Annotated in this window: 62 protein-coding genes (2 of these 62 running past the window's edge); 41 read left to right on the forward strand and 21 right to left on the reverse strand. The window is 61.4% G+C overall.

Features of this window, described 5'->3' with window-relative positions; all coding sequences use genetic code 11:
• Both V8J81_RS12715 and V8J81_RS12720 read right to left on the reverse strand, forming a co-directional pair.
• Positions 1-1,030: the 5' portion of a biopolymer transporter ExbB gene (locus V8J81_RS12715; RefSeq protein WP_368476124.1), read on the reverse strand. It extends 176 nt beyond the left edge of the window; 1,030 of the gene's 1,206 nt are visible here — the first part of the coding sequence; the start codon lies at positions 1,028-1,030; its stop codon lies beyond the left edge, outside the window.
• Between the two features lie 72 nt (positions 1,031-1,102).
• Positions 1,103-1,645, reverse strand: coding sequence for a gamma-glutamylcyclotransferase (locus V8J81_RS12720; RefSeq protein WP_368476125.1), 543 nt, complete (start codon positions 1,643-1,645; stop codon positions 1,103-1,105).
• Between the two features lie 59 nt (positions 1,646-1,704).
• Between V8J81_RS12720 and V8J81_RS12725 the strand changes: the two genes are divergently transcribed.
• Positions 1,705-2,706: a DUF2125 domain-containing protein gene (locus V8J81_RS12725; RefSeq protein WP_368476126.1), complete on the forward strand. Its 1,002-nt coding sequence runs from the start codon at positions 1,705-1,707 to the stop codon at positions 2,704-2,706.
• Here the strand turns inward: V8J81_RS12725 and V8J81_RS12730 are convergent.
• The 4 genes from V8J81_RS12730 to V8J81_RS12745 form a co-directional block, all read right to left on the reverse strand.
• Entirely contained in the window at positions 2,703-3,659 is a 957-nt protein-coding gene (locus V8J81_RS12730; RefSeq protein WP_368476127.1) for an extensin-like domain-containing protein, read from the reverse strand. The genes V8J81_RS12725 and V8J81_RS12730 overlap by 4 nt on opposite strands.
• Entirely contained in the window at positions 3,656-4,588 is a 933-nt protein-coding gene (locus tag V8J81_RS12735; protein ID WP_368476128.1) for a prephenate/arogenate dehydrogenase family protein, read from the reverse strand. The genes V8J81_RS12730 and V8J81_RS12735 overlap by 4 nt, the downstream gene beginning before the upstream one ends.
• Complete coding sequence (hisC, locus tag V8J81_RS12740) at positions 4,585-5,670, reverse strand: histidinol-phosphate transaminase (RefSeq protein ID WP_368476129.1); 1,086 nt, start codon at positions 5,668-5,670, stop codon at positions 4,585-4,587. Before hisC ends, V8J81_RS12735 begins: the two co-directional genes overlap by 4 nt.
• A 63-nt stretch (positions 5,671-5,733) precedes the next feature.
• Positions 5,734-7,923: a primosomal protein N' gene (locus tag V8J81_RS12745; RefSeq protein WP_368476130.1), complete on the reverse strand. Its 2,190-nt coding sequence runs from the start codon at positions 7,921-7,923 to the stop codon at positions 5,734-5,736.
• A gap of 75 nt (positions 7,924-7,998) precedes the next feature.
• On the opposite strand from V8J81_RS12745, the gene fsa reads away from it, so the two are divergent.
• From fsa to V8J81_RS12765, 4 genes are all read left to right on the forward strand, one after another.
• A complete protein-coding gene (gene fsa, locus V8J81_RS12750) occupies positions 7,999-8,652 on the forward strand; it encodes a fructose-6-phosphate aldolase (RefSeq protein WP_368476131.1) in 654 nt (217 codons plus the stop codon).
• A gap of 450 nt (positions 8,653-9,102) precedes the next feature.
• A complete protein-coding gene (locus V8J81_RS12755; RefSeq protein ID WP_368476132.1) occupies positions 9,103-9,831 on the forward strand; it encodes a DUF484 family protein in 729 nt (242 codons plus the stop codon).
• A gap of 4 nt (positions 9,832-9,835) precedes the next feature.
• Positions 9,836-10,759, forward strand: coding sequence for a tyrosine recombinase XerC (locus V8J81_RS12760; protein WP_368476133.1), 924 nt, complete (start codon positions 9,836-9,838; stop codon positions 10,757-10,759).
• A 51-nt stretch (positions 10,760-10,810) separates the two neighbouring features.
• Positions 10,811-11,506 (forward strand): CDP-alcohol phosphatidyltransferase family protein, encoded by a 696-nt coding sequence (locus V8J81_RS12765; protein ID WP_368476134.1) that lies wholly within the window; start codon positions 10,811-10,813, stop codon positions 11,504-11,506.
• 51 nt (positions 11,507-11,557) lie between these two features.
• Here the strand turns inward: V8J81_RS12765 and V8J81_RS12770 are convergent, their stop codons facing one another.
• Genes V8J81_RS12770 through V8J81_RS12780 form a run of 3 tightly spaced genes read right to left on the reverse strand, consistent with a single transcriptional unit; the run spans position 11,558 to position 14,057 of the window.
• Positions 11,558-12,352, reverse strand: coding sequence for an inositol monophosphatase family protein (locus tag V8J81_RS12770; protein ID WP_368476135.1), 795 nt, complete (start codon positions 12,350-12,352; stop codon positions 11,558-11,560).
• 44 nt (positions 12,353-12,396) lie between these two features.
• A complete protein-coding gene (locus V8J81_RS12775) occupies positions 12,397-13,152 on the reverse strand; it encodes a glycerophosphodiester phosphodiesterase family protein (RefSeq protein ID WP_368476136.1) in 756 nt (251 codons plus the stop codon).
• Positions 13,149-14,057 carry a LysR family transcriptional regulator gene (locus V8J81_RS12780; RefSeq protein WP_368476137.1) on the reverse strand — a complete coding sequence of 303 codons (909 nt, stop codon included), beginning with the start codon at positions 14,055-14,057 and terminating at the stop codon, positions 13,149-13,151. Before V8J81_RS12780 ends, V8J81_RS12775 begins: the two co-directional genes overlap by 4 nt.
• Positions 14,058-14,150: 93 nt before the next feature.
• On the opposite strand from V8J81_RS12780, the gene metF reads away from it, so the two are divergent.
• The 6 genes from metF (at position 14,151) to V8J81_RS12810 (ending at position 19,845) form a co-directional block, all read left to right on the forward strand.
• The gene (metF, locus tag V8J81_RS12785) at positions 14,151-15,017 is read left to right on the forward strand and encodes a methylenetetrahydrofolate reductase [NAD(P)H] (protein WP_368476138.1); all 867 of its coding nucleotides are present in this window, start codon (positions 14,151-14,153) and stop codon (positions 15,015-15,017) included.
• A gap of 93 nt (positions 15,018-15,110) precedes the next feature.
• Positions 15,111-15,752: a hypothetical protein gene (locus tag V8J81_RS12790; protein ID WP_368476139.1), complete on the forward strand. Its 642-nt coding sequence runs from the start codon at positions 15,111-15,113 to the stop codon at positions 15,750-15,752.
• Between the two features lie 367 nt (positions 15,753-16,119).
• Entirely contained in the window at positions 16,120-16,608 is a 489-nt protein-coding gene (locus V8J81_RS12795; protein ID WP_368476140.1) for a PaaI family thioesterase, read from the forward strand.
• 81 nt (positions 16,609-16,689) lie between these two features.
• Positions 16,690-17,880, forward strand: a complete 1,191-nt coding sequence (locus tag V8J81_RS12800; RefSeq protein ID WP_368476141.1) for an aspartate aminotransferase family protein — start codon at positions 16,690-16,692, stop codon at positions 17,878-17,880.
• 89 nt (positions 17,881-17,969) lie between these two features.
• A complete protein-coding gene (gene argF, locus V8J81_RS12805; RefSeq protein WP_368476142.1) occupies positions 17,970-18,896 on the forward strand; it encodes an ornithine carbamoyltransferase in 927 nt (308 codons plus the stop codon).
• A gap of 94 nt (positions 18,897-18,990) precedes the next feature.
• Positions 18,991-19,845 carry a DMT family transporter gene (locus tag V8J81_RS12810; protein WP_368477639.1) on the forward strand — a complete coding sequence of 285 codons (855 nt, stop codon included), beginning with the start codon at positions 18,991-18,993 and terminating at the stop codon, positions 19,843-19,845.
• Here V8J81_RS12810 and V8J81_RS12815 read toward each other — a convergent pair.
• On the reverse strand, positions 19,814-20,869 hold the full coding sequence (locus V8J81_RS12815) for a serine hydrolase domain-containing protein (protein WP_368476143.1): 1,056 nt from the start codon (positions 20,867-20,869) through the stop codon (positions 19,814-19,816). The genes V8J81_RS12810 and V8J81_RS12815 overlap by 32 nt on opposite strands.
• A 136-nt stretch (positions 20,870-21,005) precedes the next feature.
• On the opposite strand from V8J81_RS12815, the gene V8J81_RS12820 reads away from it, so the two are divergent.
• Both V8J81_RS12820 and V8J81_RS12825 read left to right on the forward strand, forming a co-directional pair.
• Positions 21,006-21,584 carry a GcrA family cell cycle regulator gene (locus V8J81_RS12820; protein ID WP_368476144.1) on the forward strand — a complete coding sequence of 193 codons (579 nt, stop codon included), beginning with the start codon at positions 21,006-21,008 and terminating at the stop codon, positions 21,582-21,584.
• Complete coding sequence (locus V8J81_RS12825; RefSeq protein ID WP_368476145.1) at positions 21,581-21,937, forward strand: glyoxalase superfamily protein; 357 nt, start codon at positions 21,581-21,583, stop codon at positions 21,935-21,937. The genes V8J81_RS12820 and V8J81_RS12825 overlap by 4 nt, the downstream gene beginning before the upstream one ends.
• Before the next feature lie 64 nt (positions 21,938-22,001).
• Here the strand turns inward: V8J81_RS12825 and V8J81_RS12830 are convergent, their stop codons facing one another.
• Together V8J81_RS12830 and V8J81_RS12835 are read right to left on the reverse strand one after the other, a co-directional pair.
• Positions 22,002-22,511 carry a transglycosylase SLT domain-containing protein gene (locus tag V8J81_RS12830; RefSeq protein WP_368476146.1) on the reverse strand — a complete coding sequence of 170 codons (510 nt, stop codon included), beginning with the start codon at positions 22,509-22,511 and terminating at the stop codon, positions 22,002-22,004.
• Positions 22,508-24,331: an AsmA family protein gene (locus tag V8J81_RS12835; protein WP_368476147.1), complete on the reverse strand. Its 1,824-nt coding sequence runs from the start codon at positions 24,329-24,331 to the stop codon at positions 22,508-22,510. Before V8J81_RS12835 ends, V8J81_RS12830 begins: the two co-directional genes overlap by 4 nt.
• Positions 24,332-24,471: 140 nt before the next feature.
• Here V8J81_RS12835 and rimO point away from each other — a divergent pair, with 140 nt between their 5' ends.
• Positions 24,472-25,839 (forward strand): 30S ribosomal protein S12 methylthiotransferase RimO, encoded by a 1,368-nt coding sequence (gene rimO / locus V8J81_RS12840; RefSeq protein WP_368477640.1) that lies wholly within the window; start codon positions 24,472-24,474, stop codon positions 25,837-25,839.
• Here rimO and V8J81_RS12845 read toward each other — a convergent pair.
• Together V8J81_RS12845 and V8J81_RS12850 are read right to left on the reverse strand one after the other, a co-directional pair.
• Positions 25,836-26,186: a hypothetical protein gene (locus V8J81_RS12845; protein WP_368476148.1), complete on the reverse strand. Its 351-nt coding sequence runs from the start codon at positions 26,184-26,186 to the stop codon at positions 25,836-25,838. The two genes, rimO and V8J81_RS12845, sit on opposite strands and share 4 nt — an antisense overlap.
• Positions 26,187-26,274: 88 nt before the next feature.
• Positions 26,275-26,985, reverse strand: a complete 711-nt coding sequence (locus tag V8J81_RS12850) for a M48 family metallopeptidase (protein WP_368476149.1) — start codon at positions 26,983-26,985, stop codon at positions 26,275-26,277.
• 106 nt (positions 26,986-27,091) lie between these two features.
• Here V8J81_RS12850 and V8J81_RS12855 point away from each other — a divergent pair, with 106 nt between their 5' ends.
• Positions 27,092-27,478 carry a thiol-disulfide oxidoreductase DCC family protein gene (locus V8J81_RS12855; RefSeq protein WP_368476150.1) on the forward strand — a complete coding sequence of 129 codons (387 nt, stop codon included), beginning with the start codon at positions 27,092-27,094 and terminating at the stop codon, positions 27,476-27,478.
• Positions 27,479-27,488: 10 nt separating this feature from the next.
• On the forward strand, positions 27,489-27,728 hold the full coding sequence (locus V8J81_RS12860; RefSeq protein ID WP_368476151.1) for a DUF8831 family protein: 240 nt from the start codon (positions 27,489-27,491) through the stop codon (positions 27,726-27,728).
• Here the strand turns inward: V8J81_RS12860 and V8J81_RS12865 are convergent.
• Positions 27,725-28,072: a TraR/DksA C4-type zinc finger protein gene (locus V8J81_RS12865; protein ID WP_368476152.1), complete on the reverse strand. Its 348-nt coding sequence runs from the start codon at positions 28,070-28,072 to the stop codon at positions 27,725-27,727. The genes V8J81_RS12860 and V8J81_RS12865 overlap by 4 nt on opposite strands.
• 98 nt (positions 28,073-28,170) lie before the next feature.
• Between V8J81_RS12865 and V8J81_RS12870 the strand changes: the two genes are divergently transcribed.
• Positions 28,171-29,271: a class II histone deacetylase gene (locus tag V8J81_RS12870; protein ID WP_368476153.1), complete on the forward strand. Its 1,101-nt coding sequence runs from the start codon at positions 28,171-28,173 to the stop codon at positions 29,269-29,271.
• Here V8J81_RS12870 and V8J81_RS12875 read toward each other — a convergent pair.
• Complete coding sequence (locus V8J81_RS12875; protein WP_368476154.1) at positions 29,265-29,723, reverse strand: MarR family winged helix-turn-helix transcriptional regulator; 459 nt, start codon at positions 29,721-29,723, stop codon at positions 29,265-29,267. The genes V8J81_RS12870 and V8J81_RS12875 overlap by 7 nt on opposite strands.
• A 102-nt stretch (positions 29,724-29,825) precedes the next feature.
• Here V8J81_RS12875 and V8J81_RS12880 point away from each other — a divergent pair, with 102 nt between their 5' ends.
• Positions 29,826-30,422 (forward strand): SRPBCC family protein, encoded by a 597-nt coding sequence (locus V8J81_RS12880; RefSeq protein ID WP_368476155.1) that lies wholly within the window; start codon positions 29,826-29,828, stop codon positions 30,420-30,422.
• Here V8J81_RS12880 and V8J81_RS12885 read toward each other — a convergent pair.
• On the reverse strand, positions 30,419-30,982 hold the full coding sequence (locus tag V8J81_RS12885; protein ID WP_368476156.1) for a TetR/AcrR family transcriptional regulator: 564 nt from the start codon (positions 30,980-30,982) through the stop codon (positions 30,419-30,421). The genes V8J81_RS12880 and V8J81_RS12885 overlap by 4 nt on opposite strands.
• A gap of 72 nt (positions 30,983-31,054) precedes the next feature.
• Between V8J81_RS12885 and V8J81_RS12890 the strand changes: the two genes are divergently transcribed.
• The 6 genes from V8J81_RS12890 to V8J81_RS12915 all read left to right on the forward strand — a co-directional run bounded on the left by V8J81_RS12890 (position 31,055) and on the right by V8J81_RS12915 (position 35,014).
• The gene (locus tag V8J81_RS12890; protein WP_368476157.1) at positions 31,055-31,480 is read left to right on the forward strand and encodes a VOC family protein; all 426 of its coding nucleotides are present in this window, start codon (positions 31,055-31,057) and stop codon (positions 31,478-31,480) included.
• A gap of 90 nt (positions 31,481-31,570) precedes the next feature.
• Positions 31,571-32,266 (forward strand): CoA transferase subunit A, encoded by a 696-nt coding sequence (locus V8J81_RS12895; RefSeq protein ID WP_368476158.1) that lies wholly within the window; start codon positions 31,571-31,573, stop codon positions 32,264-32,266.
• The gene (locus V8J81_RS12900; RefSeq protein WP_368476159.1) at positions 32,263-33,324 is read left to right on the forward strand and encodes a GSCFA domain-containing protein; all 1,062 of its coding nucleotides are present in this window, start codon (positions 32,263-32,265) and stop codon (positions 33,322-33,324) included. Before V8J81_RS12895 ends, V8J81_RS12900 begins: the two co-directional genes overlap by 4 nt.
• Positions 33,321-34,109, forward strand: a complete 789-nt coding sequence (locus V8J81_RS12905) for a hypothetical protein (RefSeq protein ID WP_368476160.1) — start codon at positions 33,321-33,323, stop codon at positions 34,107-34,109. Before V8J81_RS12900 ends, V8J81_RS12905 begins: the two co-directional genes overlap by 4 nt.
• Before the next feature lie 4 nt (positions 34,110-34,113).
• Positions 34,114-34,737, forward strand: a complete 624-nt coding sequence (locus tag V8J81_RS12910) for a 3-oxoacid CoA-transferase subunit B (protein ID WP_368476161.1) — start codon at positions 34,114-34,116, stop codon at positions 34,735-34,737.
• On the forward strand, positions 34,730-35,014 hold the full coding sequence (locus V8J81_RS12915; protein ID WP_368476162.1) for a GNAT family N-acetyltransferase: 285 nt from the start codon (positions 34,730-34,732) through the stop codon (positions 35,012-35,014). The genes V8J81_RS12910 and V8J81_RS12915 overlap by 8 nt, the downstream gene beginning before the upstream one ends.
• A 7-nt stretch (positions 35,015-35,021) precedes the next feature.
• Here V8J81_RS12915 and V8J81_RS12920 read toward each other — a convergent pair whose 3' ends face one another.
• On the reverse strand, positions 35,022-35,864 hold the full coding sequence (locus tag V8J81_RS12920; RefSeq protein WP_368476163.1) for a lytic transglycosylase domain-containing protein: 843 nt from the start codon (positions 35,862-35,864) through the stop codon (positions 35,022-35,024).
• Positions 35,865-36,125: 261 nt separating this feature from the next.
• Between V8J81_RS12920 and V8J81_RS12925 the strand changes: the two genes are divergently transcribed.
• From V8J81_RS12925 to pdeM, 16 genes are all read left to right on the forward strand, one after another.
• Positions 36,126-36,362: a hypothetical protein gene (locus V8J81_RS12925; protein ID WP_368476164.1), complete on the forward strand. Its 237-nt coding sequence runs from the start codon at positions 36,126-36,128 to the stop codon at positions 36,360-36,362.
• A 391-nt stretch (positions 36,363-36,753) separates the two neighbouring features.
• Positions 36,754-36,990 (forward strand): hypothetical protein, encoded by a 237-nt coding sequence (locus V8J81_RS12930; RefSeq protein ID WP_368476164.1) that lies wholly within the window; start codon positions 36,754-36,756, stop codon positions 36,988-36,990.
• A gap of 272 nt (positions 36,991-37,262) precedes the next feature.
• Positions 37,263-37,499: a hypothetical protein gene (locus V8J81_RS12935; protein WP_368476165.1), complete on the forward strand. Its 237-nt coding sequence runs from the start codon at positions 37,263-37,265 to the stop codon at positions 37,497-37,499.
• Between the two features lie 258 nt (positions 37,500-37,757).
• The gene (gene cpaB, locus V8J81_RS12940; RefSeq protein ID WP_368476166.1) at positions 37,758-38,585 is read left to right on the forward strand and encodes a Flp pilus assembly protein CpaB; all 828 of its coding nucleotides are present in this window, start codon (positions 37,758-37,760) and stop codon (positions 38,583-38,585) included.
• A gap of 211 nt (positions 38,586-38,796) precedes the next feature.
• The gene (locus V8J81_RS12945) at positions 38,797-40,191 is read left to right on the forward strand and encodes a type II and III secretion system protein family protein (protein ID WP_368476167.1); all 1,395 of its coding nucleotides are present in this window, start codon (positions 38,797-38,799) and stop codon (positions 40,189-40,191) included.
• Between the two features lie 10 nt (positions 40,192-40,201).
• Positions 40,202-40,831: an OmpA family protein gene (locus V8J81_RS12950; RefSeq protein WP_368476168.1), complete on the forward strand. Its 630-nt coding sequence runs from the start codon at positions 40,202-40,204 to the stop codon at positions 40,829-40,831.
• 292 nt (positions 40,832-41,123) lie between these two features.
• On the forward strand, positions 41,124-42,386 hold the full coding sequence (locus tag V8J81_RS12955; protein ID WP_368476169.1) for a CpaE/TadZ family protein: 1,263 nt from the start codon (positions 41,124-41,126) through the stop codon (positions 42,384-42,386).
• A complete protein-coding gene (locus V8J81_RS12960; protein WP_368476170.1) occupies positions 42,387-43,862 on the forward strand; it encodes a TadA family conjugal transfer-associated ATPase in 1,476 nt (491 codons plus the stop codon). It abuts the gene before it with no gap.
• 14 nt (positions 43,863-43,876) lie between these two features.
• A complete protein-coding gene (locus V8J81_RS12965) occupies positions 43,877-44,845 on the forward strand; it encodes a type II secretion system F family protein (protein WP_368476171.1) in 969 nt (322 codons plus the stop codon).
• 42 nt (positions 44,846-44,887) lie between these two features.
• Positions 44,888-45,868 (forward strand): type II secretion system F family protein, encoded by a 981-nt coding sequence (locus V8J81_RS12970; protein WP_368476172.1) that lies wholly within the window; start codon positions 44,888-44,890, stop codon positions 45,866-45,868.
• Between the two features lie 93 nt (positions 45,869-45,961).
• Entirely contained in the window at positions 45,962-46,537 is a 576-nt protein-coding gene (locus tag V8J81_RS12975) for a tetratricopeptide repeat protein (protein ID WP_368476173.1), read from the forward strand.
• A 63-nt stretch (positions 46,538-46,600) separates the two neighbouring features.
• Complete coding sequence (locus tag V8J81_RS12980) at positions 46,601-47,443, forward strand: tetratricopeptide repeat protein (RefSeq protein WP_368476174.1); 843 nt, start codon at positions 46,601-46,603, stop codon at positions 47,441-47,443.
• Positions 47,444-47,542: 99 nt separating this feature from the next.
• Positions 47,543-48,070, forward strand: a complete 528-nt coding sequence (locus V8J81_RS12985; RefSeq protein WP_368476175.1) for an A24 family peptidase — start codon at positions 47,543-47,545, stop codon at positions 48,068-48,070.
• Positions 48,071-48,082: 12 nt separating this feature from the next.
• The gene (locus tag V8J81_RS12990) at positions 48,083-49,405 is read left to right on the forward strand and encodes a DUF8689 domain-containing protein (protein ID WP_368476176.1); all 1,323 of its coding nucleotides are present in this window, start codon (positions 48,083-48,085) and stop codon (positions 49,403-49,405) included.
• A 184-nt stretch (positions 49,406-49,589) separates the two neighbouring features.
• Entirely contained in the window at positions 49,590-52,016 is a 2,427-nt protein-coding gene (locus tag V8J81_RS12995; RefSeq protein ID WP_368476177.1) for a ligase-associated DNA damage response DEXH box helicase, read from the forward strand.
• A 196-nt stretch (positions 52,017-52,212) separates the two neighbouring features.
• A complete protein-coding gene (gene pdeM / locus V8J81_RS13000; protein WP_368476178.1) occupies positions 52,213-52,875 on the forward strand; it encodes a ligase-associated DNA damage response endonuclease PdeM in 663 nt (220 codons plus the stop codon).
• Here pdeM and V8J81_RS13005 read toward each other — a convergent pair.
• On the reverse strand, positions 52,872-53,663 hold the full coding sequence (locus V8J81_RS13005; RefSeq protein WP_368476179.1) for a LytTR family DNA-binding domain-containing protein: 792 nt from the start codon (positions 53,661-53,663) through the stop codon (positions 52,872-52,874). The two genes, pdeM and V8J81_RS13005, sit on opposite strands and share 4 nt — an antisense overlap.
• Positions 53,664-53,758: 95 nt before the next feature.
• Between V8J81_RS13005 and V8J81_RS13010 the strand changes: the two genes are divergently transcribed.
• Positions 53,759-54,193 carry a PaaI family thioesterase gene (locus tag V8J81_RS13010; protein ID WP_368476180.1) on the forward strand — a complete coding sequence of 145 codons (435 nt, stop codon included), beginning with the start codon at positions 53,759-53,761 and terminating at the stop codon, positions 54,191-54,193.
• On the opposite strand, the gene folD is transcribed toward V8J81_RS13010, so the two are convergent.
• On the reverse strand, positions 54,190-55,089 hold the full coding sequence (gene folD / locus V8J81_RS13015; protein WP_368476181.1) for a bifunctional methylenetetrahydrofolate dehydrogenase/methenyltetrahydrofolate cyclohydrolase FolD: 900 nt from the start codon (positions 55,087-55,089) through the stop codon (positions 54,190-54,192). The genes V8J81_RS13010 and folD overlap by 4 nt on opposite strands.
• On the reverse strand, positions 55,086-55,103 hold the 3' end of the coding sequence (locus tag V8J81_RS13020) for an OsmC family protein (RefSeq protein ID WP_368476182.1). It continues 471 nt past the right edge of the window; 18 of the gene's 489 nt are visible here — the last part of the coding sequence; its start codon lies off the right edge, out of view; it ends in the stop codon at positions 55,086-55,088. Before V8J81_RS13020 ends, folD begins: the two co-directional genes overlap by 4 nt.

Here is a 55,103-nt window from a genome sequence, read left to right on the forward strand (position 1 = left end):
GCAAGCGGTTGCGGCTTTCGTCGTCTAGCCCGTTTTCGGCAGCCAACCCGTCCAAAGCCGCAGCAAGTCGGTCCTGCGCGGTGGCAAGACGTTCCGTCACGGCGACTTGCCCGGGCCCGAGGCGTTCTGTCAGCCCTTCAACCGATTGCGACAGGTTCAGAAGCCGTTGCTCCGTCGCCGCGCGGCGCGTTTCAGATTGAGCGAACAGCGATTGCAGTGTGTCCATCTGGTCGACCATGTGGTCCAGCACAGTCGCAATCGCCGCCTTGTCGATGGCCCCGTCGCCCTCGCCAGACGAGAAGGAAACACGCGTGATCGAGGCCAGCCATTCCTCCAATTCGCGGTAGAAGCGGTTCTGCCCGTGGCCGGCATAAAGCTCCAACAGGCCTACGATCAGGGAGCCCGCGAGGCCCAACAGCGACGAGGCAAAGGCTGTGCCCATGCCGCCGAGCTGATCATCAAGGCCGTCCATGAGACGCCCGAACACGGCCAAACCTTCCTCCCCATCGGTCGGCTGCAACGACCGGATCGTCTCAACCACCGCCGGAACCGTGGTGGCGAGGCCAAAGAACGTGCCCAAAAGGCCCAGAAAAATCAGAAGGTTGGCGATATACCGCGTGATGTCGCGGCTTTCTTCCATCCGCGCGCCAACCGAATCCAGCACCGATTTGGCCGAGGCGGGCGTCACCTGCATCCGGTTCCCGCGCATCCGCGCCACACCGGTCATCGCGGCCAACAAACGCGGGGGTTTATCCTCTTCACTCGCGGCCCCACCACCGGCCAATTGCTCGATCCACGCAACGGACGAAAACAGCTGGATCACCTGGAAGAACGTGGCGAAGACGCCCACGATGAACACAACGCCAATTGTCCCGTTCAGGAACGGCGCCGACAGGAATACGGGCTGCACGCGGGGCCAGACCAACACGCCACCCGCAATGACCAACGCAAGGATGATCACCATCAGCACGATCTGCTGTGTCGGTCGTGTAAAGCGGAGCGCGCCTGCGCCCTCTCTGCTGCTCGCCATGGCGTTTCAATCGCTCTTTGGTCGTCTCTGGCGCGACCTTACACGGGCCGGACCTTTTCGCCAACAAAAGCCTTACGCAGTGCTATTGATCGCCCGCACCTGAGCCACAAGGCTGTCGAGGTCATCATCGCCGATGCCCAACTCCGCAAGATGCGCGGCGGTATTGCAGAGGTATTCGTCATTCGGCCCACGCCCGCCATGGGCGCCCGCAATAATCCGGGCCTGCACGTCCAGCGGATGCTGACAATACTGCACGTGGGATCGATCAATTACGTAGGCCAACACATCGCCCTGTCGCGCGCCATCGCGAAACTCGATCTCCTGCCGCGTCTCGATATAGGCCGAAGAAATCAGCTCCCGTTCACGCAAATAGGCCAAAGTCGCCTCTTCGGTCCCTGCTTCGGCGCGCAATGCAAGTCCATCGCAAAAGGCCGACGGGGCCTCATCCAGCGCCAGAACAAGGCCCGGATCAGCCTCCGTCCCGCGATGGTGGATCGACGTCATGCAAAACGATCGATGCCAGCCGTGCAGCCGCGCAATGCGCGTCTCAGCCACCGGGAACCCGGGGTTCCAAAGAAGCGAGCCGTAGCCGAAAACCCAAAGAGAAGACGTCATGGAATGGTCCTTGTCGTGCCCCGCCGCTATAGGCGATAGAACGCCGGAAGGGGAGTGGTATGAAACGGCTTTTGATCCTGATCATCGTTCTGGCGGTGCTTGGCGGCATCGCTTGGGCCGTGGCCGCGATGACGATGCAGACGGCTGCGACCCGCTGGCTAGATGATCGGCAGGTCGAAGGGTGGGTTGTGAACGTTGCGGACGTGTCCGTTGAAGGCTTCCCGCTGGATTTCGAGACAGAGTTCACGGACATCCAACTGGCCGACCCCGAAACCGGCCTCGCCTGGTCCACCCCGCGCTTCCGTCTGGAGCAGGAGGTGTTCCGCCTCGACCGCCTCGCCGCCTATTTCCCTGAAGAACAGATCATCGCCTCCCCTGAGGAGCGTTTGACACTGACCAGCAGCGCAATGTTCGCAAACCTCGACGTTCAGCCAACCAGCAATTTCGCCCTCGACGGCGCGCGCGGATTCCTGTCGCAGCTTGAAGTGACTTCCTCCAATGGCTGGACAACGGCGCTGGAAGAGGCAGACCTGACTGTCACGCGGATGGACGGTGAAGATCGCCGTTACGAGGTCAACCTGATCGCCTTTGAGCTGTTTCCGCCGGAGGTTATCCGCAATCGTCTGGATCCCGTCGGCGTCCTGCCTGAGCGGATTAACCAACTCAGCGTGAACACCCGCGCACGCTTCGACCAGCCTTGGGACATGACGGCGTTAGAAGATCGGCGACCGCAACCGACTGAATTGGAAATCGAAAGCATAACGGCGACCTGGGGCGACATGTTGTTCCGCGCTACAGGCACGCTGGATGTCACGGCAGGCGGCATCCCCGAAGGCGAACTTGCGGTCAGGGCCGAAAACTGGCGCGCCATGCTTGAGCTTGCGGAGAATGCAGGCGTCCTGCCAGAACGCATCCGCCCGACGGCTGAGGCGATGCTTGAGGTTCTGGCAGGAATGAATGGCAGCGCCGAGAATATCGATGCGACGCTCAATTTCTCAAACGGACGCGTGTTTATCGGGCCACTGCCCATCGGCCCCGCCCCGTCGCTGCGGATCCGTTAACGGCAGTACGCGCCGGATCGGTAGGACGCCACGTCGAAGTGGAAGTGGTCCTGGTGGAACCGGTCGGATTCCGGTCCAAGCACCGTGCCGAACGTGCCGCAAGCCGCCTCATGAAGGCTACGCATGATGCCGGAATTCCCACTGCGCCAATCGCTTAAAACGCTCAGTTCAGAGCCATTTTGCAGGCCGATCCCGCCAATATCGATGGCGTTCCCGGTGGAATGCTCAGACAGCCGCGCACCGCGCTGTGAATTTCGGGTCCGGCATGCATAGCTGGCGAGCACACGCAGGTTCGCCATGCCACCGCCGGTATTTCCGATGATGTCGTCGGCATCCAGCACCCACTGGCTGATGGACTGCGCGGTGACGCAGTTGATCGTTGCTGGTGTTGTCAGCTGCACGCCGTGAACCACACGAAGCCGTACGGCGTTTTGAATGCCACAGCCGCTGATCCGGCCTGTCACCGGCTCAATCACATCGCCTTGCAACCCAACCACACCGCAAAGCTGCCCAGAGCTTTGGCCGGGGCGCGTTACGGTGCTTGGCGTGTTGCGCGTTGCTGCGGCGCGTACGCGGCTTTCCAGCCCATCGGGGCGCAGGGTCGGGCGCAAGGAACTGGCCACGGCAAGGGCCGTCCCGCCGCCCGCGACGACAGTCGGAGCGGCGTTAACTGCGCCAAGCCCGCCGCCATTCTGGCGCGGCCGGAACAGACCACCGAGGATGCCAGGGCGTCGATTTGGCGATTGCGGTTGCGCAGTGGCGGCTGCAGCGACGCCAGCATCTGCGCCGGATCCCGCAGAGGGCACGGGCGTGCCACCAGGCCGCGCGGGTGGGCGCAAAGACGCGCCCGGTGCAAGTTCCGTCGCCGTGATAACGCGCACCTCGGCTTGCTGTGCCGCCGCCAAAGCAGGCACCGCCAATGCAATCGCCAACAGACCCGCGCGTACCCTCATGCGCCCTCGTCCTTCCGTGTCGCACCACGCCCAAAGTTAGGCGCGTCTGTATCTTGCCCCGCCTCGATAATACCACGCCGGATGGCGCGCGTGCGGGTGAAATAATCATGCAGATGGTCCCCATCACCGGTGCGGATCGCCCGTTGCAGGGCGAAAAGCTCTTCCGTGAAACGCCCCAGGATTTCCAGTGTCGCCTCTTTGTTCGACAGGAAAACGTCGCGCCACATGGTCGGGTCACTGGCAGCAATTCGCGTGAAATCGCGGAATCCAGCGGCTGAATATTTAATGACCTCGCTATCGGTCACGCGCCGCAGATCATCCGCCACGCCAACCATCGTGTAGGCGATCAGGTGCGGTGTGTGAGAGGTAACGGCGAGCACCAGATCGTGATGCTCGGCATCCATTTCCTCCACAATCGCCCCACAGCCTTCCCACAGGCTTCTCAACCGCACGGTCGCGGCAGGGTCTGTGCCCTCAACCGGCGTCAGCAGAAGGTAGCGATTGTCAAAAAGCTCGGCAAAGCCGGACCTTGGGCCAGAATGCTCGGTGCCCGCCACGGGGTGGCCCGGTACGAAATGCACGCCCTCGGGCAGATGCGGGCCGACTGCTTCGATCACTTCGCATTTGACCGAGCCAACATCCGTCACTGTCGCGCCAGCGGCCAGATGCGGCGCAATCTCGGCGGCGACGGCCGACATCGCGCCAACGGGCACGCAGAGCACCACCAAATCCGCGTCTGCCACGGCCTCGGCCGCTGTATCGACGATCCGGTCACACAACCCAATCTCTCGCGCCACATCCCGCGTCTCAGCTGACCTTGCGGTGCCCACAATCTCACCCGCCAGCCCCTTGCGGCGCATCGCATGGGCGATGGAGCCTGCGATCAGGCCGAGACCGATCAGCGCAACACGTTGGTAAATCACGCTCATTCCGCCCCCTTGAATGACGCAAGTGCGCCAAGCACGCGGTCATTGTCTTCCGGGCGGCCCACCGTGATCCGCAGGCAATGCGGTAAGCCATAACTTTTCGGCGCGCGCACGATAATGCCCTGCGATTTCAGGTAAGCGTCTGCCGCGTCTGCCTCCGCCTCATCCGCGAACCGGGCGAGGACGAAATTGGCAAAGCTCTCATCACAGGCGATGCCAAGCTGACGCAAGCCGCCCGTCAAGCGCGCGCGCTCGTCCGCGTTCACGCGAATGCACTCGGCGACCCAATCCCGGTCCCGCACCGCCGCCTCAGCCCCCGCCAAGGCAATACCAGACAAGTTGAATGGCCCCCGAATGCGATTGAGCGTGTCGATGACGTGCTGCGGCCCATAACCATAGCCAACACGCAGCCCACCAAGCCCATATGCCTTTGAGAATGTGCGCGTCATCACCACGTTGTCGCGGTTTTCCACAAGTGCCGCGCCACCATCATACCCTTCCGCGAATTCCGCATAGGCGCCGTCCAGCACCAGCAGGCACTGGTCCGGCAAAGCGTCCGCCAGCCGATCCAGATCGCCGCGTTCCAGCATCGTCGCTGTAGGGTTCGCCGGGTTGGCGAGGAAGATCAGGCGGGTCTTCTCAGTCAAGCCGCCGATCAATGTCTCCACATCCACGCGGCGCTCAGCCTCTGGCACCTGAACCGGCGTGGCACCACAAGCCAAAGCGCTGATCCGGTACATCCCAAATCCGTGTTCGGTATAGAGCACCTCGTCGCCCGGCCCGGCATAAGCCTGACAAAGGAAATGGATCACCTCGTCCGAGCCGACACCGCAGATGATCCGCTCCGCATCAAGGCCATAGACCTCCGCAATAGCAGCACGCAGGGGGCCGTGATCGGTCGGCGGATAGCGGTGGCTTTCACTCAACGCTGCACCCATTGCCTCAACCGCAGCCGGACAAGCTCCGAACGGGTTCTCGTTCGAGCTCAACTTCAACGGCTCGGCATGGCCTTCGATCTTCGAGGCCCCGCCTTGATAAAGCGCGATGTCGAGGATGCCGGGTTGCGGTCGAATGGGGGCGGTCATCTCAGATCCTGTTTGCAGTTCCGCAGGGTTCTAGCGCGCAGGCGCGCACGGGGGAACAGCTTTTCAGAAGAAGTTTTGGGGGTCGATATCCACCGCCAACCGCAGATTGCCGGGCAATTTCAGACCGGAAATCCAACGACTTATGGCCGGTTGCAAAGCCACACCCTTGGGCGCCTTGACCAATAGCCGCACCCGGTGCCGCCCGCGCACCCGCGCAATAGGGGCGGGCGCAGGTCCGTAGACGATCCCACCTGCCTGTCGGATCGGCCCGTCATTGCGCGCGAGATGTGTGCCCAAGTCAAAGGCCGCTGCGGCCTCGGTGCTGCTGATGATGATCCCCGCCAATCGTCCATAAGGCGGCATCCCAGCCGCTTCGCGCTCTGCCGCTTCGGTGCGCCAAAACCCTTCCTCATCCCCGCTCAAAATCGCCCGGATCACCGGGTGATCGGGCTGGAACGTCTGTAAAAGGGCCTGCCCCGGCTTCTCCGCTCGCCCGGCACGCCCTGCCACCTGCCGCATCAACTGAAACGTCCGCTCCGCCGCGCGCAGATCACTGCCCTGCAGACCAAGGTCGGCATCCACTACGCCCACCAACGTCAGGCGCGGGAAGTTGTGCCCCTTCGCAACCAGCTGCGTGCCGATGATCAGGTCGGTATCACCGTGGGCCAGTTCCTCGATCTGCTGCTTTAGCGCCCGCGCGGAGCCAAACAAATCCGAGCTCAGAATCGCCGTCTTCGCATCCGGGAACAACGCCGCCGCTTCCTCCGCGATACGCTCCACGCCCGGGCCAACGGCGGCCATCTTGCCCTCCACCTCGCAAGACGGGCAGGCCAGCGGTACTGGCTTCGTCTCTCCACATTGATGGCAGATCAGCCGCTTTTGGAACCGATGTTCCACCATCCGCGCATCGCAATGATCGCAGCCAACCATCTCGCCGCAGGCCCGGCAGAGCGTCACCGGCGCAAAGCCGCGGCGGTTGAGAAAAAGCAGCGATTGCTCGCCCTCTTGCAGTCGTTGCCCCACGGCGGAGGCCAAAGTCGGCGAAATCCACGATGATCCCGGCAAATCTTCCAATCGCATATCAATCGCCGCCATATCCGGCAGGTCTTGCGGACCGAACCGGCTGGTCAGATCGAGCCGCGTGTACTTCCCGGCCTCTGCGTTCGCCCAACTCTCTAGCGATGGCGTGGCGGAGGCCAATACCACCTGCGCATCATTCAGCGATGCACGAAGGACCGTCATATCGCGGGCATTGTACGAAGCGCCCTCGTCCTGCTTGTAGGAGGTGTCATGTTCCTCATCGACGACGATCAGGCCAAGGTCGCGGTAGGGAAGGAAAAGCGCGGAGCGCGCACCAACAACCAGTTGTGCCTCGCCCTGCCCAACCATGCGCCAGCAGCGGCGGCGTTCGGTCATCGTCACGCCAGAGTGCCATTCCGCAGGCTCCGCCCCGAATCGTGCTTTCACGCGGGTCAGGAATTCGGATGTCAACGCAATCTCTGGCAGCAACACCAAAGCCTGCCGTCCTTGCCGCAAGCATTCCGCGACGGCCTCAAGGTATACTTCCGTCTTGCCCGATCCGGTCACGCCCTTCAGCAAAACGGTCCCATATCGGCGTGCCTTCAATCCCTCTCGCAACTGCCCCGCCGCGACTGCCTGATCCTCTGTCAGTTCTTTACCCGGCAAGCCCGGATCGAGCGGCAAATATGGAGCATCTCGCGGCGTGTCGGCCTCTTCCACGACACCCTGCTTCGCCAGCCCCTTAACGACGCTCGACGTAACCCCCGCCAACTCGCTCAATTCCTTCAGCGTAAAGCCAAGACCGCCGTATTCCACCAGCGTATCAATCACTCTCTGCCGTGCAGGCGTGGCGCGGTCAGGCGTGCCCTGCCCCAACCGATACACCTTGCGCATCGACGGCGGGTCGCTCAGCCCCGGCGCGCGGGTCGCGAGCCGCAGCATGATGCTCATCGGCGTCAGCGTATAAGCCCCGGCCTTTTCCAGAAACTCCCGCATCTCAGCCCGCATCGGCGCGACATCCAGCACCCGGTTCACCGACCGCACCTTGGCGATGTCCCAATCCCCACGCCCCTTGCCCCAGACAACGCCCAAAACCTTGCGCGGCCCCAGCGGCACCTCCACGAACGCACCCAACCAACAGCCACCCGAAGGCGCCTTGTAGTCAAGCACGCGGTCCAAGGGCTCTGCTGTCAGAACCCCCACCAGATCACCTTCGTCGAAATGCTCGTCCATGCCTTCCGGCCCGTCGCCCCATGCGCTAGAAGACCGCTAAACCATCATAACCAGCCCCCGAAAGGAACCGGCCAAATGAAATTCTTTGTGGATACCGCCGATGTCGATGCGATCCGTGAACTGCATGAGCTGGGGATGGTCGATGGCGTGACCACGAACCCCTCGCTGATCATGAAGTCTGGCCGCGACATTAAGGAAGTCACGAAAGAGATCTGCGATATGGTCCCCGGCCCCGTTTCTGCCGAAACCGTCGCACTGGATGCTGAGGGCATGATCGCCGAGGGGCGCGAGCTGGCCAAGATCGCCGACAACATCACCATCAAGGTGCCGCTGACGTGGGCCGGGCTGCAAGCCTGCAAGGTTCTGTCGGGTGAAGGCCGCATGGTTAACGTCACGCTCTGCTTCTCCGCCAATCAGGCGCTGCTGGCCGCCAAGGCGGGCGCAACCTTCATCTCGCCCTTCGTGGGCCGCTTGGACGATATCAACATCGACGGCATGGATCTCATCGCAGAGATCCGCCAAATTTACGATAACTATGATTTCTCCACAGAAATCCTCACAGCCTCGATCCGCTCTGCGAACCACATGAAAGAGGCCGCACTGATCGGTGCAGACGTCGCTACCGCGCCGCCCAACGTCATCAAGGCCATGGCCAACCACGTGCTGACCGACAAAGGCCTCGACGCCTTCATGGCCGACTGGGCCAAGACCGGGCAGTCGATTGTCTGAACTTGCGATAGCCGAGCACCTTTGGCGACAGCTCAATGCCTTGGTGCTCGACCCCCAATTTGCCTACAACACGCGCGCTGACGGCAGTACGGTCGTCGTCAAGCCCTCGAAATCCCCGCGCACTCCGGTCAGTGGCTTGTCCTTGGAAAGAGCCATTTTTCCGACGGCTCCAATGCTGTCTCCGCCTTCCAGATCGACACTGATGGCAAAAGTGACACCGTCATGCACGCCTGGTGGCAAACGCCCAAGGGCTGGTGCTCCACCTCCGACCAGCCGCGCATTTTCGCCTGGATGAACCGCCCTTGCGCAGACCTCTTCCCCTGTCGTTTTGAAACAACAATCCCGCTCGGACCGGGTCTAATGGTGCACGGGTAGGCAAAAAAACTGGCCCGCTCAGTGCCGCCCATGCTATGTGCCTTGCAACAATCAAGAAGACTTGAGGCAGCAGTAATGAGCAATACCGAGGCGGAAGCCCCGCTCTTTCCCAATGAAGATTGGCGTGATCGTGCGCTGGCGGACCCGGAGTTGATTCTGGAAGACCGCGACCTGATGCGCGCCCTGATCGCCGCCAATGACCGCCAGATGGGTGGCAATATCGTCGACATGCGCGGCATCGCCATGGAACGTCTGCAAAACCGCCTCGACCGGCTTGAAGACACGCATCGCTCCGTGATCGCCGCTGCCTATGAAAATCTCGCGGGCACCAACCAAGTCCACCGCTCGATCACACGCCTGCTCGACGCTAAAGAATTCACTGATTTCCTGACCATGCTCGGCACCGATGTCGCAGGAATCCTGCGCGTTGACCGTGTCCGCTTGGTGCTGGAAAGCGCCGAAGCGACGGAGACTGAGGCCCCCAAGGTCCAGAAACTTGAAGATGTATTGACCGTTGTCGCCCCAGGCTTTGTGAAGGACTACGTGACCGGCGGACGTGAAGTGCCCCATCGGCAAGTGACACTGCGCCAAGTCGGCGGCCAATCCGAGCGCATCTTTGGTGAGGCCAGCCGATGGATCCATTCCGAGGCCTGCCTGACGCTCGATCTGGGCGACGGACGCCTACCCGGCCTGCTGGTCATGGGCGCAGAAGACCCGCATCAGTTCCGCCCCTCCCAAGGCACCGACTTGCTGACCTTCTTCGCTGGCGTGTTCGAACGCCTCATGCGCGGCTGGCTGGACTGAGCTCATGTCGACGGCGATCACACCTGCCGTCCGCGACCTGCTGGAACAATGGCTCACCCACCTGCGCGGCGTACGCGGGCGGGCTGAGGCTACGCTGACGGCCTATGCCGCCGACGTAACCGACTTCCTCGCGTTCCAGTCCACCCATCTCGGCGGCGCCCCCGGGCCCGGCGAGCTTCGCGCTCTGCAAACCCGAGACCTTCGCGCCTGGATGGCCAGCCAACGCGCCCGCGAGGTCGGGTCGCGCTCGCTTGCACGGCGCCTTTCTGCCGTCAAAGCTTTCTACAAATGGTGGGCAGAGCGCGATGGCTTTGACGCCACGCCCGTTCTGTCCATGCGCGCACCCAAACATACCCGACGCCTGCCGCGCCCCCTGACCGAGACCGGCGCGAAAGACATGATCAACGGCGTAGCCGCCCAAGATGAACGCGATTGGGTCCAGGCCCGCGACATGGCCGTCGTGACCCTACTTTACGGCTGCGGCCTGCGGATATCCGAGGCCCTTGGTCTCACCGCCGACGCGCTTCCTTTACCGCAGGTCCTCCGCATCACAGGCAAAGGCGGAAAGCAGCGTGAGGTTCCTGTCCTGCCCGCCGCTCAAGCCGCCACCACCAAATATGCCCGCCTCTGCCCGCACGACCTCGCCCCCGGCACGCCCCTCTTCCGCGCCATACGCGGTGGCCCTCTAGGCCCCCGCGCCGTGGCAAAGGTGATGGAGAAAACCCGCGCTCAACTGGGCTTGCCGGCCTCCGCCACACCCCACGCCATGCGCCACTCCTTTGCGACGCATCTGCTAGATGCTGGAGGCGACCTCCGCGCCATTCAGGAACTGCTCGGCCACGCCTCGCTCAGCACCACACAGGCCTACACCGCCGTGGACACTGCGCGCCTGATGGAGGTCTACAACGCTGCGCACCCCAAAGCCTGAACGGCCCATACAGCAGTTGCACTTACAGTGATTTACGGGCATCCACCCCTAATGCGTTTTAGAGCCTATTCCGTTCATCTCTTTACAGCCATTGGCGCGTCCCTTGCGATGCTCGCCCTGATCGAGGCCGCGCAGCAGGATTGGGCAATGATGACCATCTGGCTCACCGTGGCCTTCATCGTCGATGGCGTCGATGGCCCGCTGGCACGCCGCTATGACGTGACCGAGAATGCGCCGATCATCGACGGCGCGCTTCTCGACCTCATCATCGACTTTCTGACTTATGTGATGATCCCGGCCTACGCGCTTTATGGCTCTGGCCTGATGCCGGGCTGGTCGGGCTGGATCGTGGTGCTGCTGATCCCCTTCGCCTCGTCGCTCTACTTCGCCGATACGCGCATGAAAACGGCGGACAAATCGTTCCGCGGCTTCCCCGGCTGCTGGAACATGGTGGCTCTGGCCATGCTGGTGATGGAGCCGCCCTGGTGGGTGATCCTCGCGCTGGTCATTGCCCTTTGCGCAGCACAGTTCCTGAACCTGAAATTCGTACACCCCGTGCGCACGATGCGCTGGCGGTTCCTGTCGCTGCCCATTGCAATTCTTTGGGTCGCGGCCATCGCCTTCGCCGCTTGGACGAATTTCGCGCCCAACCCAGCGCTAACACTGGTTGTGATGGTGACGTCGATCTATCTGGCCGTGGCAGGGATCGCGCAGCAAGTGATCTACGATCGCGGATACGCCCGCTAGGATCGGCTTCGCGGACAGCCGCAGGCTGGAGGAGGGACCGAAGAGACGCTATCAGTCCCGCGAGCGGATCACCTTGGCAAAGGCATCAAAGATAGGCTCCGCGCCACACAGCACATGCCCGTCTTCCAACAACGACTGCTCTTCGCGGATCGGCTCCACAAAGGCCCCCGCTTCGCGCGCAATCAGAATACCAGCGGCGATGTCCCAAGGCTTGAGGTTGTATTCCCAATAGCCCTCGAAACGACCCGCCGCGACCCAACACAGGTCAAGCGAGGCCGCCCCATTGCGCCGCATGCCCGAGCACATCGGCATCAGCTTCCCCAGATCGCGCAGGATCGCGGGCAGATACTTGCCCCCATCCGGCGGCAGGCCCGCGCCAAACACGGCCTCCGACATCTTGCTGCGGGCCGACACGCGCAGGCGCTGTGTATCGTTCAGCCAAGCGCCTTCGCCCTTCTCGGCAAAGAACATCTCATCCTTCGACGGGTCGTAGACGACAGCCGAGACGATCTCTCCCTTATGCTCAAGAGCAATGGAAATCGCCCAATGCGGCATAGCGTGCAGGTAGTTCGTGGTGCCGTCCAACGGGTCCACAATCCAGCGTCGCGTCGGGTCTTTGCCCTCAACGCCGCCACCTTCTTCACCAAGGAAGCCGTAATTCGGGCGCGCCTCCATCAACTCTTCTTTGATGATCTCCTCCGCCGCACGGTCCGCGCGACTAACGAAGTCACCCGGCCCTTTGGCCGAGACCTGCAACTGCTCCACCTCACGGAAATCCTTGAGCAGGCTCCGCGCCGCTTTGCGTGCGGCCTTGATCATCACGTTGAGGTTGGCTGAGCCTTGCATCGGCATGTCTCCATTCGGTCAGAGCGCGCGTATAGTCCCCGCGTTCAGGAATGCCAAGCGCCGCGCGCCTGCAAGACCTCTTTCAGGACGGAAGGCCGGTCACTCATGATCCCGTCCACACCCAGATCCAGCAGCCGTTCCATCTCGGCCCGGTCATCAACCGTCCAGACTTGCACCTTCACACCGCGCTTTTGCGCCGCTCGCTGGACCCGCCCAGTTACCACCGGAATTCCGTTGAACGCAGTCGGCACCTGCACCACCGGATATGGCAATCGCCCAACCGGTACACCCCAACCAGCAGCCCAAAGCCGCGCCACACCTGCATGGGCAGGCGACCAGCATAGCCCCTCCCCCAACATCCCCCGGATCGCCGCTGTGTTCTTCGGGTCGAATGCCCCCACACAAACACGATCCAGCGCATCTGCCCGGCTGATCACTTCGGCCAATGGCGCGGCGACCTCCAAGCACTTCAACTCGATATTGAAAAACGTTTGCGGGAACGCCGCTAAGACCTCATCCAAGCGAGGCACCTCCGCCCCAGCAGCGGTGCGAAGCGTGGCAATCTCGGCCCAATCCATCTCCGCCACGGCACGCGCATCACCGAACATCCGCTCAAACGTATCGTCATGGTGCACCACCACCACGCCATCCCGGCTCAGATGCACGTCCGTCTCGATATGCGTGAACCCCAACCCCGCCGCATAAGCAAAGGCCTCCGCCGTGTTCTCCTCCGCCTCCAGCGCCCCGCCGCGATGCGCAAAGCCCACACAGCCCTCGAAATCCAGAAACGGATGCGTCATCCGCGCCTCTGCAATTTCAGCGGCTCGGTCCGACACAGCTTCAGCACATGGGACATGAACGGCTTGCCCGTATCCTCCTCCCGGCTCGCACCATAGAGCCGCCGCGTCACACCGCCTTCCGTCAAAGGTTTCGTCAAAATGCTCTGCGACGCGCCCACATCGCGCACCACCCAATCGGGCAAAACCGCCACCCCGCGGCCAGAGGCCACTAGCAGCAGGATCACTGCGGAAAGTTCCACCTGCCGCACGGCCTTTGGCTCTACCCCCGCCGGGTGCAACAACTGGCTGAACACATCCAACCTCGCGCGCTCCACCGGGTAAGTGATTAGCGTCTGATCGGTGAAATCCGCGGCCTCCACGAAATCCTTACCCGCCAGCGGATGATCGGCTGCGCAAACAAACACCGGCTCGTAGTCAAACAGCGGCGTGAAATCGACACCCGCCAAATCCTCCGGGTCGCTCGACACCACCAGATCCACATCCTGCCGCACCAATGCGGGCAGCGCCTCGAATTGAAGGCCGGGGCGAATATCCACATCCACATCCGCCCAAGTCTTCCGGAAGGCTTCCAGCACCGGCAGCAACCAGTCAAAGCAGGCATGGCATTCAATCGCGATATGCAGCCGCCCCGCCTTGCCCGCGCGCAGCCCGCTGAAATCCTCCTCAAGCGCCGCCACCCGAGGCAAAACCTCCTCCGCCAACCGCAGCATCTTCATGCCCGCAGCCGACAACCGCATCGGCTTGGAGCGCCGAACAAACAACTCAACCCCCGCCTGATCCTCAAGCCCCTTGATCTGATGGCTCAGCGCGCTTTGCGTGATGTGCAGGCTGTCGGCGGCCTTCGCCAAACCGCCCTCCTCATAGATCGCCTTGATCGTGCGCAGGTGCCGGAATTCGATATGCATACGGAACTCATATTGATGATGAGAGTTATGAATTTGGCTTCACAGCACCTCTATGCGACATCCGATTGCGACAATTCAAGGATCAGAATCGCCATGCGCACGCCTCGCATCTCTTTCGAATTCTTCCCCCCCAAATCGCTGGAGGCCTCCTTCCGCCTGTGGGACACGCTCGGCACGCTTGCGCCGCTGGCCCCGGAATTCGTCTCCGTCACCTATGGCGCAGGCGGCACGACCCGGAAACTGACGCATGAGGCCGTGACCACGATCCATGATAATTTCGGCGTCCCCGTCGCCGCCCATCTGACCTGCGTGAATGCGACGCGCGCCGAGACCCTCGACATCGCCAACCAATACGCCGCCGCCGGCGTGACGCAGATCGTGGCCCTGCGCGGCGACCCGCCCAAGGGCTCCGACGGGTTCACAGCCCACGCGGACGGTTTCGCTTCTTCCGTCGAGTTGATTGAGGCCCTCGCGCAGACCGGAAAATTCGACATCCGCGTCGGCGCCTACCCCGATCCGCACCCTGAGTCTGCGTCGATGCAGGATTGCGTCGACTACCTCAAACGCAAGATCGACGCGGGCGCCACCTCCGCCATCACGCAGTTTTTCTTTGAGGCGGACACCTTCTTCCGCTTCCGCGACGCCTGCACCGCTGCCGGGATCACAGCCCCGATCCTGCCCGGCATCCTTCCCATCGAAAACTGGACAAACACCCGCCGCTTCGCCGGGCGCTGCGGTGCGACCATCCCCGCATGGCTCGACGATGCCTACGACGCTGCAATCCGCGACAACCGCGAAGACCTGCTGTCCACAGCGATCTGCACCGAGCTCTGCTCCGACCTCCTCGACGGCGGCGTCGAAGACCTGCACTTCTACACGCTCAACAAACCCGAACTGACACGCGATGTCTGCGCCGCGCTGGGGGTCACGCCGAAAGTGGCGCTGGCCGAAGTGGCGTAGCACCTTCTGAACCTGTCCATCGCCTGGAAAAAGAACCGGCTTGTTCAAAATCCTTCGTCGCGGCACCTTTTCGCCAAAGACGGAGGCCCCCCTATGAGCGAAACCCCCAATGACTACATCTGGCATTCTGATGCACGAAACCCGATGCATGTCATTGGGTTTACATGTGAATTGGCAAAGGATGTTGATGCTTTCTTCGGCAATCTTCAGCTTTACCGCAGAGGCGAGATGGCTGCGCGCAAGGATTTACCTGACCGTATGTGGATCGGGAGAGACGCATCTCGAAGTAGCAAAGCGCTCAAGACCCTGCCCGAAACGTTCGTGGCTGGCAGCTATTTTGTTGTGTCCCAAAACGTAGCCGAGGTGTTGCAGCGGTTTGATCTTGGCACCTCAGCCCTTGTGCCCGTGGCCCTCTTCAAAAAGGGAAACGAGGAGCCGTTCGATGGATCTTATTGCATCGTCCATTTAACCGAGAAAAAGGCGGCCTTTGAGCCTGATCAGTCGCGAAATTTTCGGAATCCTCTTTACGAAGAGGACACCTATCTCGGTTCGGTTAGCCCGACGCGCAGCCGCGATGACGACATTGTCTGTAACGCCACCGCCCTCTATGGCGTTGACCTCTGGACGGATCCCCTGCTGCTGACCTCGCTGATGCTCAGTGACCCGCTTTACCAGGCCCTAGCGGTGGAAAACTTGCTAACGAACGCCAAGACCTTGCGCTGCAAGATCGTCTGACCACGCCCCCTTCTGCGGTAAGGCCCCGATGTTTCCCGCACGCCAAACGCGCTCCTTCATCTTGGCCGAAAAACTCCGGGGGAGTCGCCCCAAGGCGACGGGGGCAGCGCCCCCTATGCGGCTTGACATGCTGCAAAAGTCAACGGTCGAAACCCGACACGGCAAAACCTCTATTTCCGGCGTTAACCAAGATCAAAACATTTCTACAATCATAGAAATATCAAAATCCTCAACCCATTGATTTCATTCAATTCACCCTCCAAAATCCGCCCGCACCACGCGTGAGCAAGCGTGCACACACCCCCTTGCACCCACCCCAAACCCATGGCCTCATACCCTCAACCAAAGAACCCGAAGGCCGCCCACCATGCCCCAACACCACTACGCCGAAACCATCGAGGGCCTGCCCACCCGCGAGCAGATGCTGTCGATGTCCGGCCTCGATTTCATGCGCGGCATCCTGAACGGCACCCTCGCCGCCCCACCCATTAGCCAGACCCTCGGCTACCGGCTCGACAGCGTCGAAGACGGCCGCGTCACCTTCCGCGGCACACCTGAATTCAAGTCGATGAACCCCATCGGCACCGTCCACGGCGGCTGGTACGGTACCTTGCTCGACAGCTGCATGGCCTGCGCCGTGATGACCAAGGTCCCCAAAGGCTCGGCCTATACGACGTTAGAGTACAAGGTGAACATCACCCGCCCCATCCCCATCGGGACGGAGATCATCGCCGAAGGCATTGTCAGCCACGCAGGCCGCACCACCGGCGTCGCCGAGGGCACGATCCGCAACGCGGAAACCGGCAAGCTGTACGCCACCGGCTCCACCACCTGCCTGATCATGCAACTCACTTGACCCCATCAGCATCCGTGAATTGACTTGGGGGCAGCCCCGGTGCAAACCGGCGCCTTCTTTGAAACCCATGGAGACGAGCCAATGATCTCGCCGGTCCTGCCAAGCTACAGCCGCGCCAACCTCTCCTTCGTCAAAGGCGAAGGGGCATGGATGATCGAGGCAGATGGCCGACGTTTCCTCGATTTCGCCAGCGGCATCGCGGTCATGGCCCTCGGCCATGCCCATCCCAGGGTCGTGCAGACGCTAAAGGATCAAGCCGACCAGCTTTGGCACACGTCGAACCTCTATACCGTGCCACAGCAGCAGGCGCTGGCGGAACGGCTGGTCGAACACACCTTTGCCGACACGGTCTTCTTCTGCAATTCCGGCACCGAAAGCGCGGAACTTGGCATCAAGATGGCGCGGAAATACCGGGACGCCACTGGCCACCCTGAGCGCACGACGATCCTCTGCTTTGAGGGGGCATTCCACGGGCGCTCGCTTGCTGCCATTTCCGCTGCTGGGCAGGAGAAGTTGGTCAAAGGCTTCGGACCCCTCGCCCCTGGCTTCCGCCAAATCCCGTTCGGCGATCACGACGCCCTGCGCGAGGCCGCCGCCGCACCGGATGTGGGCGCGATCATGGTGGAACCGATCCAGGGCGAGAGCGGTATCAAACCCCTCCCCGACCAATGCCTCAAAGGCCTGCGCGACCTGTGCGATGAGCATGGCCATTTGCTGATCCTCGATGAAATCCAATGCGGCATGGGCCGGACGGGCAAGCTTTTCGCTCATGAATGGGCGGGCATCTCGCCCGACATCATGCTGGTCGCCAAAGGTATCGGTGGCGGTTTCCCCCTCGGCGCGCTGCTTGCCACCGAAGACGCTGCCCAAGGCATGACGCCGGGCACCCACGGCTCGACCTATGGCGGCAACCCGCTTGGCTGTGCGGTTGGTACGACCGTGATGGATGAGATCACCGGCGACGGTTTCCTGGATGACGTAAACCGCAAGGCGGGCTTCCTGCGCCAGAAGCTCGAAGGTCTTGTCGCGGCTCATCCGGACATCTTTGAAGAAGTGCGCGGAACCGGTCTGATGCTTGGCCTCAAATGCAAGGCCACAAACCTCGACGTAGTCAATGCAGGCTACGACAACGACCTGCTCACCGTGCCCGCTGGCGACAACGTCGTCCGCATCCTCCCCGCCCTCACGATCAGCGAAGATGAAATCAGCGAGGGCATCACCCGCCTCGACGCCGCCGCCACCGCACTGGAGGGCCGCGCAGCCGCCGAATAATCTGCGCCCATCTTTGTTCCTGAAATATGCCGGGGGGTCCGGGGGGCTGGCCCCCCGGTGCAATCCGTCAGCCAAAAAGCGCTTCAAAAATGACCCATTTCCTCGACATCCACAAAACCAGCCAGGACGACCTGCGCCACATCATCGACCACGCGATCGAGATGAAGACCGCGCGCGCAGGTCTGCCCAAGGGCACGCCGGACGCCGAGCAACCGTTGGCAGGCCACATGGTTGCGCTGATCTTTGAAAAACCCTCCACCCGTACCCGCGTCTCTTTCGACCTTGGGGTGCGCCAGATGGGTGGGCAAACCATGGTTCTCAGCGGCTCGGAGATGCAGCTCGGCCATGGTGAGACCATCGCCGACACCGCCCGCGTTCTCAGCCGGTATGTCGACCTCATCATGATCCGCACGTTTGAGGAAGAAGTGCTGCTGGAAATGGCGGAACACGCCTCCGTCCCCGTCATCAACGGGCTTACGAACCGCACCCATCCCTGCCAGATCATGGCGGATGTGATGACGTTCGAAGAACATCGCGGACCCATCGCAGGCAAAAAAGTGGTCTGGTGCGGAGATGGCAACAACGTTTTCGCGTCGTTCGCCCATGCGGCCGGACAGTTCGGGTTCGACCTGACCTTCTCCGGCCCCGAGACGCTGGACCCGGAGCGCATCTTCCTCGACGCAGCCCGCGCACAAGGAGTTTCTGTCGAAATCGAGCGGGATCCCGCGAAGGCCGTGACCGGTGCCGACCTCGTGGTCACCGACACCTGGGTTTCCATGCACGACAGCCAGACCGCACGTGAACGCCGCCACAACCAACTGCGCCCCTATCAAGTGAACGAGGCGCTGATGGCGCATGCCAATGACGACGCACTCTTCATGCATTGCCTACCCGCACACCGGAATGAAGAGGCCACCGATGCCGTAATGGACGGCCCGCATTCCGTGATCTTCGACGAGGCCGAGAACCGCCTGCATGCGCAAAAGGCCATCATGCGGCATTGCCTTGGGGTTTGAGGCGCACTGACCCTTGGCCCTCGCCCCGCAAACTCCATCCGCTGTTATCCCGCCGGCTCCCATCAGGCAGGCGCCCGGCGCCGCCATCATCTTCATGCTGTGCGCCACGGCCTTCATCGCAGCTACAACCCTGATCGCGAAAGCGCTTGGCACGGACGCACTTGGCCCCGCCCTGCATCCTTTTCAGGTCACGTTCGGGCGGTTCCTGTTCGCTTGGCTCGCCATAGGCAGTTTCGTTGCGGCCACACGCCCGCTTTTCACAAAACCACATCTGGGCCTGCACATCGGGCGGACGTTGTGCGGGGCGACGGGTGTGACGCTGATGTTCGCCGCAGCCGCCGCGATCCCGCTGGCCGATGCCACAGCCATTAGCTTTCTGAACCCGGTCTTCGGCATGATCCTGGCCATCCCGCTTCTGGGTGAGAAGGTGGGCAAATGGCGTTGGCTGGCGGCGGCGATTGCGTTTGCCGGAGCGCTTATCCTGATCCGGCCCGGTGCAGGTAGCCTTCAGGTCGGTGCGCTTTTGGCCCTCGGCGCTGCAATTGTCCTGGGGTTGGAACTGACGTTCATCAAACGCCTTGCCGGACGCGAGCGTCCCGTCCAGATCCTGTTCTTGAACAACACGCTCGGGCTTCTCATCATCAGCTTTGTGGTCATCGCCGTGTGGCAATCGCCGACGCCTGTACAATGGGCGGGACTGGCCGCATTAGGCCTTTGTATGGCTGCAGCACAGGCCTGTTTCGTGAACTCCATGGCGCGGGCCGATGCGAGCTTCGTGACGCCTTTTTCCTACCTCACCCTGGTGTTTGCCGCGCTTTACGATCTGATCATCTTCAACGTGATCCCGACCCGCCTCTCGATCACCGGCGCGGGCATCATCATCGCCGGGGCGGCCCTTTTGGCCTGGCGTGAGCGCGTCAATCAGGCGGGTGAGACAGAAGCGCCCTGAGCGCCTCATCAACCGGGCCGGCCACCTGATCCAGATCCCCCGAATTGACCGCCACAAAAACAGCCTCTCCCCCTGCCGGATCGACATAGGCAACGGCATACCAAAGCGTGTTCGAGCCTGAATGAACCAGGCTGCCATCCTCCCCTACACCCCAGCCCATCGCATAACCCTCTGGGCCAACGGCGCGGTGCAGATCCTCCCAAAGCGCGTCAGGCAGAAAGCCCGTATCGCGCAGCAGATGCGCGCGCAGGTATCGCAACATGTCCTCCGCGCTCAGATGCACGCGCCCCGCCGGGCCCATGGCCGGGATATTGTCAGCACCATTCCCCTGCCCGGCTGGGGTCAACCCGCCAAAGAGGCCACGACTATGGCCCTCGATCACATTTCCCTGTGGCGCGCCAAACCCGGCGCTGTCCATTGACAGAGGAGCGAAAACCTCTCGTTCGATAAGCGCTTCCCAACTATCTTCGCCCACAGCCTCCAACATTGCCCCGGCCACAACATATCCGGCGTTCGAGTAAGCAAACCCACCCGGCGCTTCGAGCGGTTGGTTCGACAACATCTCCCGCACGTAATCCGCGCGCGGACCGTCTCCCAACAGGATCGAACGGATGCGGCCAAGGTTGGCCTCCATGCCCGATCCGTGGGTCAAAAGATGTGTAAGCGTCACATCCTGCCAATCCGCCTGCATCTGCGGAAAGGCCTCGCCGAGCACTTCGCCAATGGTGCTGTCCCATTGGATCAACCCGTCAGCAACCAATCGTGCGGCGAGTGTGGCGGTCATCGATTTGGTGAGCGATCCGACATGCCAGACATCGGAAAGGGCGGCCATATCAGACCCGTCCACAAGGCGCGTGCCCGCAACAGCCGCCGCCAGATCATCCGCCGTCACCCGCCCGGCTGTGGCCGCAGGAACCGCATCATACGCCGCAAGCGCATCGGCCACATCCTGAGGCGCGGTTTGGGCCGCGACAGACGTGCTCCACACCAATAAAGCCGCCAATGTCATTGCCAGATGTATCATCGCATCACCTTCGCCTTGCCACCGCTGACCCGCCAGATAGAATAGGGCTTCCTTTTCGGGTCAACCCACCCCATATGACCGGGCTGAACCCAATCCGCCGCGCGACACCCGCGCCCAAATATCGGAACGCATTGCCATGTCCTGGACCGACGAACGTGTCGAATTGTTGAAGAAGATGTGGGGCGAGGGCCAGTCGGCCAGCCAGATCGCGAAGGAATTGGGCGGGGTTACGCGCAACGCCGTGATCGGCAAGGTGCATCGTCTTGGCCTGTCGAACCGCTCGGGCGGTGGCGGCACATCTGCCCCCTCCAAACCCGCGGCCGCGAAAGAAGCACCCGCCGCCAAGGCCGAGGCCGCGCCCAAAGCGGCACCTGCCCCCAAGGCGGATCCCGCGCCAACACCTGCGCCGCGCCCATCCAACGTGACGCCCCTGCGCAAGCCCATCGCACCCGCAGGCCAGCCCCTGCCGCCACAGCCTTCGGCCAACGAGATCAGCCCAGAGGCGCTCGCCAAGGTCAACGAGGTTGAGAAACACGCGAAGAGAATCAGCCTGATGGAGCTGACCGAGCGCGTGTGCAAATGGCCCATCGGCGATCCAGCGACCGAGGATTTCTACTTCTGCGGCCTGCCCGTGCAGCAGGGCAAACCCTATTGCGATGCCCATGTCGGCGTGGCCTTCCAGCCCATGAGCAGCCGCCGCGACCGGCGTCGGTGAAGGCCCCGATCCCGATCCTACGCAGCTATTCCGAAGCTGAGGCAAAGGCATTCTACGTCGACTACCTTGGCTTCGAGATCACCTTCGAGCATCGCTTTGACGCGGCGGCCCCTTTGTATTTCGAGGTGCGCCGCGACGATTGCGTCTTGCATATTTCAGAGCATCACGGCGACGCGGCCCCCGGCACTGCCCTGCGCATTGAAGTTGCCGATATTGAAGCCTTCCACACGGATATCACGGCGCGCGGCCACAAAAGACTGCGCCCCGGGATCAACGAAACGGACATCGGATTTCGTGAGGTCAGCGTCGTGGACCCGTTCTACAACCGCCTGATCTTCTGCCAGCGCACCTGAGCGTGCCACGGGACGGCGGGTGGGGCGCCTTTGGCCACCCGGCCAAACAGCGTCAACCGGCGGATCATCGGCAGTGCCGTGCAACCTCGCGTTCCCGCAGGCCGGTTTCAACCAGCAGGCACCGATCCCGCGCCTCATAGTAATAGCCGCGCGCGTACCACATCACTGCCGCGTCAATATCCCCATCGCTCACCAGCCACGCACCGCGCAGGTAGCGGCCCGCATATTCAAGGTTTGTGCGCGCATCGAGCAGGTCATTGGGCTGCCCCTGAAACCCCATGCCGCGCGCCGTCTCAGGCAAGATTTGCATCAATCCGTAGTAGGGCCCGTTGCGCGCGTCGGCACGATAGTCGCTTTCGCGCTGGATCACCCGGTGAAGCAAAGCCACCGGTATATCATGACGCGCTGCATATTCATTCACCAAGGCCCGCATCTGTGGCGTCTCACCGGGATAGAGATCCGCAGCCGGAGCGGCCGCAGGCGCATCCTCCCTGCCGCCGAACAGGCCAAAACCACCGCAAGCGGAAAGCAAAAGGCAGGTTGATAGGATCAAAGCGGATCGTAGCATGGTCATTCCTCAGTCTCTTCTTCCGGTGCGGTGTCCGGGTCTGTACCCCCGATCGGCCCGCCCAACAATCGCGCAACTTCCGCGGCCCGCGCCCTGTCGGCCGCCGCAGCCGCCGCGAGGGCGGCCAAGGCTTCGGCATCCGCGACCGCTTCCAATTCACCCCAATCCCCATTGATCAACACGGGAACGGCTAATTCCCGTTCCGGCCAATTCTCAGGCACCAATCGATAGTCCATCGCGCGTTCGGTCAGATTAATCTGCCCCGCGCCGATGAAGCCGCCCCACGGGCCGTCCAGCATCAGATCCTCGCTGATCACCACGCCACCGCGCACCCGGAACTCGGCCAACAGCCGATCGAATTCCGTCGCATCGGCCAGCTCGTCCAAGTTTCGCGCCAGCCCGGGCAAATCCACGCCCGTCAACGTACCCTGCCCGATGGAAAGATCACCCTCCGCCTCAAGGCCAGCAATGATGGAGTGAAGGTCATCACCCACCCCCAGAAACTCGATAGAGGCTGAGCCGCGCCCTTCCAGCGGAGCATCACCTGCCAGCGCCTCCAACAGCGGGCCCGCCTGTGCATTGGCTAGTAGAAGGTCCCCTCCCACGGAAAGGCCACCGCGTCCATTGATCACGAACTCACCGGCCAATTGCCCTTCGGCCAGCCCAATCTGCGCGATGTCGAAGACCATACGCCCGCGGGTCAGCGCCACGCGCATATCCAGCCCCTCAAGGCTCAAGGGGCCGACGCCAAGGCCGTCCGCGCGCACAGTCAGATCCGCATCCAGATCGAAAAGACCGCTGACATCAATGGGGTCCCGCGACCACGTTCCATCCTGGGTCAGCGCGGCAAAATCGAACGCGGGGCCAAGCCCGATCTCCCCGCCCGTGATCGTGCCACGGACCAAGGGGCGGTCTTCACCGGGCACCAGATCAAGCGCCGCGTTCAGCCGCGTCTCACCCAGTTCGACCACACCGCCGCGCAGGTGAAACGACCCACCTGTGACGACGGAAACGGTGCCCCTAACCGCCATCTCATTGCCAATCCGCTCAGCGATCGACTCCGGCACGTCTCGCCCCCAAAGGGCCGCAACAGGGCCAATGTCGCGCGCGCGCAGGGCCAGATCGCCCTCCGCCGCGCCACCCAGAGCCGCCGCCCCGTTGAAGCGCAGGCTTCCGTCATTCCACACCAGATCAAGCCGAACGGGCTGCGACGTTCCTTCAAAGAACCGGGCCGCCTGCGCTATGGTGCCAGACAGCTCCATCAACGTGCCATTGGCCACGCCGGACGTCGCGAATGCGGCAGAACCTCCGGCCCCTTCATTCAGGTCAATCATCGCCGTCACCTGCCGCACGTCCAACGTCGTTCCGGCCATCCGGTCGAGGTAACGAATGCGCCCGCCCCGCAGCTCTGCCTGTCGTAACACCAGCGGCAGAAGGGAGGATTCGCCGTTACGCCACGACAGCCGCCCATCATCGGCTCGAACCAGCGTCAGGTCAGCGCCCGACAGGTCAAGCCGATCCACCACGCCATCGCCGCCAAACAGGGCCCGCCATCCCACCTGCAAAACCGCCTCGTCAGACCGCAGAAGCGGGCGCGTTCCGGCCCAGGCGGGGTTGGCGACCTCCAGCCCTTCGACCGAGATCATCAGGTCCGGCCACAGGACCGGCCGTGTGGCCGCTTCAATCGTGATCTCGCGTCCGGTTTCCGCCGCCAGCCGGTCAATCGCGATCTGCGCCAGACGTTCTGCCGGCAACAACAAGAACACCACCACGATTAGCAGTGCGAGGGCCGCGATGGCTCCGATCAGTCCGGAAATTAAGCGCATTGCTCGTGTCATTGTCTTCGCCTCAGGCGCAGATTAACCAGCCACACGCCCCGCGCCCATCCCAAACCTGCGGAATGGGCGACCGCTTGCCGAAGAGGCAGGGCTTTCGCATCGTCCCCGTGCGCGATAAAGCGGGCGGCATGGCTCAAAACCCGCCCAATCTTCGCCCAGACCTCGCCCGCGCTGACGTGCCCGACGCGACCCGGCCCGGCCAACCACGCATCGGCATGGTGTCCCTCGGTTGCCCGAAGGCGCTCGTCGATAGCGAGCGCATCCTGACCCGCCTGCGGGCCGAAGGCTATGCGATCAGCCCCGACTATGACGGCGCTGATGCGGTGATCGTGAACACTTGCGGCTTTCTCGACAGCGCCAAGGCCGAAAGCCTCGACGCGATTGGCGAGGCGCTGGAGGCCAACGGCAAGGTGATCGTCACCGGCTGTCTGGGGGCCGAGGCGGATTACATCACTGGTGCGCATCCCAAGGTTCTGGCCGTGACTGGACCGCACCAATATGAGCAGGTGCTTGATGCCGTGCACGACGCCGTGCCGCCCGCGCCAGACCCGTTCATCGACCTTCTGCCGCCCGCAGGGGTCAAGCTGACCCCCCGCCACTATGCCTACCTCAAGATCGCGGAAGGCTGCGATCACAAGTGCAAATTCTGCATCATCCCCGACATGCGCGGGAAGCTGGCCAGTCGTCCCCAACACGCGATTATGCGCGAGGCTGAGAAGCTGGTTGAGGCTGGGGTGAAAGAAATCCTCGTGATCTCGCAAGACACTTCGGCCTATGGAACCGATTGGAAAGGCCGGGATGAAAAGTTTCCAATCCTCAACCTGTCGCGTGACTTATCCACGCTCGGCGCGTGGGTTCGCCTGCACTATGTCTACCCCTATCCCCATGTGCGCGACCTGATCCCTTTGATGGCCGATCCGTCAAACGGCCTGCTGCCCTACCTCGATATTCCGTTCCAGCACGCCCATCCCGACACGCTCAAACGCATGGCCCGGCCTGCCGCGGCCTCGCGCACACTGGACGAAATCGCGGCTTGGCGGCGCGACTGCCCGGACATCATTCTGCGCTCCACTTTCATCGTTGGCTATCCAGGCGAAACGGAGGCGGAGTTCCAGACCCTCCTCGACTGGCTGGACGAGGCTCAACTCGACCGGGTGGGATGCTTCCAATACGAAAATGTCGATGGCGCACGCTCCAACGCATTGCCCGACCATGTGCCGGATGAGATCAAGCAAGACCGCTGGGACCGCTTCATGGAAAAAGCTCAGGCCATTTCCGAGGCCAAGCTGGCGTCGAAGGTTGGGCGCACCATGCAGGTGCTTGTCGATTCTGTGGACGCGGAAGGGGCCACCTGCCGCACAATGGCCGACGCGCCCGAAATCGACGGCAACCTGTTCATCGACGAAGGCTTCGAAGACCTCGCCCCCGGCGACCTAGTGACGGTCGAGGTGGACGAGGCCAGCGATTACGATTTGTGGGGGCGGGTGAAGGCTTAACGCGGATTGCGCGACAAAAGCTCCAGTCCAGCCCCGTCGCCCCAAGTGCCGTGCAGCTCACCATCAGGCATGACGATGTAGAAGGCCGGATGGTCTGCACCCCATTCCACCGTCAGCACGTCACCGTTCAGGACGCCGACACCGGAATAGGAACTGCCGACGCTCCAGTCGACCGTGACCGTGCCATCGGCATTGCCTGAGATTGCCACCGTGCCGCTATAGGCCGAACCGTCGGCATTGCGGCCATAGGCGTAATAATCACCAAGGATATTCTGTTGCGCCTGCGCGATGGGCGCTGCGGCAAAGAGGGCGGCTGCTGCAAGCGGAAGTAGGGAAAAGCGGATCATGTCGTAGCTCCTGACAGAAGGGGTATCGCCTCAACCTGCCATGAAACCTGCCAATCGCCCTATTCCGGTTTCCCTTGCCCCCCGCGCCTTAGCACCGTTGCGCTGCGACCTGCCGGACGATGCGCACACGCTCCCGGTTCGGCGGGTGCGTGCCCAGCACGTTCTCGCCCGGGTCCGGCAATTGGCTGAAGAACTCCGCTCCCTCAACTGGATCAAAACCGGCACGGCACGTGATGATCGTGCCCAGAGCGTCCGCCTCCAACTCGGCGGCCTGGCTGAATTGGCGTGAGCCAACAAGCGCGCCCAGATTGGCCGCCTCGATCACTTCTTCCCGGCTTGCGCCGCGCTGGATCGCGGTATTCCCGAAAATCCGCGCGCCCCGCTCCGCCGCACCCTGTTGCTGGTCGATATGCTGCGCGATGTGATGTGCTGCCTCATGCCCGATCACGAACGCCAGTTCATCATCACTGCGCACCTCGTAGATCAGGCCGACCGTCAGAATGATAACCGGCCGCCCATTGTCGGGATCGATGGTTTGAAAGGCGTTCACCCCATAGCGCGGATCGCGCAGCACGACGATGTCGAAGTCGCAGTTCCGCCCCGGTGTCTCGGCCCGGCACACGGCCTCCGCCACCGGCTCCATCCGTTCCGTCACTTGAATGGCGCGGGCTACGGATACCGGCACGCCGACAGGGGCCTCAGGGATCTGGGCTTCAGACGGCAAAACGGTGGGCGTCGGGGTGGTCGTAACGCAAGCCCCCAAGGCGAGGGGCGCAATCAGCATCATCAAGGGGCGCATGAAAACTCCAGTCGTTGAATGCAATAGCCTAAACCGCTCAGGCCCAGCGTCCAGCCCGGAAAGCTTCAAACTGGGCACGCTCCGCACGTCGCCTATATCAACGCCGATGAGATCAACACTTATCCTCTTCAACGGGCGCTGCCCGATCTGCGCGGCCGAGATCGCGCATTACCGCGCCCGGGCCAGCCGGACGGACGCACCGTTGACCTTTGTTGACCTTCATGAAGCCGAGCTTGGCCAATGGTCGCTGACGAAAGATCAGGCGAAACGGCGCCTGCACGCCCGCTTGCCCAATGGTGACATGGTCTCGGGCCTCGCTGCGTTTGAGGCGATCTGGCGAAACCTCCCCGGCTTTCGATGGGTGGCGCGGCTGGTCAGCCTGCCCCTTTTGCGACCGATCGCGGCCGTTGCCTACGACCGCATCGCTGCCCCCTTGCTCTATCGCCTCCACCAACGGCGGGAGAGGCTTGGCAAGGCCGTGCCCCGCACGTAGCCTGCGCCCCATGTTTACGATTGAACACGAATTCGACGCCACCATCGTCACCCTCGTCGATGAAGGCGAAGCACCCTTGCTGGAAGACGTCATCATCTCGACGTTCGAGGAATGCGTGACCCTGCAACAGGCCGATCCCCGCACAGATCAGATGCGCACGATCACGCTGTCTCTCGCCCAGGTGCGCGACCTCGCCGCGGCGCTGGATCTGCCAGAGGGCGCGTATCAGCTGCAAGGATCGTCGGACTAACCGGCGCAAGCGACGCAGCGCGTCACGCAAGGGTCAACGCCCAGCCGGCCATGGCCGATGAAGTCGCCGCAATCCTCACAGAAACCGAACTCAGCCGCGTCGATCCGCTCCAACGCGGCGCTGATGGCCCGATGCCGTGCGGCCCGCCGCGCCTCCAGCCCCTTCTGCATAGCCTGCCCCTGCAAAGCATCCATCCGGCTCAACCGCCCCACGGCCTGCTGATCCAACTCAACCACCTGCCGCGCCTCCGCCGATTGCGCCGTCTGATCGCTCAGCGCCACCTGTTCCGCCTCCAGATCGGGGCGATAACGTGCTGCCAATTCTGCATCACTCGGCTCTTCCATACCCAACCCTCTCACCCCAGCTGCGAGGAGCGCAAGCGAGGAGGGGCTGGAAAGCCACACGCATTGCCCCAATAGTGCCCCCAAGGACGGAGGCGCATATGACAACGGGTTTCTTCTGGGATGAACGGTGCTTCTGGCACGGCGGTGGCAACTACGCGGGCCTTTTGCAGGTCGGCGGGTTGATCCAACCCGGCGGCGGCCTGCCCGAAAACCCGGAAACCAAACGCCGCCTCGTCAACCTTCTGCGCGTCACCGGCCTGTGGGAGGCACTCGACACGCAAAGCGCCGATCCCGCGACGCAAGAGGATTTGCTCCGCGTCCACCCCGAAAGCTATCTGCGCCAGTTCAAAGAGATGTCCGACGAAGGCGGTGGCGAGCTTGGCCTGCGCACCCCCTTCGGCCCCGGCGGGTTCGAGATCGCGTCGCTTTCTGCAGGCCTCGCAAAATCCGCACTTTTCAGCGTGCTCCACGGCACGCACCAAAACGCCTACGCCCTATCACGCCCGCCCGGCCACCACTGCCTGCCCGATTTCCCGAACGGCTTCTGCCTGCTCGCCAACATCGCCATCGCTGTTGAAGCCGCGCGCGCCGAGGGTCTGATCGACCGCGTCGCCATCATCGATTGGGACGTGCACCACGGCAACGGGACCGAGGCGATCTTCTACGACCGTGCCGATACGTTGACGATTTCTCTCCACCAGGAACGCAATTACCCCCTCGACACAGGCGACTTCGCGGATCGCGGGTCGGGCTCTGGCGAAGGCTTCAACCTCAACATCCCCCTGCCCCCCGGCACTGGCCATGTGGGATACGTCGAAGCCTTTGAACGCCTTGTTCTGCCGGCGCTGCAAGATTTCCAACCTGACGCCATCGTCATCGCCTGCGGTTTCGACGCGGGCCTCGTCGACCCGCTCAGCCGCATGATCACCTCCTGCGAGACCTTCCGCGCCATGACCGACATGGTGATGGAGGCCGCCGTAGACCTTTGCGATGGCAGGCTGATGATGGCCCATGAAGGCGGCTATTCCGAAGTCCACGTCCCCTTCCTCGCCCATTCCGTGCTGGAGGCGATGTCAGGCTCAGACATCCACGCCGAAGACCCGTTCCAGCAGAAATTCGAAGGCCAGCAACCCACGGACCGCTTCAACCGTTACGTCAGCCAGCTCATCGCCGAGATGGAGGTGGCGTTGGGTTACTGATCCTCCGTGTCGGCATCCGCCGCGTCGGACACAACGCGCGCCACTTGGTGCATCATCTGGATGAAAGCTGTGCGATCCGCGGCACTCAACGCGGACAGCATCAACTCCATATTCCGTACATCTTGCCGTCGAATAGCGGCAAACAGGTCTTCACCCTCGGCCGTCAGATGAAGGGCGACTGCGCGCCCGTCTTTGGGATGCGGTCGTTTCTCGCTGAGCCCACGCGTCACAAGCCGCGCAATAAGGCTGGATGCCGTTGTAGGGCGAACGCCCAGAAATTCCGCGAGGTCAGAGGCTCGCGCCCCGGGCTGGTCCGCCAGATATCCAAGCGCAGAGAAGACATGCGGCGAATAGGGAATGCGCCCCTCCGCAATTGGAAAGGCTCGCTCATTTACATGGAACGCCCGCAAAAGCGCGCCAACAGGATGAAGCAGATCTTCGGCTTGAGACATGGGGCCTATTTGACCGACACCCCTTGACCGGGCAAGTCATTCGATTATTTATTGCGACACTCGTATTAAATACTGCGAAAATCGCACTAAGTGGAGATCTCGATGAAAGTGACATTTGCCTTGGCCGGAGCCGCCGCAATCACGCTTCCGGCGCTCGCGGCTCCTGTTTTTCTTCCCCGAGCCGAAGGACCGCCGCCTCTACGCGAGGCGGACCGATACTTGTCGAACGTCGAACGCGCCGTGTTCAATGGACCGGTCGAGGATGTAATCGCCCATCTCAATTCCGACGAAGGCTCGGTTCTGGCGTTCGTCCAACAGACAGATCGCATCGCCGGGATCGGTGATGAAATCCCGATTGAAGGTACATTCCCTGACGTGGGTGCGCTTCGGATTCTGGAATTGACCGACGGTTCCCGCGTGACCGAGCGCGTTGTCGAAAATACCGAGGCCCGCTTCGCCTATCAGATATGGGGATTCACGGCGCCCGCCGCCCGCCCGATCGACCACATACACGGCTATTTCAGCTACGAAGCGCGCGATGAAGAAACGACCGAGGTGGTCTGGACCTACGCCGTTGCCCCGCGGGTGTTCTGGGCTCGGCCCTTTATCCAGGGGTTTCTCGACAATGATTTTGGCCCGTTCATGCATTCCGGCCTAAGCGGATCTGCTGAGGCCTTCAACGCTACGGTGGCAAACTAACTCGCGACCACCCGCATCACGCGCAGCATCGCGGCGATGTAATCCTCCTCATCCGCACCGTCCGCTATGGCCAGCGCCGCGCGGTCGAATGCCGCCGACAGAACAACGGCCAAAGCCGTGCGCTCTGCCGCTGAAACCTTTGGCAACGCGGCCTCCAATCCCTCGGCCAAACTGTGCCGGCCACCGCCCGCGTCGATCTCGTCCATCCGCGCATGGCCCAATACAGCCGGACCATCGACCAACAACAACCGCGCCCGTCCCGGAACCCGCATGGCAGCAAAGAAGGCGCGGCTGCCATCCTCCAATCCCGTCGCTCCATCCTTGATATCTGCCCGCAGCGCTTCAGCCTCGGCCAGCACCACCGCATCGAACAGCGCCGCCTTGTCCGCGAAGTGATGATAAAGCGCACCGCGTGTGACCTCGGCCCGTTTGACGATTTCGGGCGTGCCCGTCTCAGCAAAGCCCTTCTCCACAAACAGCGCTCGCGCCGCTGCCATCAGACGCGCCTTCATCTCTTCCGAGCGGACGGAATTGGGGCGTCGCACATTTTTCTCTTGCATACATACAGCCTGTATGTTTATTGATTCCACTTACAGACACACTGTATGTTTTTATAAGAAAGGACCGCAACCATGAAACTCACGCAATACTATCCCGTTCTTCAAACCGCTGATGTGGCAGGCACCGCGGCCTTCTACATTCGCCACTTCAATTTCGCTCCGGCCTTCGAGATGGATTGGTATGTCCACCTGCAATCCACCATCGACCCGTCTGTGAACCTCGCCATCCTCGATGCGCAGCATGAGACGATCCCCGAACCGTTCCGGGGCGAAACATCCGGCATGATCCTCAACTTCGAGGTCTCGGATGTGGATGAGGTCCACGACAGGCTAAGCGCCGCGGGCCTGCCCATCGTGAAATCCCTGCGTGACGAAGCCTTTGGCCAACGCCACTTCATCACCGCCGACCCGAATGGCATTCTGATCGACGTGATCCGCCCGATCGCGCCCGATGCGGACTTTGCCGACGCCTATACCGCCGAGGCCCTGCCTGCCTGATACGCGGGCGCCGCAGCGCGGCATCCCACGTTGACTTCCAGCGATCCGCGCGCCACGTTGCGCGCGGATTTACTTGCGGGGATGCACGCCATGAAAAAGGTCTACGGTTCAGCCAAGGAAGCGCTCGACGGCGTCCTCTTCGACGGCATGCTGATCGCGGCGGGCGGCTTTGGCCTTTGTGGCATTCCCGAGCTCTTGATCGACGGTATCGTCGAGGCAGGCACCAAGGACATCACCGTGGCTTCCAACAATGCAGGCGTCGACGGCTTCGGCCTCGGCAAACTGCTTGAGACGCGCCAGATCAAAAAGATGATGTCGTCCTATGTGGGTGAGAACGCCGAATTCATGCGCCAATACCTGTCCGGTGAGCTGGAGCTTGAGTTCAACCCCCAAGGCACCCTGGCCGAGCGCATGCGCGCCGGCGGCGCGGGCATCCCCGGCTTCTACACCAAAACCGGCGTTGGCACCGTGATCGCCGAGGGCAAGGAAGTGAAGGAGTTCGATGGCGAGGACTACATCCTCGAACGCGGCATCTTCGCTGACCTCTCTATCGTCAAGGCATGGAAGGCAGATGCCACCGGCAACGCCGTCTTCCGCAAGACAGCCCGCAACTTCAACCCACCCGCCGCGATGTGCGGCAAGATCTGTATCCTTGAGGTGGAAGAGATCGTGGAAACCGGCAGCCTCGATGGCGACGCCATCCACCTGCCCGGCATCTATGTGCACCGCATGATCCAAGGCGAACACGAGAAACGGATCGAGCAACGGACAACGCGGGCCGCGTGAGCACCCGCTCCCCTTATTCCGGCCTGCCGCAGCGCGCCTTCTGGCGCGGGGGCGTCGCAGGTGCACCAGCCTTTCCGCCCGACCTATACCGCCCCAAATTCCCGGTCACGCAAGAGACCCGCGTCTTCACCGCAGGCTCCTGCTTCGCCCAACATGTCGGCGCGGCGATGAAGGCCGCCGGCATCAAGGTGATCGACACCGAGCCCGCCCGCCGCGGCCTGCCGCCCGAGACCGCCAAACGCTTCGGCTACGGCGTCTATTCCGCGCGCTTCGGCAACCTCTATACCGTCAAACAATTCCGCCAATTGGTCGATGAGCTGAACGGCGCACAACCCGAACTCCCCGTCTGGGAGCGCGACGGCCGCTTCTGGGATGCTCAACGCCCCGGCGTCGAACTCGAAGGGCTCGCCTCCGCCGAGCTCGTCACGGAAATGCGCGCCCAACACCTCGAAGCCGTGACTGAGGCCCTTTCCCAAGCCGACATGATCGTTTTCACCCTCGGCCTCACCGAAGCTTGGGAACACCGCGATACAGGCACCGTCTACCCCACAGCCCCCGGCACCATCGCGGGCGACTACGACCCCGACATATTCCACTTCGTGAATTACGGCGTCGCCGACATCCTCAACGATTTCACCGCGCTGGAAGAGATGCTGTCGGACATCAACCCGGATCTCAAGTGGCTGCTCACCGTCAGCCCCGTTCCCCTCGCCGCCACCGCCTCCGACCAACACGTCCTGCCCGCAACAATCCGCTCCAAATCCATCCTTCGCACGGTCTGCGATATGCTGTGCGAAAGCTCCGACCGGATCGATTACTTCCCGTCCTACGAACTCGTGACCTCACCCGCCCACACGACCAGCCCGTTCGCCGATGACCTCCGCTCCGTCCGACCTGAGATCGTTTCGCAAATCATGCAGTGTTTCCTGCAATCCCATAACCTCCGCGAGGAGGGCGCGGAGCGGCCTGGGAAGAGATCGCCAAACGCAGACCCAGCTGACGACGCAATCTGCGAAGACATCCTCCTCGACGCCTTTGCCCCGGAGGGGCCGAAGTGAAGATAGCCGTCGTCGGAACCTCCAACATCGGCGCCATCAAATACGCCGACGCGCAGATCGCGGCGGAACATCCGCACCTGAATGTCACCTGTTTCGGCCTGCCCGGCGGAAAATTCGATGGCGCGCACATGAGCGACGGCCAATTCGGCCCCGACCGCTCCGACCACAGCGCTATGAAACTCGCCCGCCGCGTGAACGGCGCGCCCACCATCGACCTCACGGCCTGCGACCATATCCTCGTCATCGGCGACACGCTTGGCATGCCCAACACGCTCTGGACCGCCGCCTCCTACGATATCGCCGACTGGCCCGCCCGCACCGGCCGCGCGCTCTTGTCCGAACCGGCCTTCCTCTCTGCGATGGAAGAGGCCATCACCACACGCGCCGACCACCTGCGCAGCCAATTCGCCGATCTGCCTATCTACGTGGCCCTCGCCCCCTATCCGACCACCGCCGTCGTGCCAAAGGGCGAACACCACCAGATGCCCTACGCCGCCATGGCCCACCACCCTGAGGCCGCGCGTATCCAGAGCCTCTACCGCGCCGCACTCACCAAAGCGCTCACCCAGCGCAACATGACCTTCGTCGCGCAACCCATTGAGACCATCGCCTCCCCGTTCCTCACAAAAGAACCCTACGGCCACGGCTCCATGGACTTCCGCGACGAGGGGCGGCTTCTCAACGACCACCGCCACATGAACGCCGATTTCGGCGCTTCGCTTTTCCGCGCCTTTGCGCTAACCCTACCCGCAAAAGACGCTGCACCGCAGAACCAGGAGGGATAATCCCATGTGGGACCGCAACCAGATGGCCGCCCGGGCCGCTCAGGAACTTGAAGATGGCTGGTATGTGAACCTTGGCATCGGCATCCCGACGCTGGTGTCGAACTACATCCCCGAAGGCATCGAAGTGACGCTGCAATCCGAGAACGGGATGCTCGGCATGGGCCCCTTCCCGATCGAGGGAGAAGAGGACGCGGACCTGATCAACGCGGGCAAGCAGACCATCACCGAACTGCCCCACACCTCCTACTTCGACAGCAGCCAATCCTTCGGCATGATCCGCGGTGGCAAGATCGCCATGGCGATCCTGGGTGCCATGGAAGTGGCCGAGAACGGAGACCTCGCCAACTGGATGATCCCCGGCAAGCTCGTGAAAGGCATGGGCGGCGCGATGGATCTGGTCGCAGGCGTGGGTCGCGTGGTGGTTGTGATGGATCACACCAACAAGCATGGCGATTCCAAAGTGCTGAAGGAATGCACCCTGCCGCTGACCGGCAAGGGCGTGGTCGACCGCATCATCACCAACCTCGGTGTGCTGGATGTTGTCGAGGGCGGTTTGAAAATCGTTGAAACGGCGGAGGGCGTATCGGAAGACGACCTGCGCGCAGCGACCGAAGCCACCATTGTCTGACGGCATCACGCGGGAGATCAGCGGCTCAAAAGGCCGCTACGCTCTTACCCAAAACGGGGCGGAGGCAGAACTCACCTATTCTATCGCGTCGCCCAAGCTGATCATTGCGGACCATACATTCGTGCCCGACAGTTTGCGCGGCACCGGGGCCGGGCTTGCGCTTGCCGAACGTCTGGTGGCCGACGCGCGGACGGAAGGGGTGAAGATCGTGGCGCTATGCCCGTTTGTGAAAGCACAGGCCGCAAAGCATCCCGATTGGGCGGATGTGATCCAATAGGCGGCGCTTAATCCATCACCTGAAACACGCAGCCATCCGACACCAGATCGGGCGGCGTGTTGCACAAGGTCCGCGCCATGGCCCAAGCCGACAGCACGCGCGGGACGTAAGTGCGCGTTTCGTCGTAGTTGGGAACACCGCCCGAGCGTGTGACAGCCCCCTCGCCCGCATTGTACGCGGCAAGAACCAGAATCGGGTCGCGGTCAAACTCGTCCATTAACCAATCCAGATAGGCCACCCCGCCCGCGATGTTCTGCGCCGGGTCAAACGCATCTTCCACGCCGAACCGCTCCGCCGTGGCCGGGATTAACTGCATCAGACCCTGCGCCCCAGCCCCGCTTTCCGCATCCGACCTGCCTGCGCTTTCCGCAGCGATCACAGCCAAGGCAAAGGCAGGAGAAACCTGCGTGCCTATGCTTGCGGCCAGAATGTCCCGCCCATGTTCGCGCGCGATGCGGCTGACCGTATCCAAACGCGGCGCGCCCAGGGTTGCAGCCTCCTCGGAATTGGCGAGATGTTCCTGCGCCTCCCAAAAGCGGCCCGGATTGGCGGGCATGCTGGCCGGGATCGCGGCCCAGAACCATTCAGAGGCACTGCTGGCCGCCGGTTCGACCGGTGCAAGCGGATCGGCTGAGGCCGCAACCTCCTCACCTTCCTCTTCCTCTTCCGCACCGGCAGCCGCGATGGCCGCTTGCCGCTCCATATCTTCTTCTGTGACCTGAATATTGATGCGGGGCCCGCTATGACCCGCATCCGGTGCACTCAAAAAACGGATCGAACTCTCTTGTGCGAGGCCCTGCACGGGCAAAAGGGCCGCCAGCGCGGCCCAGAAAACGGGGCATCTCTGCATGAAGCACCTGTATTTACTGCTCATTCTTCAGGGCCGAACCGATCTGCGCCAGCCGCGAACCCCTTATTTTCTTAACCATGCCTGTCCAAATGACACGAAACAACCCTTTAGAAATCGCAAACATTTCCCACAGGCGCCCAATTCGCGCCCCGATTGGCCGCGATAACTCTCCTTGTCACAGGGACAACCCGGGGCTTCACCCCCCGCCCCGGACACCTGAAACCGAATGAAGACCTTTTTGTCATACTGGAGAACCTGACAATGAAAGCCATGATCCAAAACTTCGCAAAATCCGAATCCGGCGCCGTGACGGTTGACTGGGTTGTTCTGACCGCCGCCCTCGTGGGCCTGGGCCTGGCCGTTATGGCTGTTGTGTCCGCTGGCGTTGAGAACCTCTCGGACGACATCGGCAACTCGCTGGCAAACGCCAACCCGGAAACCAGCCCCTTCGCTGGCAACACCGACATCACCGCGACAACCGACATCGCGCTGGACTAATCTCCGCAGCCAACTGGCTTACGGATGAGTTTACGGGTCGCCTTCGGGCGGCCCGTTTTCGTTTGGGTCGGTCGCAGTGTTCTTCGACAGACCTCAGACCTCAGACCTCAGACCTCAGACCTCAGACCTCAGACCTCAGACCTCAGACCTCAGACCTCAGACCTCAGACCTCAGACCTCAGACCTCAGACCTCAGACCTCAGACCTCAGACCTTACGATTTGACACGAAACAACCCTTTAGAAATCGCAAACATTTCCCACAGGCGCCCAATTCGCGCCCCGATTGGCCGCGATAACTCTCCTTGTCACAGGGACAACCCGGGGCTTCACCCCCCGCCCCGGACACCTGAAACCGAATGAAGACCTTTTTGTCATACTGGAGAACCTGACAATGAAAGCCATGATCCAAAACTTCGCAAAATCCGAATCCGGCGCCGTGACGGTTGACTGGGTTGTTCTGACCGCCGCCCTCGTGGGCCTGGGCCTGGCCGTTATGGCTGTTGTGTCCGCTGGCGTTGAGAACCTCTCGGACGACATCGGCAACTCGCTGGCAAACGCCAACCCGGAAACCAGCCCCTTCGCTGGCAACACCGACATCACCGCGACGACCGACATCGCGCTGGACTAATCTCCGCAGCCAACTGGCTTACGGATGAGCTTACGGGTCGCCTTAGGGCGGCCCGTTTTCGTTTGGATAAATGACAACGACGCGCTTCCCCGACGATCCTTCGAAAAATCGAGCGACACGTCAGACCCCAGCCGCCCCTGCTTCCCAAAATCATCGCTGCACTGCCCAATTTGCGCCCGGTTTTCGCGGGACAACGAAAGCCAACAACAAAGCTCGACACCTCTCAGATCCTGGTGCTCGACAAAACGCTCAACAAGACGGGACATCGCACCATGAAGACCGCACTGAAATCCTTTCTCTCCAACGAATCCGGCGCCGTCTCGACCGACTGGATTGTTCTGACCGCTGTCGTCATGGGCCTTGCGCTGGTCTTCACCGCCGTCATCGTGTCGGGCACAGAAAACGCGTCGAACGACATCAGCAACTATATGGCGAACGTTCAGACGGATACCGATCCGCTTCAGGCGAACGTCGACATCACGGCATCGACCGACATCGCGCTCAACTAAGTTTGAACAGATAGCCGAACGCAAGAAACGAGGCCGTCCCGATGGGCGGCCTTCAGTTTTTCCGGACAGACGCTCCCGAAATCCACCTGGTCTCCGGCGACGGCAAGCATTGAAAAAACCTATCAATTCCCCCGCCTTGCCACCGACATGCCCCTGCCCGACCCAATTTTCGCCCGATTTCTCGGCGACAACGGAGCCCTGTAGTGAGTTTTGTATCCGCTACGCGGACACAGAGCAGAAAATAACGAGGTGGGCATTATGCGTATCGTATTCATTTTGGTCTTAGCTGTCGGGGTCGGCCTCGCTGGCTTTGCGGTTTCGATCGCAAAAGACCGGTTTGACCAATATCAGGCGGCCCTGGCCGAACAGCAGGACGCGATCCTTCCAACCACGCAGATCGTGGTTGTGACGCGGCAACTGGCTTACGGCGATCAGCTTACGCCGGACGACGTTCAGCTTGTCCGCTGGCCAGCAGAATTCGTGCCCTTCGGCGCCTTCACATCTATTGAGGAACTGTTTCCCGGCGGTGAAGAGGAAGGCATGCGCACCGTTATCCGCATGATGGAGCAGCACGAGCCCATTTTGCTGACCAAGGTCACCTCCCCCGGCGAAGATGCTGGCGTGGCTTCGCGCCTGGCCGAAGGGATGCGCGCCATCTCTCTGAGTGTGAACATCAACTCTGGCGTGTCAGGCTTCCTACGCCCCGGCGACCGCGTCGATGTCTATTGGACCGGTCAGGGTCGTAACTCCGAAAGCGTCACACGCCTTGTGCGCGCCAATGTGCAGATCATCGCGATCGACCAGATCACCGATGAACAGCGCAACAGCCCGACGATTGCGCGCACAATCACCATTACGGCTCTGCCCGAGGATGTTGCCTTCCTGACACAGGCACAATCGACCGGATCGTTGACATTGGCCCTGGTGGGTGTTGGGGATGCGAGCGAAAGCGCCGATGTCGAAGTCTCCAGCTCGTCCGTTCTGGGCGACATAGAGGAAGTCGCCGCAGAAGGCCCAAGCGTCTGCACAGTGCGTAACCGCCGTGGCGCTGAAGTTGTGGTCACACAGGTGCCTTGCCTGCAGTAATCCACAGACTTATCCACCGAATTTCATGACGCGCCCCTGTTCCGTAGGGGCGCGTTTTTTGTGGATAACTTCGGGACCGTTGTCGAATTGGCACATGAACAAACGGCCCCAACACAGTGATTCTTGCACGAAAAACGGATTTGAGGCATGGTGCTCCAAAGGGCGAATAATAAACATTGCCCATAACCGTGACATAGAGGCAGGTCACATCATGAGCATGACAGGTTTTCTGCGTGCATGCCTTCTGGGCTGCGCAACACTACTTTTCCAACCCGCAATGATGGCCGAGGCGCAGGGTCTGCGCGTCGTCGAAGGTGAGAGCACCGGAACATTGCGCGTTCCCATGAACCGTGCCGTTGTCGTTGAAAGCGACATGTTGTTCGCCGAGCTTTCGGTGGCCAACCCGGCCATTGCAGACATCGCGACATTGTCCGAGCGCTCGATCTACGTGCTTGGGCGTGCACCGGGCCGCACAAGCATGACGTTGCTTGGCCCCGACGGCGCGCTGATCGCAAATGTCGAGATCCAGGTTGTTCCTGACGTGGCAGAGCTGCGCGAACGCCTGCGTGAAATCCTTCCCGGTGAACCGGTGGAGGTTCGCACAGCAAATGACGGCATCGTCCTTTCCGGCACTGTCAGTTCCGCCTTTGCGGTTGATCGCGCCATGGAATTGGCAGGTCGATACGGCGCCGTGTCGAACCTTATGATGGTTGGCGGCACGCAGCAGGTCATGCTGCAGGTTCGCTTTGCAGAGATGCAGCGTACCGTGCGCCAGGAATTGTCTTCATCTCTTGGTATCGGTGCCAGCACCGGCAACTTCGGCACAACCTTCGGGGCCAACGGTGCAACGGGTGCCGGGTCCTTTGGCGGCGCTACAGATGCGGTACCATCTGGCAGCGGCTCCGGCGGCCTTGGTGTCAGCTTCTCGGCTGGCGGCCTGCAGCTCTCGGTTCTTCTGGAAGCGCTGGAATCCAACGGCATGGTCCGCACCCTCGCGGAACCCAACCTGACGGCGCTTAGCGGTCAAACGGCCGATTTCCTTGCGGGCGGCGAATTCCCGGTCCCAACGGAATCAGAATCCGGCGGCACGACCGTTGAATTCAAGCCATTCGGCGTCCAGTTGAGCTTCACGCCCACGGTTGTGGACGGCGACATCATCAACCTGAACCTGAATGCAGAGATTTCCTCGATCGGTGAGGTTTTCGCAGGCAGCTCCTCCCCGGCACTCAACACCCGGTCGGCCTCGACCACCGTTGAAATGCGCGACGGAGACAGCTTTGCGATTGCAGGTCTTCTGCAAGATGACTTCCGCAATTCGGTCGGACAGGTGCCGTGGCTCGGCGATCTGCCGATCCTGGGCTCTCTTTTCCGGTCCGCTAGCTATCAGCGGCAACAGTCCGAGCTGGTGATCATCGTGACGGCTCATCTGGTAAGCCCCGTTCGTGGCGAAGCGCTTGCGCTTCCGACCGACCGGGTGCGCATCCCGACCGAGCAGGAACTGTTCTTCTTGGGTGAGGTCACTGGCCGCGCCCCAGCCGTCGGAACCCCCGCCGGCGAAGTGGCCCAACAGGATTTCTCGGGATCCTACGGCTACGTCCTGGACTGAGGAGGCGATGATGACCCATAAACACCCTTCACGGCGGATCGTCCTGGCCAGCATGGGCTCCACCCTTGCGCTCGCGGCCTGCGGTGACTTCCAGATCGAAACCGGTCGCCCGCTTGGCGCCGAATTGGATGAAGGCCGCTTCGGCGACCCGACACGCCAGAACATCGGGGTCCAGAACGGCGATATCAACTACGCCGCCCTTCTGGGCGAACGCTTCGCCGCCGAGGTGCCGACAACCATCAACTTCGCCTTCAATTCGGCGGAACTTGATGCCACGGCACGCGGGATCTTGACGCAACAGGCTGATTTTATCCGCAACTTCCCGGAAGTGCGCTTCTCGGTCTTCGGTCACACCGATGCCGTGGGCAGCCGTGCCTACAACCACCGCCTCGGCCTGCGCCGCGCGCGGGCTGCGGTTAACTTCCTGGTGCATCAAGGCGTAAACCGGCATCGGTTGCAGGCGCTGGTCTCTCTGGGAGAGACTCAGCCGATCGTTGCCACCGACATGGAAGAGCGTCGGAATCGCCGCACGGTGACCGAGGTGACAGGCTTTGTTGAAACCAGCGATCTGGTTCTCGACGGGCGCTACGCCGAAATCATCTACCGCGACTATCGTGGTGGCGGTGGCGGCGGCCAATAGCCTCCTAACCCTTATATTACTCGCATTCAGACCGCGCCGGACCCCCTCCGGCGCGGTTTTTCGTTTGGCGACAAAGCCCAGTGATGTCCACGAATTGTAAACGTAATCCCTTTTTTGTGTCCCATTCTCGCCGTTTTTCCGGAGCACCTTCACCCTTGGGAAGGACCAAGATGAGATGAGTCGTCTTGGCACTGAAATGGGTCCATGGACCGGCCGATCGAGCAACAAAGGGCCGCCATGAGCTTTTGAAATGATGATCCGGGGATACCCCGGGCAGATTGGGATTTGAGGAATGAGTAGCGGACTGGCACTGAAATCCGAACCGGCCCCCATCGTCGCTTGCACGGTGTCGAGCATGGTTCATCACTTCGGTCTTCTGATCGAGGATATGGAAACCGAGTTGGGCGAAGCATGGGGCGACCTGGGCTTTGAAGAGGCGCGTGATTTCATCAACGCGCTGGAGCCTGGCAACCTTGAATTCATTGCACTCGCCGTGCGCGAGGAAGATGAGGCTGATCTTGGCCGCGTGGGCGAGGTTATTCGCGCCGCCCGCTCCAAGGAGATCAAGGTTATCCTGATCCCCGAAAACCTCACAACTGCTGGCCTGCGCGAACTCCTGCGCCTTGGTGCGGATGATTTCGTCCCCTACCCGCTGGCCGAGGGCGCCCTGCACGACGCGATCGAAAAGATCCGCGCCGAGCCTGAGCCCGCCCCTGCCCCGCAACTGCCCGACGATACACCGGATACCCCGGCAACGGGCCAGCGCCTTGATACGCAATCCGCCGTTTTCGCCGTGCAAAACCTTGCTGGCGGCACGGGCGCAACCACGCTTGCCGTCAACATGGCGTGGGAACTTGCCAATATCGACAAGAAGAACGCGCCTTCGGTGTGCATCATCGACCTCGATCTGCAAAACGGCTCGGTCGCGACATATCTCGACCTGCCGCGCCGTGAGATCATGCTGGAGATGCTCCAGGATGCCACGTCGATGGACACAGACGGCTTCAAGCAGGCTCTTGTCGGCTACGAAGACAAAATGTCCGTCTTCACATCGCCGGCTGAGATTGTCCCGCTCGACATTGTGGGCCCGGAAGAGATCGGCGCCATTCTCGACCTCGCCGCGCAAAGCTTCGACATCGTGATCGTCGACATGCCGCGCACCATGGTCATGTGGACAGAAACGGTTCTGAACCGCGCGGACATGTATTTCGCAACGCTGGAACTTGATCTGCGCTCGGCCCAGAACGCCATGCGCTTCATCAAGGCCCTGCAATCCGAGGATCTTCCGCTGGACAAGATCCAGTATGTCCTGAACCGCGCGCCGGGCATGACCGATCTGAACGGCAAGACCCGGATGAAGAAGATGGCCGAAAGCCTTGGCGTCTCCTTCTCGAACATGTTGCCGGATGGCGGCAAGCCAGTGACGCAGGCCTGCGATAACGGGGAAACCCTGGCCGAAGCCGCCAAGAAGAATCCGCTCCGCAAGGAAATCACCAAACTCGCAGACGGGCTTTACAAAGCCATGGTCGGCGACGTGAAGGCGAAGGGTAAGTAAATGTTTTCGAAGTATAAAAAGACCGGTGGATCCGGGGCCGTTGCCCCGCTGACCGAAGTCGCGAAATCACCCAAAGTGGCCGAAAAGGCCCCCGCTCCGGCGGAAACGGCGGCTCCGGCCCCAAAGGTCGCCCGTCAGCCTGAGAATGTGACCCCGATGCCCACGCCCGCGACGTCGGAGAGTGAGGACAAGGATCGCAAGCGTCGCCTGCGTCTTGATGAGATCAAGACTGAGATGCACCATCGCCTGCTCGACAACCTGAACCTCTCCGCCCTAGAAGGTGCCAAGGATAGTGAGCTTCGCTCGGAAATCACCGCCATCACCAGCGAACAGCTGGCTGAAATGGGCGTGGTCCTCAACCGCGAAGACCGCCAGACGCTCAACACCGAACTGTTTGACGAAGTCACGGGCCTTGGCCCGCTTGAGCCGCTTTTGCAGGACGAAACCGTCAACGATATTCTCGTCAACGGCCCGAACCGGGTGTTCATCGAACGCGCCGGTAAGCTGCAGCTCAGCGACGTGCGCTTCAAAGATGAACGCCACTTGCTGCGCATTATCGACAAGATCGTGTCGGCCGTGGGTCGCCGCGTTGATGAATCCAACCCTTACGTTGACGCCCGTCTTAAAGACGGCTCGCGCTTCAACGCGATGGTTCCGCCCGTGGCCGTCGACGGCTCGCTCGTTTCCATTCGTAAATTCAAGAAGGAAAAGCTGGGGATCGACGATCTCGTCAATTTCGGCGCCTTCTCCGAAGAAATGGCCGCCTATCTTCAGGCCGCCGTGGCCTGCCGCCTGAACGTCATCGTCTCCGGCGGTACCGGCTCCGGTAAGACCACCACACTCAACGCGCTGTCGTCGTTCATCGACAACAAGGAACGCGTGCTGACGATCGAGGATACGGCAGAACTTCAGCTGCAACAGATCCACGTGGGTCGGATGGAAAGCCGCCCGCCCAACGTCGAAGGCAAGGGCGCTGTGACCCAGCGGGATTGTCTGCGCAACGCGCTTCGTATGCGACCCGACCGCATCATCGTGGGTGAGACGCGTGGCGAGGAAGTGATCGACATGCTCCAGGCCATGAACACCGGCCACGACGGATCCATGACGACAATCCACGCCAACAACGCCCGCGACGCCTGTTCGCGCCTTGAAAACATGGTCGCAATGGCCGGTATCGAGATGCCGCTCAAGGCCGTCCGCGCTCAGATCGCCTCGGCTGTGCACCTGATCGTTCAGGCCTCACGCCTGCAGGACGGTTCGCGCCGCATGGTTTCGATCACCGAAGTGACCGGCATGGAAGGTGAAGTGATCTCCATGCAGGAAGTCTTCCGTTACCAGCGCACCGGCCTTGAACCCGATGGAAAGATCATCGGCCATTTTACCGCCTGCGGCGTGCGCTCGCATTATTCCGAACGGTTCCGGCAGTGGGGCTACGACTTGCCCAACGCCATCTACGAACCCATCGCGGCCCAATAAGGAGCGCTGAGACCATGCAACTCTCTATCGAACCGCTCATCTATATCGGCATCTTCGTCGGTGTGATCATGCTGGTGAATGGCGTCTATTTGCTGGTTTTCGGCAAGTCGATCAGCCTCAATGCCCGTGTGAACCGTCGCCTGACGATGCTGGAATCCGGCACCAGCCGCGAAGATGTTCTGGCCAAGCTCCGCAAGGAATTGGATCAACACAAGGGCAGCGTCAGCCTGCCCTTCTACCAGATGATCGCCGACAAGGCGCAGCGCGGGAACATCGCCTTTTCGCCCAATCAGCTGATGCTGATCATGTTGGGCGCGATGGTCGTGGCCTTCCTGCTTCTGACTCTTCTGACCGGCGCTTCGCTTCCATTGCGGGCTATGGTTTCGGTCGGCATGGGCATCGGCGGCGTTTTCTTCTGGGTCAACAACAAGGCCAAGAAGCGCATCGCGATGTTCGAAGAACAGCTTCCCGATGCGGTGGAACTGATGGTGCGCAGCTTGCGCGTTGGCCACCCGTTCGTATCCGCCATCAACACGGTCAGCCGTGAGATGTCGGACCCAATCGCGTCCGAACTCGGGATTATCGCAGACGAGGCCGCCTATGGCCGCGATGTGGCCGAAGCCATCCAGGCTATGGCCGAACGCCTGGGCATTCAGGATTTGCGCTTCCTCGCTGTGGCCGTCGGCATTCAGCAAACCTCGGGTGGTAACCTCGCCGAGATTCTGCAGGGGCTGGCCAACGTGATCCGGGCGCGCTTCAAGCTGTTCCGCAAGGTCAAGGCGATCACGGCCGAAGCAAAGTGGTCGGGTAATTTCTTGTCGATCTTCCCGATCCTTGCGCTGATCGGCATCAACGTAATGCAGCCCGATTACTATTCCGAAGTGATGGGCACGCCCGTCTTCATCCCCGCCTGTGCTGCCGTGGCCGTCATGCTGGCCATGAACATGATCATCATGCGCATGCTGGTGAACATCAAAGTGTAATGACAATGGGCGCCCCGCGCCCGCGTAAGAAAGAGCAGTCCGATGCAGTTTATCTCAGGTCTCTTCGATAGCGTGAACGAGTTTCTCGTGGCGCAGCTTGGCGAACTTGGCCCCCTGATTGCAGTGGGTGGCCTGGGTGTCCTTCTGGTTCTGGCGGTTCTGCCGTCGCTTTTGAAAAAGCAAAAGGATCCGTTCAAGGCCCTCCGCGAAGAACGCACTGGCCATTCCGGTGACAAGAAAGATGCCCTGCGTCAGGCCGGCAAGAACGAGAAACTCGATCGATTTGCCCAGTATCTCGAACCCCAGGACGAGGAAGAGCTGTCGGCAACCCAGTTGCAGATGATCCGCGCGGGCTATCGCTCCAAATCGTCGATCCAGATGTTCAACTTCGCCAAGCTCGCCCTTGGCATTGGCGGCCTGCTTCTGGGTACGCTCTATGTGCTGGTCTCTGGCGGCGGCGGGTCGGCTCAGAACTCGATCCTGATGGTCGTGGTGCCGGGCTTCATCGGCTACTACGCCCCGAAATACTGGATCCAGCGCCGCATTCAGGCCCGCGAGGATGAGATCAACGGAGGCTTCCCCGACGCACTTGACCTTATGCTCGTCTGCGTGGAGGCCGGCCAATCGCTCGACCAGGCCATCGTGAAAGTGGCCCGCGAAATCAAACCCTCCTACCCCGCTTTGGCCGAGGAATTTGAGATCGTCAGCTACGAGATGAAGGCCGGTAAGGACAAAACCAAAGTTTTGCGCGACATGGGCGAACGGGTTGGCATTCAGGACGTGAACTCGTTCATCACCACGCTGATCCAATCTTCGACCTTTGGTACGTCTATCGCCGAAGCCCTGCGCGTCTACGCGGACGAAATGCGCGACAAACGCGTGATGCGGGCCGAGGAAAAGGCCAACAAGCTGCCCACGAAGCTCACGCTGTTCACGATGATGTTCTGTGTGCCCCCGCTTCTGATCATCCTGATCGGGCCATCGGTCTATGGCATCGCCACCGACCTGAACGGCGGCGGCTGAACCGGCGACCAGCCACAAAAGAAAAGACATGCACCGGGCGTCCGCATCACATATGCTGGCGCCCGAGTGGTATTTGAACAAAAGGCGCGCAAAGTGCCCCGCAATCTCTTCCTGTCTCTCGCGCCCTTGGCGCTGTCTGCCTGCTTGGGTGAGCCGCGCCTTGATAGCGGCTTGCCCGACCTCGAAGGGCTGAACGTCCCCTCCACCGTGGATGGCTATGAAGAGGGCATTGACGGCCTGATCGTCGGCGACCGCCTCATGTCGAACGGCGAATATGAGCTGGCCTTGCGCGCCTACTACCGCGCCGCTGCCGAAGACGGTCTCAACATCGATCTCGTCACCGCAATCGGGGCCGCGAACCTCGCCCTGGGCCGTCTGGGACAGGCCGAAGACCAATTCCGTCGCGCAATTGCCACACAGCCAGATTTCGTGCCTGCCCTCAACAACTTGGGGGCGACCCTCATAGAGAGGGGCGAATATGGGGAGGCGCGCCGCATTCTGGAGCAAGCCTTTGCGCTGGATAGTGGCAGTTCGGAAACGATTCGCGACAACCTGCGCCTCGCTATCGCTCTGCAGGAAAATCAGGTATATTCTGACGAAGAAGAGCACAATCGGCCTGGGCTGATCCGTCGTGGCGGGGGCGTTTATACCCTCACCGCCGGCGTCTGACGCACCGGGACGAACACCAACGAAGGCGTGGCGCAAGATCACGTCCAGTAGATGAGGCAGAGCATGACCCGTTTCCTCCGGTTTACCCCGGCGGCATTTGCCGTCTTCGCGCTTGCAGCGTGCAACACCACTGACGCCGACGTTGATCGCGCGCTCGATCCGCTCAACGTGATCGACGAAACGAACATGTCCGACATCATGCTGAACGCCGCCGCCCCGGGCGAGGCTGTCAGCTACTTTCAACGCGCCGTCGAAGAAGATCCCGACCGGATCGACCTTCAGCGTGGCCTGGCCACCAGCCTTGTGCGCGCCGGTCGCGCGGCCGAGTCCTTAACCGTTTGGCAAAGGGTCATCGACCATGATGCCGCCATGGATCAGGACCGCGTAGATTTCGCCGATGCCCTCATTCGCAACGGCGACTGGGACGATGCACAAGCACAGCTTGATGCAACTCCGCCGACGTTTGAAACCTACGAACGCTACCGGCTTGAGGCGATGATCGCCGACAGCGAAGAAGATTGGGACCGCGCCGACAGCTTCTATGAAACGGCAGCTGGCCTCACGACCCGCCCCGCCAATGTCTATAACAACTGGGGCTATTCACACCTGACCCGTGGCGACTACGAAGGGGCGGAGGAGTTGTTCCTGCAAGCCATCTCGTATGACCCCGACCTCTTCACCGCCAAGAACAACCTCGTTCTGGCGCGCGCCGCCCAGGGCAATTACCAGCTTCCGCTCATCAACATGACACAGATCGAACGCGCGCAACTGCTGCACACAGCCGCCCTTGCCGCAATCCGGCGTGGCGATGTGTCGGACGGGCGTGGCCTGCTGAACGAAGCAATCGACACCCACCCGCAGCATTTTGAGGCCGCGGTCACCGCTTTGCGCGCGCTCGACGCTTAAAACAGCACAGTTGGACGGAAACGACCCAGTTCTTGCCCCTATTCGGCCCGATTTAATCGGCAAAAAACGGGGAAACCGTTTCCAAATCGGGAAAAGAGCATGACTTTCGACGTAGTTCTCACCGCCAGCCAGGCCTGGATCTTTCTGCCCATCTGTCTGCCGATTGCCCTTTGGGCGATCTACACGGACCTGACAGAACTCAAGATCAAGAATATCGCCGTTCTGGCGCTGTTCGCGGGCTTTGTGGTGCTTGGGCTCTTCGCCCTGCCCTTCCCCGAATACGCCTGGCGCTTCTCGCACATGGCGGTGGTCTTGCTGATCGGCTTTGTCCTGTCTTCCTTAGGTGTAATGGGCGCAGGCGACGCGAAATTCGGCGCCGCCATGGCCCCCTTCATCGCCCTGCCCGACGCGATGCTTGTACTGCTGATCGTCACGATGTCGGCCTTCGCCTTCATGATCGTGCACCAGATCGCCAAACGCATTCCCGCTGTTGTCGCCGCGACGCCAAACTGGGCGTCTTGGGACACGGGCCGCCGCTCGATCCGCAAGCAGGCGTTTCCCTATGGCGTGGGCATCTCAACCGGCCTGATCGTCTACATGATCCTCGGCATCACCGGCACCGCATAAGGACACGTTCCCATGAACATGCAGGTCACAGATAATTCAGCCGCCTTCGCCCCCCCGGCGCTGCGCAAGCTGACAGATACCGGGCTGACGATCGTGATGATGCGCGACATCGTGCTCAAGACGATTTTCCGCAAAAACGTGGAACAGGTCTCGGAAATCGCTAAGGCCGTGTGCCTGCCGATCCCGCTCACGACCGAGCTGATCGATATGCTGCGCGACCAGAACCTGTTGCAGGCCACCGGTACGCTGCACGCGACCTCCTCGAACGAGATGGGCTTTCAGCTCACCGATGGCGGCAAGGCGCGCGCCCTCGATGCGCTGTCCCAATCCGAATATTACGGCGCGATGCCGGTCCCGCTGGAAGACTACAAGGTGCAAGTGAAGCGCCAGTCTATCCGCGACATCAAGCTGACCCGCGACATGCTGGAAGCCTCGATGGGCCATCTGATCCTGCCCGACGGGCTGATCGACCAGCTTGGGCCCGCCGTGGGCTCAGGCCGCTCGGTGCTGATGTACGGCCCGCCCGGTAATGGTAAATCCTCCATCGCTGAAGGCATCCGCGCCGCGATGGGCGACAACATCTACGTCCCCCATGCATTGGCCTATGCCGGTCAGGTGATCACCGTGTTCGACCCGATCGTGCACACGCCGGTGATGAAATCCGAGACATCTGAGCAGACCAGCCTGCGCCGCAGCGCCAGCAAGTTCGACACACGCTACCTCCTGTGCACCCGGCCCACGGTTATGACCGGTGGTGAATTGAACCTGTCGATGCTCGACCTCAACTACAATGCGGTCAGCCGCACCTACCAGGCCTCGCTTCAGCTGAAGTCGACCGGCGGCGTCTTTATTGTCGACGACCTTGGCCGTCAGGAAGAACCGCCCCAGGCGCTGATCAACCGCTGGATCGTTCCGATGGAAGTCAACTATGACATCCTCGCGCTCCAATCGGGTGAAAAATTCGAAGTGCCGTTCGACACGCTGGTGGTTTTCTCAACCAACTTCCACCCGAACGAGATCTTCGACCAAGCGGCCCTGCGTCGTATCTTCTTTAAGGTGAAGATCGACGGCTCAAATCAGGAGCAATTCCTGAAAATCTTCGCCATGGTCGCAAAGAAGAAAGGCGTGCCACTGGATGAGGCTTCCCTCATCCATATGCTGAAGAAGAAGTATCCCACGATCGACAACATCTACGCGAACTACCACCCGGTGTTCCTGTGCGATCAGATCAAGGCGATCTGCGATTTCGAGGGCATCCCCTACCAGATGCGCCCCGAATTCATCGACCGTGCGTGGGAAAACCTATACGTCCGCGAAGAGACCATCGTTCACTAGAAACGGACCGGAAAACTCAGGTTTTCCGTGTGGAATTTCTGCAGAAATCCCCACCCACGGGATGGCGGGTGGGGCGCCTTTGGCCAGTGGCCAAACAGCGTCACGCGCCAACACGTGTAACTACAAAAAAACTACAGGATCACTACAGGTTCATTACGCGCGCTTTTGACCTATCTTGCGCTGTATGGACGCTGTCGCCCCCCCTGCCCTGCCACCAGAAATCGAAGGCTGGTTTTCGTCGCGCGGTTGGTCCATCCACCCGCACCAGCGCGAAATGCTGGACCTCGCAGATCAACCCTGCCAACTCCTCATCGCCCCCACCGGCGGCGGCAAGACGATGGCCGGGTTCCTTCCCACTTTGGCGGAGCTTGCGGACGGAGACCACGACGGCCTCCACACACTTTATATCAGCCCGCTCAAGGCCTTAGCCGCCGACATCAAGCGCAACCTGACCGCCCCAATCGAGGAAATGGGCCTGCCCATCCGGGTCGAGGATCGCACTGGCGACACGCCCTCCAGCCGCAAGAAACGCCAACGCGCCGACCCGCCGCACATTCTGCTCACCACCCCGGAAAGCCTCGCCCTTCTCACCAGCTACGAGGACGCCGACCGCACCTTCAAAGGCCTCCAACGCGTCATTGTCGATGAAATCCACGCCCTCGCGGAATCCAAACGCGGCGACCAACTCATGCTCGCCCTCTCCCGCCTCTCCGCCCTGCGCCCCGACCTGCGCCGCGTCGGTCTCAGCGCCACTGTCGAAGACCCGCAAGCCGTCGCCCGCGTCCTTGCCAAGAACCCCGATCCCTGCGCGATCCTGAAAGCCGATCCCGGCCCCGACCCCGACATTCAGATGCTGACAACCGACGCCCCTCCCCCATGGTCCGGCGGCGGCGGCAAATACGCGATGCAGGCCGTCCTCGAACAGGTAAAGGCCCATAATACAACGCTTATCTTCCACAACACCCGCGCGCAGGCCGAGTTGTTTTTCCACCACCTCTGGCTGGCAAACGAAGATCAGATCCCCATCGGTATCCACCACGGTGCGTTGGCGCGCGAGCAGCGTGAGCGTGTGGAACAGGCCATGGTGAACGGCGAGCTTAAGGCGATCGTTTGCACCGGCTCTCTCGACCTCGGTATCGACTGGGGCGATGTCGATCTGGTCATTCAGGTCGGGGCGCCCAAGAACGTCAAACGCCTCGTCCAGCGCATCGGCCGCGCCAATCACCGCTACAACGCGCCGTCCAAAGCGCTGATCGTACCGGCAAACCGGTTTGAGGTGATCGAATGCGTTGCCGCCCTTCAAGCCGTGCGTGACCACACACTCGACGGCGACATCGACCACACTGGTCCCCTCGACGTCCTCTGCCAACACATCCTGATCCGCGCCTGTGCGGGGCCGTTCACCGCAGATGAGCTCTACGCGGAAGTCCGCACCGCCGGTGCCTATGCCGACCTCCCACGAGAGACCTTTGACCGCTGCCTCGATTTCGCGGCCACCGGCGGCTACGCCCTGCGCGCTTACGACCAGTGGCAGCGCTTGATCGAGCTTGATGGCATCTACCGCCTGCGCGACCCACGCGCGACGGCCCGCATTCGCATGAACATCGGCACCATTGTCGACGCGGACAAAATGGCCGTCCGTCTTCAAAAGACACGCGGCGGCAGGCCCTTGGGCGAGGTTGAGGAATACTTCGCCTCCATGCTGCGCAAGGGCGACACCTTCCTGATCGGGGGTGAGATCGTCCGCTATGAAGGCATGCGCGAGATGACTGTCGAAGTCACGCGCACCCCATACCAGAAGCCCAAGATCGCCACCTTCATGGGCACGAAGTTCGCTACCTCAACGCAGCTATCAGACCGTATCCTAGCCATGTTCCGGCAAGAAGATTGGCCTGAATTGCCAAACCACACCCGCGACTGGCTGAAGCTCCAACGCGATGTTTCACAATTGCCGCAACGCGACCGCCTGCTGGTCGAAACCTTTCCCCACGATGGGCGCGAACATCTGGTGGCCTACGGCTTCGCTGGCCGAAACGCGCAGCAAACGCTCGGTCTTCTGCTGACGCAACGGATGGAGGAACAGGGCCTCAACCCGATGGGCTTCGTCTCCACCGACTATGCGACGCTGATCTGGGGGCTGGATCAGGCGACCAATATCGAACCGCTTTTCAGCCGCGACAACTTGATGGCCACAATGGAAAGCTGGCTTGCCGACAACGCGGTGATGAAACGCACCTTCAAGGGCAGTGCCATTATCGCGGGGCTGGTGGACCGATCCATGCCCGGCGGAAAACGCAAATCCGGGCGGCAAGCGACCTTCTCGACCGATATCCTCTACGACACTCTGCGCAAGTATGATCCCGATCACGTCATGTTGGAGATCACCCGGAACGAGGCGATGCGCGGTCTGGTCGATTTCGGACGGATCGAAGAGATGCTGGATCGCATCGGGGGCCGGATTGACCACAAACCACTGACGCGCGTAACACCGCTGGCCGCTCCCCTATTCCTGGAGCCCGGGCGCATTCCAATTCAAGGCCTCGCCAATGAACGGCTATTGGCAGATGAGGCCACGCGACTAATGGAAACGGCGGGCTTAAAGTTGGAATAGAGGTAAAAACATACCCATGCGCTATTCCGCTTTTCTTCATACGCGCATTACTCACCCAAGGTGACGCCACGTAAGTCCAGAGCCTAAGAATTCTGAATTGGCGTTTATCATGACGCATTCCGCAATGCATACTCCGTGAGTTAACCCGTGACCTGACGCCTTGCTTTCATGCGCCCGCCCGGCATATGAACGAAACATGAACGGCCTAACCTTCTCCTTCGTCGATCACACGCTCACTGCCCTGCCAAGCGGGGCGCTTTGGTGGCCTGCGGAAGCGACGCTTGTGGTCAGCGACCTGCACCTTGGCAAAGCGGAGCGGATGGCACGACGGGGTGGGCCGATCTTGCCGCCCTACGAAATTCAAGAAACGCTCGACCGGCTGATTGCAGATTGCGCGGCCACTGGCGCAAAGCGAGTGATCTGCCTGGGGGATAGTTTTGACGACCTCGCAGCCGCACAGGCCACCGCACAAGACGTGTCAGATCGGCTGGCGCCTACCATGGCCGGACGTCAATGGATCTGGATTGAGGGCAACCATGACCCTGGACCAGTCGGCATCGGAGGCGAACACCTCAGCGAAGTGAAAATTTCCTCCATCGCCTTTCGCCATATTGCCTCAGAATCTTCAGAGGCAGAGGTATCGGGACACTATCACCCAAAAGCGCGTGTTCTGGCGCGTGGCCGTACTATCACGAGACCCTGCTTTCTGGTGGACGACAGACGCCTGATTTTGCCCGCTTTTGGCACCTACACAGGCGGTCTACATTGCGACCGCCCAGAATTGGCCAGCCTTATGGCACCCAACGCTGCCGCAATTCTTCTCGCCGATCCGCCGGTGCGGATTCCGATGCCGCGTTAGGTCACTGAGAAACCAGCAGATTGCAAATCGCCCAATCGGGACGGGCTGACGGGAACCCTTGCGCCGCACGTGAGGATCGCCGCATACCGCCTGCCATCCTGTGTCACGGATTTTATAGTTTCAAACGCCAGCCAATGTGACCGGTGGACCTGAATCCCATCTGCGCCGTCCAATTGAAGCAGGGCGTCGGAAAAGCGCATACGCACCCGCGCTTCGCCCTTCGCGGTATAGATGAGAAGTTGATGCCCATCGGCTGAGACCCGTTTGATAGGGCCCTGCACGGATGGCTCAACATGGCGCACCAATGCAGGGGCCTCCTCCACCGGCACAGCAACTGGCATTCGCTGAACCTCAGTTAAAGCTTCGGGTTCTTCTTGCATATTCCGGTACTGATGCCGAACAAGAACGGGAATGGCACAGATGAGCCAGACAATGATCACGTGCTCGATCAGGAACAGCGGCGTCGCAAGCTGATCTCCCAGAAGGAAAATGTTCGCCGCCCAGATCAAAGGCGCCAAAACAATCCCAATGCAAAATACCGCGACAACATCGCGTTTGAGCTCGGATCCCGGAACGACGTCTCTGAGAAAGCTTCGTATCAGATGAGCGGGAATCAGAGAGCCGAGAATGACGGCGCCCCAATAAAGGCCCCGCTCCGGCAATGAAAACCTGTCATAGGTGGAAAATGGGCCAAGGAGCGAAACAATCACCACAGCCAATAACGCAATTGAAAGGCGAATTCGCCAATCACGTTTACGATCTAATACGCTGGTGGAGTTTTCTTCCAATCCGATATCCGTTGATCAGAGGCCTGTTCGCGATTTCTGCGACGATAAAGGTCGTATTCAATAGTCTTCAAGGATGATTTCGCTAACATGTGAAAATGCACAAGATTTCATCGCTCATATCACAACAAATTCAAGACAGCTTCGCGCGACAGGGCATGATGCAGTCGCTCGGCGCGCAGATTGAGCGCATCGCAAGCGGCGAAGTTGTCCTCAGTCTTCGACCCAACCCTGAAATGAGCCAGCAACACGGCGTCGTTCATGCCGGTGCAACCTTCGCCCTCGGCGACAGCGCGTCGGGCTATGCCGCCCTGACCCAAATGCCCGCTGGGAAGGAGGTTATGACAGTCGAGATGAAGATCAACCTACTCGACCCGGCGGCTGGCGCACGGCTGATTGCCACAGGCCGAGTGGTGAAACCCGGCAAGCGACTTGTCATCACGCGCTGCGATATCGAGGCTGAGGCAGAGGATGGCACCCGCAAGCTCGTGGCGATCTTGCAGGGCACGATGATCCCCGTGGAAGCAACTTAAGCAGTCAGGCCCTGCGGCTCTTCCAATCCGTTTGCCCGGCAGCACGCCGTCAGCGTATTGGCAAGCAGGCAGGCGATGGTCATCGGCCCCACGCCGCCCGGCACAGGCGTCACAGCCGCGGCCACTTCGATGGCTTCAGCATAGTCCACGTCGCCCAGAAGCTTCGTCTTGCCCGGCTTGTCAGGGTGCGGGATACGCGTGATACCCACGTCGATCACCGTCGCGCCCGGCTTCACCCAATCGCCCTTCACCATCTCCGCACGCCCAACGGCAGCAACTAGAATGTCCGCACGGCGACAAACCTCGGCCAGGTCTTGCGTCCGCGAATGCGCGATCGTCACGGTGCAATTCTCTTGCAGCAGAAGCTGGCCCATTGGCTTGCCGAACAGGTTCGACCGTCCAATCACCACGGCCTCCTTACCCGACATATTGCCCACCTGATCGCGCAGCAGCATCAGGCAGCCAAGCGGCGTGCAGGACACAAGGCCCTTCTCACCGCTCGCCAACAGACCCGCGTTCACCACGCTGAGACCATCAACATCCTTCGCCGGGTCAATGCGTGCCACGACACGGCGCTCATCCAAATGATCGGGCACGGGGAATTGGCACAGGATGCCATGCACGCTGTCGTTGGCGTTCAGCTTGTCGATCAGGGCAAACAGCTCTTCCTCGGAAACGTCCGCAGGCAGCTTGTGCTCGAAAGACGCCATGCCGACTTCAACCGTCTGCTTGTGCTTGGCGGCGACGTAAACCTCACTTGCCGGGTCTTCACCCACCAGCACCACCGCCAAGCCGGGTGTAATCCCATGGTCGGCTTTCAAACGTTCGACATGGTCGGAAATCTGGCCCCGCACATTGGCGGCAAAGGCTTTTCCGTCGATTTTCTCTGCGGTCATGGGGTGTCCTCCAA

The sequence above is a fragment of the Gymnodinialimonas sp. 202GB13-11 genome (genome assembly GCF_040932485.1).
In the GTDB taxonomy this organism is placed as follows: Bacteria; Pseudomonadota; Alphaproteobacteria; order Rhodobacterales; family Rhodobacteraceae; genus Gymnodinialimonas; species Gymnodinialimonas hymeniacidonis.

Bases quoted from the DNA above. Each gene is read 5' to 3' on its own strand.
- V8J81_RS12720 (WP_368476125.1), bottom strand. From the start codon at position 1,645: ATGACGTCTTCTCTTTGGGTTTTCGGCTACGGCTCGCTTCTTTGGAAC.
- V8J81_RS12725 (WP_368476126.1), top strand. From the start codon at position 1,705: ATGAAACGGCTTTTGATCCTGATCATCGTTCTGGCGGTGCTTGGCGGC.
- V8J81_RS12730 (WP_368476127.1), bottom strand. From the start codon at position 3,659: ATGAGGGTACGCGCGGGTCTGTTGGCGATTGCATTGGCGGTGCCTGCT.
- V8J81_RS12735 (WP_368476128.1), bottom strand. From the start codon at position 4,588: ATGAGCGTGATTTACCAACGTGTTGCGCTGATCGGTCTCGGCCTGATC.
- hisC (WP_368476129.1), bottom strand. From the start codon at position 5,670: ATGACCGCCCCCATTCGACCGCAACCCGGCATCCTCGACATCGCGCTT.
- V8J81_RS12745 (WP_368476130.1), bottom strand. From the start codon at position 7,923: ATGGACGAGCATTTCGACGAAGGTGATCTGGTGGGGGTTCTGACAGCA.
- fsa (WP_368476131.1), top strand. From the start codon at position 7,999: ATGAAATTCTTTGTGGATACCGCCGATGTCGATGCGATCCGTGAACTG.
- V8J81_RS12755 (WP_368476132.1), top strand. From the start codon at position 9,103: ATGAGCAATACCGAGGCGGAAGCCCCGCTCTTTCCCAATGAAGATTGG.
- V8J81_RS12760 (WP_368476133.1), top strand. From the start codon at position 9,836: ATGTCGACGGCGATCACACCTGCCGTCCGCGACCTGCTGGAACAATGG.
- V8J81_RS12765 (WP_368476134.1), top strand. From the start codon at position 10,811: ATGCGTTTTAGAGCCTATTCCGTTCATCTCTTTACAGCCATTGGCGCG.
- V8J81_RS12770 (WP_368476135.1), bottom strand. From the start codon at position 12,352: ATGCAAGGCTCAGCCAACCTCAACGTGATGATCAAGGCCGCACGCAAA.
- V8J81_RS12775 (WP_368476136.1), bottom strand. From the start codon at position 13,152: ATGACGCATCCGTTTCTGGATTTCGAGGGCTGTGTGGGCTTTGCGCAT.
- V8J81_RS12780 (WP_368476137.1), bottom strand. From the start codon at position 14,057: ATGCATATCGAATTCCGGCACCTGCGCACGATCAAGGCGATCTATGAG.
- metF (WP_368476138.1), top strand. From the start codon at position 14,151: ATGCGCACGCCTCGCATCTCTTTCGAATTCTTCCCCCCCAAATCGCTG.
- V8J81_RS12790 (WP_368476139.1), top strand. From the start codon at position 15,111: ATGAGCGAAACCCCCAATGACTACATCTGGCATTCTGATGCACGAAAC.
- V8J81_RS12795 (WP_368476140.1), top strand. From the start codon at position 16,120: ATGCCCCAACACCACTACGCCGAAACCATCGAGGGCCTGCCCACCCGC.
- V8J81_RS12800 (WP_368476141.1), top strand. From the start codon at position 16,690: ATGATCTCGCCGGTCCTGCCAAGCTACAGCCGCGCCAACCTCTCCTTC.
- argF (WP_368476142.1), top strand. From the start codon at position 17,970: ATGACCCATTTCCTCGACATCCACAAAACCAGCCAGGACGACCTGCGC.
- V8J81_RS12810 (WP_368477639.1), top strand. From the start codon at position 18,991: ATGCTGTGCGCCACGGCCTTCATCGCAGCTACAACCCTGATCGCGAAA.
- V8J81_RS12815 (WP_368476143.1), bottom strand. From the start codon at position 20,869: ATGATACATCTGGCAATGACATTGGCGGCTTTATTGGTGTGGAGCACG.
- V8J81_RS12820 (WP_368476144.1), top strand. From the start codon at position 21,006: ATGTCCTGGACCGACGAACGTGTCGAATTGTTGAAGAAGATGTGGGGC.
- V8J81_RS12830 (WP_368476146.1), bottom strand. From the start codon at position 22,511: ATGACCATGCTACGATCCGCTTTGATCCTATCAACCTGCCTTTTGCTT.
- V8J81_RS12835 (WP_368476147.1), bottom strand. From the start codon at position 24,331: ATGCGCTTAATTTCCGGACTGATCGGAGCCATCGCGGCCCTCGCACTG.
- rimO (WP_368477640.1), top strand. From the start codon at position 24,472: ATGGCTCAAAACCCGCCCAATCTTCGCCCAGACCTCGCCCGCGCTGAC.
- V8J81_RS12845 (WP_368476148.1), bottom strand. From the start codon at position 26,186: ATGATCCGCTTTTCCCTACTTCCGCTTGCAGCAGCCGCCCTCTTTGCC.
- V8J81_RS12850 (WP_368476149.1), bottom strand. From the start codon at position 26,985: ATGCGCCCCTTGATGATGCTGATTGCGCCCCTCGCCTTGGGGGCTTGC.
- V8J81_RS12855 (WP_368476150.1), top strand. From the start codon at position 27,092: ATGAGATCAACACTTATCCTCTTCAACGGGCGCTGCCCGATCTGCGCG.
- V8J81_RS12860 (WP_368476151.1), top strand. From the start codon at position 27,489: ATGTTTACGATTGAACACGAATTCGACGCCACCATCGTCACCCTCGTC.
- V8J81_RS12865 (WP_368476152.1), bottom strand. From the start codon at position 28,072: ATGGAAGAGCCGAGTGATGCAGAATTGGCAGCACGTTATCGCCCCGAT.
- V8J81_RS12870 (WP_368476153.1), top strand. From the start codon at position 28,171: ATGACAACGGGTTTCTTCTGGGATGAACGGTGCTTCTGGCACGGCGGT.
- V8J81_RS12875 (WP_368476154.1), bottom strand. From the start codon at position 29,723: ATGTCTCAAGCCGAAGATCTGCTTCATCCTGTTGGCGCGCTTTTGCGG.
- V8J81_RS12880 (WP_368476155.1), top strand. From the start codon at position 29,826: ATGAAAGTGACATTTGCCTTGGCCGGAGCCGCCGCAATCACGCTTCCG.
- V8J81_RS12885 (WP_368476156.1), bottom strand. From the start codon at position 30,982: ATGCAAGAGAAAAATGTGCGACGCCCCAATTCCGTCCGCTCGGAAGAG.
- V8J81_RS12890 (WP_368476157.1), top strand. From the start codon at position 31,055: ATGAAACTCACGCAATACTATCCCGTTCTTCAAACCGCTGATGTGGCA.
- V8J81_RS12895 (WP_368476158.1), top strand. From the start codon at position 31,571: ATGAAAAAGGTCTACGGTTCAGCCAAGGAAGCGCTCGACGGCGTCCTC.
- V8J81_RS12910 (WP_368476161.1), top strand. From the start codon at position 34,114: ATGTGGGACCGCAACCAGATGGCCGCCCGGGCCGCTCAGGAACTTGAA.
- V8J81_RS12920 (WP_368476163.1), bottom strand. From the start codon at position 35,864: ATGCAGAGATGCCCCGTTTTCTGGGCCGCGCTGGCGGCCCTTTTGCCC.
- V8J81_RS12925 (WP_368476164.1), top strand. From the start codon at position 36,126: ATGAAAGCCATGATCCAAAACTTCGCAAAATCCGAATCCGGCGCCGTG.
- V8J81_RS12930 (WP_368476164.1), top strand. From the start codon at position 36,754: ATGAAAGCCATGATCCAAAACTTCGCAAAATCCGAATCCGGCGCCGTG.
- V8J81_RS12935 (WP_368476165.1), top strand. From the start codon at position 37,263: ATGAAGACCGCACTGAAATCCTTTCTCTCCAACGAATCCGGCGCCGTC.
- cpaB (WP_368476166.1), top strand. From the start codon at position 37,758: ATGCGTATCGTATTCATTTTGGTCTTAGCTGTCGGGGTCGGCCTCGCT.
- V8J81_RS12945 (WP_368476167.1), top strand. From the start codon at position 38,797: ATGAGCATGACAGGTTTTCTGCGTGCATGCCTTCTGGGCTGCGCAACA.
- V8J81_RS12950 (WP_368476168.1), top strand. From the start codon at position 40,202: ATGACCCATAAACACCCTTCACGGCGGATCGTCCTGGCCAGCATGGGC.
- V8J81_RS12955 (WP_368476169.1), top strand. From the start codon at position 41,124: ATGAGTAGCGGACTGGCACTGAAATCCGAACCGGCCCCCATCGTCGCT.
- V8J81_RS12960 (WP_368476170.1), top strand. From the start codon at position 42,387: ATGTTTTCGAAGTATAAAAAGACCGGTGGATCCGGGGCCGTTGCCCCG.
- V8J81_RS12965 (WP_368476171.1), top strand. From the start codon at position 43,877: ATGCAACTCTCTATCGAACCGCTCATCTATATCGGCATCTTCGTCGGT.
- V8J81_RS12970 (WP_368476172.1), top strand. From the start codon at position 44,888: ATGCAGTTTATCTCAGGTCTCTTCGATAGCGTGAACGAGTTTCTCGTG.
- V8J81_RS12980 (WP_368476174.1), top strand. From the start codon at position 46,601: ATGACCCGTTTCCTCCGGTTTACCCCGGCGGCATTTGCCGTCTTCGCG.
- V8J81_RS12985 (WP_368476175.1), top strand. From the start codon at position 47,543: ATGACTTTCGACGTAGTTCTCACCGCCAGCCAGGCCTGGATCTTTCTG.
- V8J81_RS12990 (WP_368476176.1), top strand. From the start codon at position 48,083: ATGAACATGCAGGTCACAGATAATTCAGCCGCCTTCGCCCCCCCGGCG.
- V8J81_RS12995 (WP_368476177.1), top strand. From the start codon at position 49,590: ATGGACGCTGTCGCCCCCCCTGCCCTGCCACCAGAAATCGAAGGCTGG.
- pdeM (WP_368476178.1), top strand. From the start codon at position 52,213: ATGAACGGCCTAACCTTCTCCTTCGTCGATCACACGCTCACTGCCCTG.
- V8J81_RS13010 (WP_368476180.1), top strand. From the start codon at position 53,759: ATGCACAAGATTTCATCGCTCATATCACAACAAATTCAAGACAGCTTC.
- folD (WP_368476181.1), bottom strand. From the start codon at position 55,089: ATGACCGCAGAGAAAATCGACGGAAAAGCCTTTGCCGCCAATGTGCGG.